General features: G+C 73.2%; 48 protein-coding genes (2 of these 48 running past the window's edge). 24 read left to right on the top strand and 24 right to left on the bottom strand.

What is annotated here, in order from left to right; genetic code table 11:
* Both AC1DQC_RS13870 and AC1DQC_RS13865 read left to right on the top strand, forming a co-directional pair.
* Positions 1-905, top strand: partial view of a SulP family inorganic anion transporter gene (locus tag AC1DQC_RS13870; RefSeq protein WP_477051829.1) — the 3' portion only. The gene continues 799 nt to the left of window position 1, outside the view; the window shows 905 of its 1,704 coding nt (coding positions 800-1,704); its start codon lies beyond the left edge, outside the window; it ends in the stop codon at positions 903-905.
* Positions 902-2,176, top strand: coding sequence for an ion channel protein (locus AC1DQC_RS13865; protein WP_477051828.1), 1,275 nt, complete (start codon positions 902-904; stop codon positions 2,174-2,176). The genes AC1DQC_RS13870 and AC1DQC_RS13865 overlap by 4 nt, the downstream gene beginning before the upstream one ends.
* A 5-nt stretch (positions 2,177-2,181) precedes the next feature.
* On the opposite strand, the gene AC1DQC_RS13860 is transcribed toward AC1DQC_RS13865, so the two are convergent.
* Entirely contained in the window at positions 2,182-3,054 is an 873-nt protein-coding gene (locus AC1DQC_RS13860) for a YhjD/YihY/BrkB family envelope integrity protein (protein WP_477051827.1), read from the bottom strand.
* Complete coding sequence (locus AC1DQC_RS13855) at positions 3,051-3,995, bottom strand: alpha/beta hydrolase (RefSeq protein ID WP_477051826.1); 945 nt, start codon at positions 3,993-3,995, stop codon at positions 3,051-3,053. The genes AC1DQC_RS13860 and AC1DQC_RS13855 overlap by 4 nt, the downstream gene beginning before the upstream one ends.
* A 123-nt stretch (positions 3,996-4,118) precedes the next feature.
* Here AC1DQC_RS13855 and clpB point away from each other — a divergent pair, with 123 nt between their 5' ends.
* Positions 4,119-6,713, top strand: a complete 2,595-nt coding sequence (gene clpB, locus AC1DQC_RS13850; RefSeq protein WP_477051825.1) for an ATP-dependent chaperone ClpB — start codon at positions 4,119-4,121, stop codon at positions 6,711-6,713.
* Positions 6,714-6,722: 9 nt separating this feature from the next.
* Here clpB and AC1DQC_RS13845 read toward each other — a convergent pair whose 3' ends face one another.
* Genes AC1DQC_RS13845 through AC1DQC_RS13835 form a run of 3 tightly spaced genes read right to left on the bottom strand, consistent with a single transcriptional unit; the run spans position 6,723 to position 11,239 of the window.
* Complete coding sequence (locus AC1DQC_RS13845; protein WP_477051824.1) at positions 6,723-8,168, bottom strand: outer membrane protein assembly factor BamB family protein; 1,446 nt, start codon at positions 8,166-8,168, stop codon at positions 6,723-6,725.
* A 39-nt stretch (positions 8,169-8,207) separates the two neighbouring features.
* Entirely contained in the window at positions 8,208-9,935 is a 1,728-nt protein-coding gene (locus tag AC1DQC_RS13840; RefSeq protein WP_477051823.1) for a glycoside hydrolase family 3 protein, read from the bottom strand.
* Positions 9,935-11,239 carry an MFS transporter gene (locus AC1DQC_RS13835; protein WP_477051822.1) on the bottom strand — a complete coding sequence of 435 codons (1,305 nt, stop codon included), beginning with the start codon at positions 11,237-11,239 and terminating at the stop codon, positions 9,935-9,937. Before AC1DQC_RS13835 ends, AC1DQC_RS13840 begins: the two co-directional genes overlap by 1 nt.
* A 147-nt stretch (positions 11,240-11,386) precedes the next feature.
* Here AC1DQC_RS13835 and AC1DQC_RS13830 point away from each other — a divergent pair, with 147 nt between their 5' ends.
* On the top strand, positions 11,387-12,010 hold the full coding sequence (locus AC1DQC_RS13830; RefSeq protein WP_477051821.1) for a TetR/AcrR family transcriptional regulator: 624 nt from the start codon (positions 11,387-11,389) through the stop codon (positions 12,008-12,010).
* A gap of 125 nt (positions 12,011-12,135) precedes the next feature.
* Here AC1DQC_RS13830 and AC1DQC_RS13825 read toward each other — a convergent pair whose 3' ends face one another.
* The 5 genes from AC1DQC_RS13825 to AC1DQC_RS13805 form a co-directional block, all read right to left on the bottom strand.
* Entirely contained in the window at positions 12,136-12,699 is a 564-nt protein-coding gene (locus AC1DQC_RS13825) for a hypothetical protein (protein ID WP_477051820.1), read from the bottom strand.
* Positions 12,700-12,821: 122 nt separating this feature from the next.
* Positions 12,822-15,062: an aryl-beta-d-glycosidase gene (locus AC1DQC_RS13820; RefSeq protein WP_477051819.1), complete on the bottom strand. Its 2,241-nt coding sequence runs from the start codon at positions 15,060-15,062 to the stop codon at positions 12,822-12,824.
* 154 nt (positions 15,063-15,216) lie between these two features.
* A complete protein-coding gene (locus AC1DQC_RS13815) occupies positions 15,217-15,798 on the bottom strand; it encodes a DUF4190 domain-containing protein (protein ID WP_477051818.1) in 582 nt (193 codons plus the stop codon).
* 86 nt (positions 15,799-15,884) lie between these two features.
* Positions 15,885-17,027 (bottom strand): DUF4190 domain-containing protein, encoded by a 1,143-nt coding sequence (locus AC1DQC_RS13810; protein ID WP_477051817.1) that lies wholly within the window; start codon positions 17,025-17,027, stop codon positions 15,885-15,887.
* A gap of 73 nt (positions 17,028-17,100) precedes the next feature.
* Positions 17,101-17,892, bottom strand: coding sequence for an exodeoxyribonuclease III (locus tag AC1DQC_RS13805; RefSeq protein WP_477051816.1), 792 nt, complete (start codon positions 17,890-17,892; stop codon positions 17,101-17,103).
* A 123-nt stretch (positions 17,893-18,015) separates the two neighbouring features.
* Here AC1DQC_RS13805 and AC1DQC_RS13800 point away from each other — a divergent pair, with 123 nt between their 5' ends.
* Positions 18,016-18,771 carry an SDR family NAD(P)-dependent oxidoreductase gene (locus tag AC1DQC_RS13800; RefSeq protein ID WP_477051815.1) on the top strand — a complete coding sequence of 252 codons (756 nt, stop codon included), beginning with the start codon at positions 18,016-18,018 and terminating at the stop codon, positions 18,769-18,771.
* Between the two features lie 18 nt (positions 18,772-18,789).
* Here the strand turns inward: AC1DQC_RS13800 and AC1DQC_RS13795 are convergent, their stop codons facing one another.
* Positions 18,790-19,377, bottom strand: a complete 588-nt coding sequence (locus AC1DQC_RS13795; protein ID WP_477051814.1) for a TetR/AcrR family transcriptional regulator — start codon at positions 19,375-19,377, stop codon at positions 18,790-18,792.
* 72 nt (positions 19,378-19,449) lie between these two features.
* Between AC1DQC_RS13795 and AC1DQC_RS13790 the strand changes: the two genes are divergently transcribed.
* Positions 19,450-21,750: an MMPL family transporter gene (locus tag AC1DQC_RS13790; protein WP_477051813.1), complete on the top strand. Its 2,301-nt coding sequence runs from the start codon at positions 19,450-19,452 to the stop codon at positions 21,748-21,750.
* Positions 21,751-21,807: 57 nt separating this feature from the next.
* Here the strand turns inward: AC1DQC_RS13790 and glpK are convergent, their stop codons facing one another.
* The 3 genes from glpK to AC1DQC_RS13775 form a co-directional block, all read right to left on the bottom strand.
* Positions 21,808-23,331, bottom strand: a complete 1,524-nt coding sequence (gene glpK / locus AC1DQC_RS13785) for a glycerol kinase GlpK (protein ID WP_477051812.1) — start codon at positions 23,329-23,331, stop codon at positions 21,808-21,810.
* Positions 23,332-23,434: 103 nt separating this feature from the next.
* Positions 23,435-24,124 (bottom strand): MIP/aquaporin family protein, encoded by a 690-nt coding sequence (locus tag AC1DQC_RS13780; protein ID WP_477051841.1) that lies wholly within the window; start codon positions 24,122-24,124, stop codon positions 23,435-23,437.
* A 113-nt stretch (positions 24,125-24,237) separates the two neighbouring features.
* Complete coding sequence (locus AC1DQC_RS13775; protein ID WP_477051811.1) at positions 24,238-26,046, bottom strand: glycerol-3-phosphate dehydrogenase/oxidase; 1,809 nt, start codon at positions 26,044-26,046, stop codon at positions 24,238-24,240.
* 144 nt (positions 26,047-26,190) lie between these two features.
* Between AC1DQC_RS13775 and AC1DQC_RS13770 the strand changes: the two genes are divergently transcribed.
* Positions 26,191-27,180 (top strand): sugar-binding transcriptional regulator, encoded by a 990-nt coding sequence (locus tag AC1DQC_RS13770; protein WP_477051810.1) that lies wholly within the window; start codon positions 26,191-26,193, stop codon positions 27,178-27,180.
* A 1-nt stretch (position 27,181) separates the two neighbouring features.
* Here AC1DQC_RS13770 and uca read toward each other — a convergent pair whose 3' ends face one another.
* From uca to AC1DQC_RS13755, 3 genes are read right to left on the bottom strand one after another with little or no spacing between them, the layout of a single operon-like run.
* Positions 27,182-30,766 (bottom strand): urea carboxylase, encoded by a 3,585-nt coding sequence (gene uca / locus AC1DQC_RS13765; protein ID WP_477051809.1) that lies wholly within the window; start codon positions 30,764-30,766, stop codon positions 27,182-27,184.
* Entirely contained in the window at positions 30,763-31,383 is a 621-nt protein-coding gene (locus AC1DQC_RS13760) for an urea amidolyase associated protein UAAP2 (protein ID WP_477051808.1), read from the bottom strand. The genes uca and AC1DQC_RS13760 overlap by 4 nt, the downstream gene beginning before the upstream one ends.
* Positions 31,380-32,225, bottom strand: coding sequence for an urea amidolyase associated protein UAAP1 (locus AC1DQC_RS13755; RefSeq protein WP_477051807.1), 846 nt, complete (start codon positions 32,223-32,225; stop codon positions 31,380-31,382). Before AC1DQC_RS13755 ends, AC1DQC_RS13760 begins: the two co-directional genes overlap by 4 nt.
* A 153-nt stretch (positions 32,226-32,378) precedes the next feature.
* Between AC1DQC_RS13755 and AC1DQC_RS13750 the strand changes: the two genes are divergently transcribed.
* From AC1DQC_RS13750 to AC1DQC_RS13735, 4 genes are all read left to right on the top strand, one after another.
* Positions 32,379-33,020 carry a TetR/AcrR family transcriptional regulator gene (locus tag AC1DQC_RS13750; RefSeq protein WP_477051806.1) on the top strand — a complete coding sequence of 214 codons (642 nt, stop codon included), beginning with the start codon at positions 32,379-32,381 and terminating at the stop codon, positions 33,018-33,020.
* 294 nt (positions 33,021-33,314) lie between these two features.
* Positions 33,315-34,832: a high affinity choline transporter 1 gene (locus tag AC1DQC_RS13745; RefSeq protein WP_477051805.1), complete on the top strand. Its 1,518-nt coding sequence runs from the start codon at positions 33,315-33,317 to the stop codon at positions 34,830-34,832.
* Positions 34,833-34,915: 83 nt separating this feature from the next.
* Positions 34,916-35,419 carry an amino-acid N-acetyltransferase gene (locus tag AC1DQC_RS13740; RefSeq protein WP_477051804.1) on the top strand — a complete coding sequence of 168 codons (504 nt, stop codon included), beginning with the start codon at positions 34,916-34,918 and terminating at the stop codon, positions 35,417-35,419.
* Between the two features lie 44 nt (positions 35,420-35,463).
* A complete protein-coding gene (locus tag AC1DQC_RS13735; protein WP_477051803.1) occupies positions 35,464-36,048 on the top strand; it encodes a GNAT family N-acetyltransferase in 585 nt (194 codons plus the stop codon).
* Between the two features lie 9 nt (positions 36,049-36,057).
* On the opposite strand, the gene AC1DQC_RS13730 is transcribed toward AC1DQC_RS13735, so the two are convergent.
* Positions 36,058-36,960 (bottom strand): HhH-GPD family protein, encoded by a 903-nt coding sequence (locus tag AC1DQC_RS13730; RefSeq protein ID WP_477051802.1) that lies wholly within the window; start codon positions 36,958-36,960, stop codon positions 36,058-36,060.
* A gap of 59 nt (positions 36,961-37,019) precedes the next feature.
* On the opposite strand from AC1DQC_RS13730, the gene AC1DQC_RS13725 reads away from it, so the two are divergent.
* The 3 genes from AC1DQC_RS13725 to AC1DQC_RS13715 all read left to right on the top strand — a co-directional run bounded on the left by AC1DQC_RS13725 (position 37,020) and on the right by AC1DQC_RS13715 (position 39,703).
* The gene (locus AC1DQC_RS13725; RefSeq protein WP_477051801.1) at positions 37,020-37,604 is read left to right on the top strand and encodes an N-acetyltransferase family protein; all 585 of its coding nucleotides are present in this window, start codon (positions 37,020-37,022) and stop codon (positions 37,602-37,604) included.
* A gap of 108 nt (positions 37,605-37,712) precedes the next feature.
* Positions 37,713-38,327, top strand: a complete 615-nt coding sequence (locus tag AC1DQC_RS13720) for a hypothetical protein (RefSeq protein WP_477051800.1) — start codon at positions 37,713-37,715, stop codon at positions 38,325-38,327.
* A gap of 65 nt (positions 38,328-38,392) precedes the next feature.
* On the top strand, positions 38,393-39,703 hold the full coding sequence (locus AC1DQC_RS13715) for an APC family permease (protein WP_477051799.1): 1,311 nt from the start codon (positions 38,393-38,395) through the stop codon (positions 39,701-39,703).
* On the opposite strand, the gene disA is transcribed toward AC1DQC_RS13715, so the two are convergent.
* On the bottom strand, positions 39,700-40,818 hold the full coding sequence (gene disA, locus AC1DQC_RS13710; protein ID WP_477051798.1) for a DNA integrity scanning diadenylate cyclase DisA: 1,119 nt from the start codon (positions 40,816-40,818) through the stop codon (positions 39,700-39,702). The genes AC1DQC_RS13715 and disA overlap by 4 nt on opposite strands.
* Positions 40,819-41,097: 279 nt before the next feature.
* Between disA and AC1DQC_RS13705 the strand changes: the two genes are divergently transcribed.
* From AC1DQC_RS13705 to AC1DQC_RS13680, 6 genes are all read left to right on the top strand, one after another.
* Positions 41,098-42,273 (top strand): ROK family transcriptional regulator, encoded by a 1,176-nt coding sequence (locus AC1DQC_RS13705; protein WP_477051797.1) that lies wholly within the window; start codon positions 41,098-41,100, stop codon positions 42,271-42,273.
* A 67-nt stretch (positions 42,274-42,340) separates the two neighbouring features.
* Positions 42,341-43,672: an ABC transporter substrate-binding protein gene (locus AC1DQC_RS13700; protein WP_477051796.1), complete on the top strand. Its 1,332-nt coding sequence runs from the start codon at positions 42,341-42,343 to the stop codon at positions 43,670-43,672.
* 5 nt (positions 43,673-43,677) lie between these two features.
* The gene (locus AC1DQC_RS13695) at positions 43,678-44,613 is read left to right on the top strand and encodes a carbohydrate ABC transporter permease (RefSeq protein WP_477051795.1); all 936 of its coding nucleotides are present in this window, start codon (positions 43,678-43,680) and stop codon (positions 44,611-44,613) included.
* The gene (locus tag AC1DQC_RS13690; protein WP_477051794.1) at positions 44,610-45,440 is read left to right on the top strand and encodes a carbohydrate ABC transporter permease; all 831 of its coding nucleotides are present in this window, start codon (positions 44,610-44,612) and stop codon (positions 45,438-45,440) included. Before AC1DQC_RS13695 ends, AC1DQC_RS13690 begins: the two co-directional genes overlap by 4 nt.
* On the top strand, positions 45,437-46,702 hold the full coding sequence (locus AC1DQC_RS13685) for a 6-phospho-beta-glucosidase (RefSeq protein WP_477051793.1): 1,266 nt from the start codon (positions 45,437-45,439) through the stop codon (positions 46,700-46,702). Before AC1DQC_RS13690 ends, AC1DQC_RS13685 begins: the two co-directional genes overlap by 4 nt.
* Before the next feature lie 52 nt (positions 46,703-46,754).
* On the top strand, positions 46,755-47,756 hold the full coding sequence (locus AC1DQC_RS13680) for an N-acetylglucosamine kinase (protein WP_477051792.1): 1,002 nt from the start codon (positions 46,755-46,757) through the stop codon (positions 47,754-47,756).
* Positions 47,757-47,938: 182 nt separating this feature from the next.
* Here AC1DQC_RS13680 and AC1DQC_RS13675 read toward each other — a convergent pair whose 3' ends face one another.
* The 3 genes from AC1DQC_RS13675 to radA all read right to left on the bottom strand — a co-directional run bounded on the left by AC1DQC_RS13675 (position 47,939) and on the right by radA (position 50,853).
* Positions 47,939-48,997: a LacI family DNA-binding transcriptional regulator gene (locus AC1DQC_RS13675; RefSeq protein WP_477051791.1), complete on the bottom strand. Its 1,059-nt coding sequence runs from the start codon at positions 48,995-48,997 to the stop codon at positions 47,939-47,941.
* 68 nt (positions 48,998-49,065) lie between these two features.
* Complete coding sequence (locus AC1DQC_RS13670) at positions 49,066-49,290, bottom strand: hypothetical protein (protein ID WP_477051790.1); 225 nt, start codon at positions 49,288-49,290, stop codon at positions 49,066-49,068.
* Positions 49,291-49,431: 141 nt separating this feature from the next.
* A complete protein-coding gene (radA, locus tag AC1DQC_RS13665; protein ID WP_477051789.1) occupies positions 49,432-50,853 on the bottom strand; it encodes a DNA repair protein RadA in 1,422 nt (473 codons plus the stop codon).
* Positions 50,854-50,947: 94 nt separating this feature from the next.
* On the opposite strand from radA, the gene AC1DQC_RS13660 reads away from it, so the two are divergent.
* The 4 genes from AC1DQC_RS13660 to AC1DQC_RS13645 all read left to right on the top strand — a co-directional run bounded on the left by AC1DQC_RS13660 (position 50,948) and on the right by AC1DQC_RS13645 (position 55,083).
* A complete protein-coding gene (locus tag AC1DQC_RS13660) occupies positions 50,948-51,592 on the top strand; it encodes a TetR/AcrR family transcriptional regulator (protein ID WP_477051788.1) in 645 nt (214 codons plus the stop codon).
* 2 nt (positions 51,593-51,594) lie between these two features.
* Complete coding sequence (locus tag AC1DQC_RS13655; protein WP_477051787.1) at positions 51,595-52,572, top strand: ABC transporter ATP-binding protein; 978 nt, start codon at positions 51,595-51,597, stop codon at positions 52,570-52,572.
* Positions 52,569-54,185 (top strand): ABC transporter permease, encoded by a 1,617-nt coding sequence (locus AC1DQC_RS13650; RefSeq protein WP_477051786.1) that lies wholly within the window; start codon positions 52,569-52,571, stop codon positions 54,183-54,185. Before AC1DQC_RS13655 ends, AC1DQC_RS13650 begins: the two co-directional genes overlap by 4 nt.
* A gap of 67 nt (positions 54,186-54,252) precedes the next feature.
* Positions 54,253-55,083 carry a hypothetical protein gene (locus AC1DQC_RS13645; RefSeq protein WP_477051785.1) on the top strand — a complete coding sequence of 277 codons (831 nt, stop codon included), beginning with the start codon at positions 54,253-54,255 and terminating at the stop codon, positions 55,081-55,083.
* 192 nt (positions 55,084-55,275) lie between these two features.
* On the opposite strand, the gene AC1DQC_RS13640 is transcribed toward AC1DQC_RS13645, so the two are convergent.
* Both AC1DQC_RS13640 and AC1DQC_RS13635 read right to left on the bottom strand, forming a co-directional pair.
* Positions 55,276-55,656 carry a VOC family protein gene (locus tag AC1DQC_RS13640; protein ID WP_477051784.1) on the bottom strand — a complete coding sequence of 127 codons (381 nt, stop codon included), beginning with the start codon at positions 55,654-55,656 and terminating at the stop codon, positions 55,276-55,278.
* Positions 55,657-55,893: 237 nt separating this feature from the next.
* Positions 55,894-57,147, bottom strand: partial view of a sensor histidine kinase gene (locus tag AC1DQC_RS13635; protein WP_477051783.1) — the 3' portion only. 297 nt of this gene lie beyond the right edge of the window; 1,254 of the gene's 1,551 nt are visible here — the last part of the coding sequence; its start codon lies beyond the right edge, outside the window; it ends in the stop codon at positions 55,894-55,896.

The raw sequence follows: 57,147 nt of genomic DNA, 5'->3' as shown, positions 1-57,147 counted from the left end.
ACGGGTCGCGCCCGAACGCCTCGCGGGACTTCGTCGCGCAGGGCATGGCGAACGTCGCGGGCGGGCTCTTCTCGGCGCTCCCGACGGGCGGCTCGCTGTCCCGCACCGGCGTCGGCACCAGCGCGGGCTCGCGGACGCGGTGGTCAGGCGTGTTCGCGGGGCTCTGGCTCGCGCTCGTCGTCCTCCTCGTCGGCCCGTACGCCGAGACGATCCCGATGGCGGTCATCGGCGGCCTGCTGATCGTCATCGGCGTCGAGCTGGTGCAGGGCCGCTGGGCCGACATCGTGCTCGTGGTCCGGACGTCGTGGTGGTCCACGGCCGCGATGGTGGCGACCTTCCTCGCGACCACCCAGCTGCCGCTCCAGCAGGCGATCTTCATCGGCGCCGGCCTGTCGCTGGTGCTGTACGCGGTCTCGGCCTCGCGGGCCGGGCGACTGCAGGCGCTCGAGCAGCGGGGCGACGGTCGGTGGGCGGTCGTCGAGCCGCCCGCCGAGCTCGCGTCGCACTCCGTCGTGGTGCTGCACTACGCGGGTGCCGGCTTCTTCGCGGAGGTGGCCCGGATCAACGAGACCTGGCCGGACACGTCGAGGACGCGCGGCTCGGCGCTCGTGCTGAGCCTGCGCACGCTGCCCGACGTCCCGTCGGCGACCTTCGTCAAGGCCATCGACGCGCTGGCCGAGCGGCTGCGGGCGCGCGACAACCTGCTGCTGCTCTGCGGCGTCTCGCCCGAGTTCCTCGTGGTGGCCCGGCGCAGCGGCCTGCTCGACGCGCTCGATCCCGATGCGGTCCTGCCCGCCGACGACGAGGTGTTCTCCTCCGTCGCCGACGCCATAGCCCGCGGCCAGGCGTGGGTCGACGCCCACCGCCAGCCCCTCCCGACCGCCGACGAAGGAGCACCGACATGACGGAGCCGATCGCTGCCGAGGCGCCGTTCCGCGTCCCGGTCGGCAACCTGCTCAAGCTCGCCGTCCCCGCCGTGGTCGTCGGCATCGGCTCCGCCCTCACGCTCTACGGGCTGAGCAAGCTGGCCAACCTGCTGGAGGGCTGGCTCTGGGACGACCTGAGCGCGGCCGTCGGTGTGCCGTCCGACTCCGCGGTGTGGATCATCGGCATGCTCACGGCGACGGGTCTCGCGATCGGGCTCGTCGTCAGGTACGCCCCCGGCCATGCCGGACCCGACCCCGCGACCCTCGAGCTGGTGGCCGAGCCGCTACCGCTCCGGGTGCTGCCCGGGCTGGCCCTCGCGCTGGTGCTCATGCTCGCCGGCGGAGTGAGCCTCGGCCCAGAGAACCCCATCATCGGCATCAACGTGGGGCTCGCGGTGGCGCTGGGGATGCGGTTCCTGCCCAAGGTCAACGCGCCGATCTGGCTTGCTATGGCGGTCGCGGGCACCATCGGCGCGATGTTCGGGACGCCCGTCGCGGCGGCGCTGCTGTTCTCCGAGCTGGACGCGGGCGACCGGCGGATCCCGCTGTGGGACCGGCTGTTCGCCCCGCTGGTGGCGGCGACCGCGGGAACCCTGACGATGCTGCAGCTGGAGTCCCTGGACCTGGCCGTCGCGGCGCCCGCCTACTCGTACGCCGGCCTCAAGGACCTGGGGCTCGCGGTGCTGATCGCCCTCGGAGCCGCGGCCGTCGGGCTGGTCGCCGTGTATCTCTTCGTGCCGCTGCACCGCGCGTTCCTGCGGATCGGGCACCCCGTGCTCATGCTCACGGTCGGCGGCCTGCTGCTCGGGCTCCTGGGCGCCCTCGGCGGCGAGGTGACCCTGTTCAAGGGCCTGACGCAGATGCAGGAGCTGCCCGGGCTCGCGGCGACGACCACCGGTGCGGGGTTCCTGGCCCTGGCCGGGATCAAGCTGCTCGCCATGCTGGTCGCCGCCACGTCGGGGTTCCGCGGCGGGCGCATCTTCCCCACCCTGTTCGTCGGGGTGGCCCTCGGCTTCGCGATCCACGCCGTGTGGGACGGCGTCCCCCTCGCGCTGGCGATCGCGGCGGCCGTCGTGGGGATCATCGTGGCCGCCACGCGCAACGGCTGGCTGAGCCTCTTCATGGCGATCGCCGTGGTGCCGCAGGTGTCGCTGCTCATCCCGATGCTGCTGGCCACGCTCGCGGCGTGGTTGCTGGTGACCAACCGCCCGCCGCTGCTGGACCCGGTCGCGGAGCGGCCGCCCGCCTGAGGCGGTCAGACGGTCTGCCAGGTCACCGAGTCGTCGCGTCCCCGGATCACCCGTCCGAGGACGCCCTCATCCTGTGCGCACGCCTGGCCGATGACGCAGGCCAGCACGAGCGCGAAGCTCAGCACGAACAACCACCCGATGTACGCGAACACGAGGCCCAGCACGCCGAACTGCCGGGTGCCCGAGACCAGGACGATGGGCAGGTAGAGCTGGCCGGCCAGGCTGAGCAGGCCGAGCAGGAGGGCGGTCACCCCGCCGGTGAACGCGAGGACGCGGACGGGGACCTGGGCGTGCAGCAGCGCCCAGGGGACGTACGTCCAGACGACGGCCCACACGACCACCCGGACGACGAAATCCCAGAGAGCGGGCAGCGGCACCCCCTCGGTCGCCTCCCGCGTGACCTCGATCAGGCCGATGGCGAGGACCACGGCGAGCACCGTGGTCAGCCACCGCCACGCCGACCGCAGCCCGGGCCGCCTGACCTGCCAGACCTTCGCGTACATGCGCTCGAGGGCTCGGGAGTACGACGTCGCGCTGATGAGGGCGACCAGGAGGCCCAGGATCCCGATGCTGCCCCCCAGGCTCGCGCTGGTGCTCACGCTGCCGGCGAGGGCCTCGCGCGTCTCCTCGGTGAGGCCGAGGGTGTCCGCCATGAACGAGCCGAAGCCGTCGTGGTTGGGGCGGAGGGCCGCCATCACGATCATCATGGGCACGATCGAGACGAAGGCCTGCGCGGCGAGCGTCATGGCGCGGTCGAACGGCTCGATGGCGACGAAGCCGGTGTACCCCCGCTCGACCAACCCGCCGAGCGGCGTCAGCCGGAGCCGTGCCGCGATCCGCAGGCCGCGCAGCCGCCAGCGCTCGACCCGGGACGTCACGGGAGCCGGGCGTCGAGGAACGCGAGCACCGCGGCGACGTAGGTCTCGCGTGCGGGCAGCGGCGACAGCGCGAGGTCGTGGGCTCCTCCCGGGACCTCGACGAAGGTCACGTCCGGACCGAGGTTCGGCGCCAGGCGCTTCATGTCCGCCACGTCGAGCACCGAGTCGGTGGTGATCAGCGCGTCGTGGACGACGTCGTCGGGTCCGGAGGCGTCCGACGCCAGCACCAGCACCGGGACGTCGATCGCGAGCCCCGCGGCCACCCGCTTGTGCCCACGGCGGACGGTCCGCGCGAAGCCTGCGCGGGCCGGGAAGCCCTCGTGCGGCTTCCATGCGAGGTCGTACGACCACTCCCCGCCGGTGGCCTCGTGCAGCGCGCGACCGTAGTGCGGCGCGACTTTGCCGACGACGAGGTCCGGGGCGACCCTGCCCACGCCGTCCAGCACCGTCGTGAAGACCGTGCGCTCGAACCAGGATCCGCGCAGGTCGAGCCACGGGCTGTTGAGCACGAGGGCGTCGATCAGCCCCTCGCCGCGTCGGGAGTCCGCCCACAACGAGGTGACCAGCCCGCCCATCGAGTGGCCGAGCAGGACGACCTCGTCGTGGTCCTGGCGGATGATGCGGATCGCGGCGTCGATCTCCTCGGCGAACGCGCCCAGGTCGGTGACGTGGTTGGCGGGGCGGCCCTCGCGGATGGAGCGGCCGTAGTCGCGCAGGTCGAKGGCGTAGACGTCGTAGCCGTGCGCGGCGAGGGCGTCGCCGAAGCCGGTGTGGAAGAAGTAGTCGACGAACCCGTGCACGTACAGGAGCGCGCGCCGGCTGGGCGACCCGGTGCGGTGGACCAGCGTGGCGACGGGGTCCGGGGTGCGGCCGTCGGGCCGCAGCGGGAGGTTCCGAGAGGTCCAGCCGGGGCCCAGCACGTCGGGGACGTCGTCGCTCATGGCGTGATCGTGCCACGGGCGCGGCGTCGGGGAGCGACGAACCGAGCCGAACAGAGTTGAGCGGAATAGACTCAACTCTGCCGGTCGTTGCGAACAGCAGACACGACACACACAGGAGGTCATGTGGACGCCAAGTTCACCACCCGGTCCCAGGAGGCCCTGGGCGACGCCATCCAGCAGGCGTCGGCCGCCGACAACCCGCAGCTCGAGCCCGCGCACCTGCTCAACGCCCTGCTGCAGCAGGAGGGCGGCGTCGCCAACGGGCTGCTCGACGCGGTCGGAGCCGACCGCAGCGCCCTGGGCCGCACCGTGCGCGGCATGCTCGTCAGCCTGCCCACCGCCAGCGGTGCCGCGGTGGCCCAGCCGAGCGCGTCGCGCGCCCTCTCGACCGCCCTCGAGGCGTCCTCGTCCGAGGCCCGCTCGCTCGGCGACGACTACGTCTCGACCGAGCACCTGCTGCTCGGCCTCGCCGCGGGCCAGTCCGGGGTGGCCGACGCCCTGCGCGCCCAGGGTGCGTCCCGCGACGCGCTCGCGGCCGCCCTGCCGGCCGTCCGCGGCTCCGCCCGGGTGACCAGCCCCAACCCCGAGGGCACCTACAAGGCGCTCGAGCAGTACGGGCTCGACCTGACGCAGCGGGCGCGCGAGGGCAAGCTCGACCCGGTCATCGGCCGCGACGCCGAGATCCGTCGCGTGGTCCAGGTGCTCTCCCGGCGCACCAAGAACAACCCCGTCCTGATCGGCGAGCCCGGCGTGGGCAAGACCGCCGTCGTCGAGGGCCTCGCGCAGCGCATCGTCGCCGGCGACGTGCCCGAGTCGCTGCGCGGCAAGAAGCTGGTCGCGCTCGACCTGGCCGCGATGGTGGCCGGCGCCAAGTACCGCGGCGAGTTCGAGGAGCGCCTCAAGGCCGTGCTGGCCGAGATCACCGGGTCCAACGGCGAGGTCGTCACGTTCATCGACGAGCTGCACACGGTCGTCGGCGCGGGTGCCGGCGGCGAGGGAGCCATGGACGCGGGCAACATGCTCAAGCCCATGCTCGCCCGCGGCGAGCTGCGCCTGGTGGGCGCCACCACGCTCGACGAGTACCGCGAGCGCATCGAGAAGGACCCCGCGCTCGAGCGCCGGTTCCAGCAGGTGTTCGTCGGCGAGCCGTCCGTGGAGGACACCGTCGCCATCCTGCGCGGGCTCAAGGAGCGGTACGAGGCCCACCACAAGGTGACCATCGCCGACTCCGCGCTGGTGGCCGCCGCGACCCTCTCCGACCGGTACATCAGCGGCCGGCAGCTGCCCGACAAGGCCATCGACCTGGTCGACGAGGCGGCGTCCCGCCTGCGCATGGAGCTCGACTCGTCGCCCATCGAGATCGACGAGCTGCAGCGCGCCGTCACGCGTCTCGAGATGGAGGAGGTCGTGCTCTCCGAGTCCGACGACCCCGCGTCGAAGGACCGCCTGGAGCGCCTGCGCAAGGACCTGGCCGACCGGCGGGAGGACCTCGCGTCGCTCACGGCCCGGTGGGAGAAGGAGAAGGCCGGGCACAACCTGGTCGGCGACCTCAAGGCCCGGCTCGACGAGCTGCGCAGCGACGCCGAGCGCCTGCAGCGCGAGGGCGACCTCGAGAAGGCCGCACGCATCCTGTACGGCGAGATCCCGACGCTGCAGGAGCAGATCTCGGCGGCGGAGGCCGACGAGGAGGCGGTGGACGCCGCCCCCGACGGCCCGCCGATGATCGCCGACAAGGTCGGTCCCGACGAGGTCGCCGAGGTGGTCGCGCAGTGGACCGGCATCCCCGCCGGCCGCCTGCTCGAGGGCGAGACCGCCAAGCTGCTGCGCATGGAGGAGGTGCTCGGCGAGCGGCTCATCGGTCAGCGCCCGGCCGTGGCCGCGGTCTCCGACGCCGTCCGGCGCGCCCGCGCGGGCGTGTCCGACCCCGACCGGCCCACCGGCAGCTTCCTGTTCCTCGGGCCCACCGGCGTCGGCAAGACCGAGCTGGCGAAGGCGCTCGCGGACTTCCTCTTCGACGACGAGCGCGCCATGGTGCGGATCGACATGTCCGAGTACGCCGAGAAGCACTCGGTGGCCCGGCTCGTCGGCGCTCCTCCGGGGTACGTCGGGTACGAGGAGGGCGGGCAGCTGACCGAGGCCGTCCGTCGTCGGCCCTACTCCGTGGTGCTGCTCGACGAGGTCGAGAAGGCGCACCCCGAGGTGTTCGACGTGCTGCTGCAGGTGCTCGACGACGGTCGGCTCACCGACGGTCAGGGCCGGACGGTCGACTTCCGCAACGTGATCCTCGTGCTGACCTCCAACCTGGGCTCGCAGTTCCTGGTGGACCCGCTGCTGTCCGACGACGAGAAGCGCGACGCCGTGATGTCCGCGGTGCGCACCTCGTTCAAGCCGGAGTTCCTCAACCGGCTCGACGACGTGGTGCTGTTCGACCCGCTGTCGCTCGACGAGATCGGGCACATCGTCGAGCTGCAGGTGGCGCTGCTCGCTCGGCGCCTGGCGGATCGTCGGCTGACGCTGGAGGTCTCGCCCGCGGCCCGCGAGTGGCTCGCGCTCGAGGGCTACGACCCCGCCTACGGTGCCCGGCCGTTGCGCCGGCTGGTGCAGCGGGAGATCGGCGACCGGCTGGCGCGGCTGCTGCTGGCCGGCGAGGTCCACGACGGGGACACCGTGGTGGTCGACCGCGGGCCCGACGGGCTGGTGGTCGACGCCCGCCGGTGACGGGGGCTCTCAGCCGACGCCGGTGATGCCGTGCTCGTCGCCGGCCACCAGCCTGCCGCCCAGGGCGCTGACCGACGCGATGCCGGCGGGGAACGGCACACGGCGCAGCGCCGTGCCGTCGTGCCGGTCGAGCACCAGCAGGTCGCCGGTGCCGCTGGGGTCCATCGGCTGGTCCACAAGGTAGAGGTGGGTGCCGTCGGTGAGCAGGTCGCCGGCGACGATCCCGCTCGGCCGCGGCGTGCTCCACACGACGGAGCCGTCGCGGCCGTCCAGCGCCACGACGTCCGTGGTCGTGGTCAGGTACACGCGGCCCTCGAGGATCATCGTCGAGATCCGCCAGCCCTTGGCCGCGGAGACGTGGGCCTGCCACAGCTGCTTGCCCGTCCGGGAGTCCCAGCCGTACGTCCGCAGGCCCGACGAGACCTCGAGGCCGGGCACGCTCCCGTCGTCCACGGAGCGGGTCAGCAGGTCACCGAAGACGTCGAGGGGTGCCTGACCCGGGCGCATGACCCGCACCCGTGGGTCCGGGCCGTCGGGGTTCCGGCGCGTCCAGGTGAGCCAGCCCGCGTCGGTCGAGCCCCAGCTGTCGGTGTCCCGCTCCGGCTCGACGACCTGGCCGGACGCGTCGAGCACCAGGGGCCCGCTGGGGCGGTTGAACAGCACGACCAGGTCGCCCGCCGACCAGATGCTGGCGGTGTACTGGTCGACGAGACCGCGCACGGGCTCGGGGTCGCGGAACCGCCAGAGCTCTGCACCCGTCATCGGGTCGGTGGCGACGACCACCAKGTGCCGCTGGTCGTCGACGACGGCGGTCGCCACKAGCCCGGGCCGGACCGCCAGCGAGCTCACCGGGGGCGACGGATGGTCGGCCAGGACGCTCCCGTCGGCGAGGTCCAGGACGACGACGTGCGCCTGCGTGGCGGGTATGCCCGCATCCGTGCCGTCGTCCGAGGACCGGCTGTACCCGTCCGTGACCAGGCAGACGGCACGGTCGTCCTCGGGCACGCACATGGTCGTCGTGCTGTTCAGCGGGTCGGTCAGCGCGGGGTCCGGCCCGCGCAGGGTCGTCGACCAGGGGTGCGTCCCCGTGGCGACGTCCAGCGCGGTGTAGCGCAGGGAGCCGTCCGGGCCCACGACGACGCCGTGGAGGGCACCGTCCACCGCGGAGGTCCCCCACGCGAGCGGCGCGTCCTCGGCGCCCGTCTGCCAGAGCACGTCGAGGCTCTTGCCGACCCGGGGGATGGCCCCGGGCAGCGCCGCGATGCGGGCGTCGGCCGCCCGCGACCGCGCGTCGATCAGCTGCTGGCCCGCGAACGCGAGGCCGACGACGACGACCGGCACGAGGAGCACCCACCAGCGGCCGCGGCGGCGACGGGCCGGCGCGATCGACTCCTGCCGGTCGAGCTCGTCGTCCTCGACGAGCTCGACCGGAGCGAGGGTGTCGCGGCGCGCCATGGACGGACACTACCCACTGAACCCCGCCGCACCGCACCGTCAGATCGGCAGGCCGTGCCCGAACCGGAACAGCGGGTCGGCGGTGTCGAACGGCACGTCCTCGCGCGACGCCTCGACCGCGGCCATCGACCGGGGGAGGTCGAACGGCAGCCTCCCGCGCGCGGCACCTGCGAGGGCCTCCAGCAGCGGGCCCACACCTGCGCCGAAGTTCACGACGACCGCCGCGGCCTGGTCCACCAGCGGCGTGAGGATCGCCGGCCGGTCGAGGTGCACGTCGAGGATCGTCGGGACGACCGCGCTGATCGCGTTGATGCGCGCGATCTCGTCGGCGGGGAAGTCCAACGAGCCGGCGTGGAAGAACGCCTCGAACCCGGGTCCGCGCGGCTCGAACGGTGCCTGCAGCCGCAGGATGGCGACGTCGGCGTCCGCGGGGTCGTCGACGGTGCCCTCGAACCCCTCGGCGTAGATCCGCAGGCCCGGGGCCAGCGGCAGGATGCCGTCGTTGGTCAGGACCGTCACCGCCGCGGCCTGGGCGGCGAGCCCGGCGGCGCGGAACCCGTCGTTGCCGACGAGGGCCGAGGCCGCCTCGACGTCGACGTAGCGGCGCTCGTCGAAGAGCCCCAGCAGGAACTTCTCGCGGAGCAGGCGTCGGACGGAGGCGTCGACCCGCTCCTCGGAGATGCGGCCCCGCTCGACGAGCGCGACGACCACCTCGGGGCACGACTCGCCGCCCAGCTGGTCGGCGCCGGCGTGGAGGATCAGCGCCACGCGGTCCTCGACCGACAGGTGCTCGACGCCCCAGGCGCGGGCCGGGAAGGGCTGCCCGAACACCTCGGCGTCGGACACCAGGCCCCAGTCGGTGCAGATGATCCCGTCGAAGCCCAGGTCGTCGCGAAGAAGGTCGAGGATCGGCTTGTTGAAGCCGAAGCCCACCTCCGGGACACCCTCCAAGCCGACCGGCATGCCGTAGTACGGCATCATCTGCCGCGTCCCGGCCGCCAGCAGCGCCTTGAACGGCTCCAGGTGCTCGGCGAACCGCCCGCCCGGGTAGACCTGCTCGCGACCGTAGGCGAAGTGCGGGTCCTCGCCGTCCTTCTGCGGGCCGCCGCCGGGGAAGTGCTTCGTCATCGTCGAGACGCTGTCCGTGCCGAAGTCGGGACCCTGGAACCCGCGCACGTACGCAGCGCCCATCCGGCCCGTCAACGTCGCGTCCTCGCCGAACGTCCCGTTGGCGCGGGCCCACCGGGGCTCGGTGGCGAGGTCGACCTGCGGGTGCAGGGCGGTGCGCAGACCGACGGCCAGGTACTCCTGGCGTGCGATGTCGGCGTGCCGCTCCATGAGCGCCTCGTCGCGCGTCGCCGCCAGCCCGAGGGTCTCGGGCCACTGGGAGAACGGACCGGACAGGAGCGCGGTCCCCGGGTTGTCGGTGAACGCGTGCCGGGGGTCCGTCGCGATCGTGGCGGGGATGCCGAGCCGCGTCTGCGCGCAGAGCGCCTGGAGCCGGTTGTGCCACTCGGCGAGCTCGCGGGCGCTGCCCGGGACACCGAGGAGGTTCCAGTGGGTCATGTGCTTGGTGTTCACGTACTCGTCGGCCGACGGCAGGCCGAAGACCGGGTCGCTCTCGGTCAGGGGCCCGGCCGTGATCATGTGCTGGAACAGCTGGCCGGCCTTCTCCTCGAGCGTCATGCGCGCGAGCAGGTCCTCGACCCGGTCCTCCACCGGCACGGCGGCGTCCTGGTAGACGTACGTCTCGTCGGTCGTGGTCATCAGCGCACACCCTTGATCCGGTAGACGAGCACGGCACCGGCCAGCGCGACCACCGCGCCGAACAGGTACCAGGTGGGGTACTCGCCCATGGGCAGGGTCGCGCCGACCGCCAGGATGGCGGGGGCCATCGCGGGGGCGAGCGACTGCGGCAGGGCGTTGGCGATGTTGAGGACGCCGAGGTCCTTGGCGGTGTCCTCCTTGGTGGGCAGCACCTGCGTGGCCAGCGCGATGTCGACGGAGAAGAACGCGCCGGCGCCGAGGCCGATGATCGCCTGGCCGAGCACGACCAGCGCGATGCTCGGGGCGAACGCGAGGATCACGAGTCCGACGGCCATGATCGCGCCGGCGGCGGCGACGAAGGGCCGGCGCTTGCTGAACCGGTCGGACAGGATGCCGCCGACCGGGCTGGAGATGACCATGCCGACCACCGAGGCGAACGTCGCGGTGAGGATGACGCCGGTGGCCTCCTGCTCCGACAGGTCGAACTTGCCGACGAGGTAGTACGGCAGGAACGTCGCGATGCCGGCGTACCCGAACATCACCATGAACTTGGTGAGCCAGGTCCAGCCGAAGTCGGGGTGCTTGCGCGGGTTGAAGACGAACGAGCCGAAGAACTGCCCGACGGTGAACCTCTGCGCGGGCGCCTGCTCGAGTCGGCGGTCGCGCAGCACGGCGGCGAACAGCAGCGAGAAGATCAGGCCCAGGGCGGCGGGGACGATGAACCTCGCGGCGTCGGCGGAGATCTGGTTGACGATGACGCTGCCGAGCAGGATGGCGAGCGGTGTCGCCATCCCGACCAGGCCGGACACCTTGCCGCGGCGCTCGACCGGCACCTGGTCGGGGATGGTCGCGTTGGCGGCGGCGAGCACGGCGTTGAACGCGGCCTGCGCCACGCACCACCCCACCAGCACCAGGGCGACGGACTGCGCGGTGCCGACGACGGTCAGGGCCGCGGCGCCGACGATCGCGCCGCCGAGGATCCACGGGCGGCGCATGCCGAGCCGGCTCGTCGTCCGGTCGGACAGGCGGCCGGCCAGCGGGTTGCAGACGAGGGCGAACAGCGCGCCGACGCCCATGACCGTGCCGAGCGCGGCCGGGGCGGCGTCCGCGCCCACCAGGTGGTCGATCTTGAACGCCATCGACACCATGACGGGCGTCAGCAGCGCCATGTAGACGCCGAGGTTGGCCACCCCGAGGAACGGGAGGTAGCTGCGCGGTTCGCGGCCGGCGGGCGGCGGGGTGGTGGCGGTGGGGACCGCCTGGGCTGCGCCGGTCAGCGGCGCCGTGGGCTGCGAGAGGGCCATGCGTCGACTCCTGTGTCGGACGGCGGGTCGGTGCGTCCTTGAATCCCGACCACGTGGTAAGTAGGGAAGTTACCATCTGGTCGGAATTGAGGGAAGAGGCTACTTACCATCTGGTCGGAATTGACGTCGGCGTGCGATCCTGAGGGCATGACGACCGAGGTCACGACCGCATCCCCGCGCTCGGGCGGCTACGCCAAGGGCCGCGCGACCCGCGAGGACATCCTCGACGCGGCCATGCAGCTGTTCGGCGAGGTGGGCTATCACACCGCGTCGCTGCGGGAGGTCGCCTCGCGCGTCGGCATCTCGCACCCCGGCCTGCTGCACCACTTCTCCAGCAAGGCCGTGCTGCTCGCTGCGGTCCTCGAGCGTCGCGACGAGGTCGACTCCCTGGCCTTCGAGGCCGACCTCGCCGCGGGGCACGACTACTTCGAGAGCCTCGCGCGGCTCATCGAGCGCAACGTGGGCCGCCCGGGCATCGTCGAGCTCTTCGCGACGCTCTCCGCCGAGGCGACCTCGCCCGACCACCCCGCGCACGCGTTCTTCCAGGACCGCTACCGCCGGGTGATCGCCCTGTCGGAGACCGAGTTCGCGCGCTGGCGGGACGAGGGACGCCTCCGCCCCGGCATCGACCCGCTCACCGCCGCACGCCTGATCATCGCCGTCATGGACGGCATGCAGATCCAGTGGCTGCTCGCCGCCGACACCCCCGACGCCCGCCCGGACATGGCGTCCGTGCTCCGCGCGCAGTTCGCCGCCCTGCTGACGGACTGACCGGCCGTCGAACGGCGCCGAGCTCGTGACTGCGGGTCGAGGTCGCCGGTCTGAGCTCACGAGCTCGGCTGGGACTCACGAGCTCGGCTGGGAGCCGCGAGCTCGGCTGGGCGCCGCGGGCCCGGTCAGATCGCGCCGGGGTCGATGCCCTCGGCCAGGTCCGACCAGAACGGGGTCCGGAGCGACGCGTCCGGCATCGCGACCGGCGCCGACCGGTGCAGGAACTCACGGGTCAGGTAGTCGGCCAGGTCGGCGCCGTAGTAGATGACGTCCGTCTGGTAGATCGAGAAGACCGGCGTGCCCGAGGGCGCCGGGCCGCTCGGCAGGTAGCGGTGCGCGTGCACCGGGACCATGGTCGGCGCGGCCGCGAGGTGCCGACGAGCTGCGGCCTCGCGGTCGTCGGGCGGCCGCGGACCCCACGAAGCCGGCCAGAAGTCGTCGTGCAGGACGTCGTGCACGACCCCGTCGACGGGCCACGCCAGCCGCGCGCGCAGCGGTGCCACGTCGTCGTCCAGCCAGTCCGGCCAGCCGTCGCCGACCGGGACGGCGAGGGTGAGCATGGCGCGGTGGTCGGCGCAGAACGTGAACCCGAATCGCCGCTCGACATCGGCGATCTCCTCGTCGGTCAGCCCGGGATCGAGCCAGACCCCCGCGGAGTCGAGCGCGGCGAGCACCGGGTCCAGGTCCATGGGCCGAGTGTCCCAGCCGGGCCGGGCCGCCGTGCGCCTCCCGTCGCCGCTGAGAACGGCAGATCGCCGCGAGAACGGCAGCTCGTTGTGCCGTTCTCGCGGCGTCGTGCCGTTCTCGAGGGTCAGCCGGCGGCGACCTTGGCCACCATGGTGTCCAGCGCCTGGCGGTCGAACCCGGCCAGCCCGAAGTCGGCGATCACCTTGGCGGGCATCTGCAGGATCATCGCCTGCATCGTCTCGTCGAGCGGGCCCATGTCGGCCGGCGGGACCAGGGCGGCCTGCAGCAGCGGTCCGCCGACCGGGTGCGCGAACCACTCCTCGATGGTCGACATCGGCGTGAGCTCGCCCCACAGCGGCTCGCCCTCGACGTCCAGCGAGACGGACCCGCGGATGTCCCGCGACGACGCCCCGACCTCGACGACGAACTCGCCGCCCTCGACCACCCAGCGGTGCAGGCCGGGGTGCCAGTACGAGAGGTCGCGGCGGGTCAGCGAGAACGTGACCTCGCGGGACTCGCCCGGCTCGAGGGCGACCTTGGCGAACGCCTTGAGCTCGCGCGTCGGCCGCACCACGGCCGCCTGCGGGTCGCGGACGTAGACCTGGACCACCTCGGCGCCGGCGACCGCGCCGGTGTTCGTGATGGTGGCGGAGACGGTCACGTCGGTGCCGTCGGCGGTCGCGGTGACGTCGCGGTAGCCGAACGTCGTGTACGAGAGCCCGTGCCCGAACGGGTAGGCCACGTCCATGACGCGGGTGTCGTACCAGCGATAGCCCACGAGCACGCCCTCGCCGTAGCGGACGACGCCGGCCTCGCCCGGGAAGTTGCCGAACGCCGGGGTGTCCTCGAGGCGGTGGGGGATCGTCTCCGTGAGCTTGCCGGACGGCGTGCGGACGCCGAGGAGCAGGTCGGCGACGGCCGAGCCGCCCGCCTGGCCGCCGAGCCACGTCTCGAGGATCGCCGGCGCGAGGTCGCGCCAGGCCGTCACGCTCACGGCGGAGCCGTTGGCGAGGACGACGACCACGCGCGGGTTGACGTCCGCGACCGCGCGCAGGACCCCGACCTGGTTGTCGGGCAGGCCGAGACGAGGGCGGTCGTAGCCCTCCGACTCGTCGGGGCCGGGCAGGCCGAGGAACAGGACGACGGTCGCGGCGTCGCGGGCCACCGACACGGCCTCGGCGAGGAGCGCCTCGTCGTCACCGTCCGGGCCGCCCGCGATGGTGAAGCCGGCCGCGAACGGGTACTCGCCGCCGGTCGCCCGCAGCGCGTCGAGCGGGACGTCGAGCCGGGTCGGGTTCACCTGCGACGAACCCGCGCCCTGGTAGCGCGGCGTGCGGGCGAACTCGCCGATCACGGCGACGCCGTCGGCGGTGCTCAGCGGCAGCAGGCCCCCGTCGTTCTTCAGCAGGACGGACCCGGCGGCCGCGGCCTCGCGGGCGAGCTCGTGGTGGGCGTCGACGTCGAAGGAGTCGTCCGCCTCGATGCCGGGCAGCGACTTCGCGACCAGGTCGAGGACCCGGCGCGCGGCCACGTCCAGGACAGCCTCGTCCAGCGAGCCGTCGCGGACGGCGGCCACGACCTCCTCGTCGGGACGCGGGCCGGCGGCGGGCATCTGCAGGTCCAGGCCCGCGGCGAGCGCCGGGACGCGGTCGTGCACGGCGCCCCAGTCGGAGACGACCAGACCCTCGAACGCCCACTCGTCGCGCAGGATCTCCGTGAGCAGCCAGTGGTTCTCGGACGCGTACGTGCCGTTGACCTTGTTGTACGCGCACATCACGGTCCACGGCTGCGCGTTCGTCACCACGCGCTCGAACGCGGGCAGGTAGATCTCCCGCAGCGTCCGCTCGTCGACCTCGGCCGAGACGCGCATGCGGTCGGACTCCTGGTTGTTCGCCGCGAAGTGCTTGAGCGACGTGCCGACGCCCTGGCTCTGGATGCCGCGGACGATCGCCGTCGCCACCTCGCCCGCGACCACGGGGTCCTCCGAGACGTACTCGAAGTTGCGGCCGCCGAGCGGGGTGCGCTTGATGTTGACGCCCGGGCCCAGCAGCACGGCGACGTCGTTGGCGCGGGTCTCGCGGCCGAGCGCCTCGCCGACGCGCGTGACCAGCTCGACGTCCCACGACGAGCCGAGCGCGGCGGCGGTGGGGAAGCAGGTGGCCGGCACCGAGTTGCCGAGCCCGAGGTGGTCGGCGTCCTCCGCCTGCTTGCGCAGACCGTGCGGCCCGTCGGTCACCATGACGGCGGGCACCCCAGCGCGCTCGACGCCCTGCGTGTGCCAGAAGTCGGAGCCGGACGTCAGCGACGCCTTCTCCTCCAGGGTCAGCTGAGCCAGCACGCGTTCGACATCGAAGACCTGCGACATTGCGGGGCACCTTCCTCGGTGGGTTCGTCGTCCCGCCACCCTAACTCAATTCCTACCACCTGGTAAGTGTCTGGCGAGACGCGGTTGCTGCGATGACGTCCGGGCACGGCTCGGCTCGACAGGACCAGGCCGCGTCCCGACGGGCGCGCGTCGCTCAGGGGAGGTTCGCGGTCCCGTCCAGGAACGAGCCGGTGACCCCGCCGCCGTCGACGACCGCCAGGCACAGGCCGACGCGGTCGCCGTCGGCCCACGAGTCCTCGGTCGGCGACCAGGTCACGGTCCGGACCCCTTCGGCGACCTCCGCATCGTCGAGCACGCACGCCCGGGCGACGCGGGCGTCGGCCGCCTGCTGACCGGGCCACACGGCGTCGGCGGCGAAGGGGTACTCGGTGACCACCTGGGCCTCGTGCGGACCGGCGCACGGGACGACGCGGACCGAGTCCACCGGCCCGTCGTCGGGCACGGTCGCGAGGCAGTTGCCGGTGACCAGCTGCTGCGCGTGGGCGTCCCGGGCTGCGGGGACGTCGGCGGGCAGCGGCCGGGTGGCCAGCGCGGTGAGCACCAGGACCGTTCCGACGACGACCAGGGCCACCGTCTCGACGATCCCGAGCACGGCGCCCGCGATCGCCAGACCGCGTCCGCGCGTGTGCCGCCGGCCGATCCGGCGCAGGGCCACGACGCCGAGGACCAGCGCGACCGGCCCGAGCCCGAGCAGGCCGGTGACCAGCGACCACACGGACGTCGGCTCGAGCGGCGGGCGCGGTGCTGCCCACCCGGGCGCGTAGTGCGGTTCGGGGTAGGCGTAGGGCTGGTGGGGACCGGTCAGGATGCGGTCCCGGCGCCGGCCAGCTGGAGCGTCCCGGTGGTCGCCGAGCCCGTCATGCCGGGCTCGTTGCCGTAGTAGACGCAGTACGCGTTCGTGGTCCCGGCCGCGAAGTCGTCCGGGTGCGGGTAGTACAGGCTGATGTCGCCGTCCGCGAAGTAGTCGGGCAGCAGGGACTCGGTGAGCTGGTCGCACGCGTCCCAGGCGTCCCAGTACGCCGGGTCGTTCTCGTCCTCGGCATCGAGCGTGACCGGCCCGGACATCGGGACCAGGCCGACGACCTCGGCGTCGTGCGGCACCTCGCACGCGACGGGTTCGGTGTCGCTCATGTCGTAGCTCTCCGCGAACGTGGTCAGGCAGGTGCCCGTCGTCAGGTCCGTGCGGAGTGTGAAGTCGGGGAGCGTGGTGTCGCCGTCCGCCCCGGACGAGCCCTCGTCGGTTCCCTGCTGGACCTCGTCCCAGAAGCCCGACGAGGTGGCGGCGCTGCCGAGGATCACGGCGATGACGACGAAGTAGGCGACGATCGCGAGGAGCCAGAGGATCCCGACGGCGCCGATCGCGATGCCCGCGATGGCCCACCCGCGACCCGCCTTGCCGGACACCTTGATGCGGCGCAGCGCCGCGATGCCCAGCCCGAGGCCGACCGGGCCCGGCAGGCCGCCGAGGAACAGCAGCCCCGCCGTGCTGGTGACGAACGAGGCGATGGCCATGCCCTCGACGGGCGGCGAGACGTATGGCTGCCCGTACCCGTACGGCTGCGCGCCGTAGCCGGGTGCACCGTACTGCGGCGTGCCGTACGCGGGCGGTGCACCGTACTGCGGCTGAGCTCCGTACTGCGGGGCTCCGTACTGGGGTGCGCCGTACTGCGGCGCGGCGCCGTACTCGGGAGCGCCGTACTGAGGGGCGGCGCCGTACGGGGGAGCGGGCTGAGGGGCGCCGTACGGCGCGACCGGCGGCGGCGTGGGCCCGTACGCGCTGGGCGGCACCGGCTCGTACGCGCCGGGCGGCGCGGGCTCATACGCGCCGGGCGGCATCGGCTCGTAGGCGCCTGGCGGCGCGGCGGGCACGGGCGCGGTCGCCGCCGGGTCGGGGGCGGCGTAGGGGTCGGGAACCGGAGCCGGCCCCCCAGGCTCGTTGCTCATGCGCGCAACCTAGCCCACCGCGCCCCCGCGCCGACCGGTCTTTCCACCGACGTCACCCGGCCGCCCCCCGGCGTCAGTCGGCGATCTCGAGGACGACGGGCACGTGGTCCGACGGCGCCTTCCCCTTGCGCTCGTTGCGCTCGATGCTCACGCCGGTCACCCGGGCGGCCAGCGCGGGCGTCGCGTAGGTCAGGTCGATGCGCATGCCCTCGTTCCGGGGGAACCGGAGCTGCTGGTAGTCCCAGTACGTGTAGGTGTGCTCGGCCGGGAGGTGCACGCGCGAGACCTCGGTGTAACCGGCGCCGCCGATCGCGGTGAACGCCTCGCGCTCGGCCGGCGTCACGTGCGTGCGACCGGCGAAGAAGCCGATGTCCCACACGTCGGTGTCCAGGGGCGCGATGTTCCAGTCGCCGACGAGGGCGACCTGCGCCTCGGCGTCGGCGGCCAGCCAGCCCGCGGCGGCGTCGCGCAGGCGGCCGAGCCAGTCGAGCTTGTAGGCGTAGTGCGGGTCCCCGACCTCCCGACCGTTCGGCACGTACAGGCTCCACACCCGCACGCCGCCGCACGTCGCGCCGAGCGCCCGGGCCTCGGCCGCCGCGGGGTCCCCCCACGTCGGCATGCCGGGGAAGCCGACCTCGACGTCCTCGAGGCCGACCTTGCTCACGATGGCGACGCCGTTCCACTGGGAGAACCCGCTGGTGGCCACCTCGTAGCCGAGCGCCTCGAACGCCTCCCGCGGGAACTGCTCGTCCTTGACCTTGGTCTCCTGCAGGGCCAGCACGTCGACCCCCGTCCGCTCGAGGAAGGCGACCGCGCGGTCGGTGCGGGCACGGATCGAGTTGATGTTCCAGGTGGCCAGACGCATGGGGTAGGACGCTACCGGCCGGCGCCCACAGACACGCATCCGGATGATTCGGACATCGACGTGTTGAGCGGGACGAACCGCTCCCGTACCGTGCGCTCAACGTCAGCCAAGGAGGTCGAACAGGTGGAGCAGGCGCTCACCGGCCGTCGCGCGCTCGTCACGGGCGGAGCCTCGGGGATCGGGCGGGCGACGGCGCTCGCCCTGGCCAGGGCGGGAGCGGACGTGGCGATCACGCACCTGTCGCACGACGCCACCGCGGTCGTCGCCGAGATCAAGGACGAGGGGCGCACGGCGGCGTCGTTCCAGGTCGACGCGCGGCGCAGCTGGGACGTCGACAAGGCGGTCAGTGACGCGGCGGCCGTGCTCGGCGGCGGCATCGACATCCTGGTCAACACCGTGGGCGGTCCGGTCGAGCGCCGCAACGTCGCGGCCATGGACGACGCCCACTGGCACGGCGTGCTCGACCTCAACCTGTCGTCGGCGTTCTACGTCACCCGGGCCGCGCTCGCGGTCATGCCGGACGGTGGCCGGATCATCACGGTCGGCGCGCAGGCGGCCCGCAGCGGCGGCGGGACCGGGATGGTCGCCTACTCCACCGCCAAGGCCGCCCTCGAGGGCTTCAGCCGGGCGCTGGCCCGMGAGCTCGGCCCGCGGCGGATCACCGTGAACGTCGTCGCGCCGGGCTTCGTCGCCGGCACCCCGCTGCACGCGGCGCACACCCCCGAACCGGCCCAGCGTGCCGCCGTGGCCGCGTCGGCGCTGAACCGGGCCGGCGCCGCGGACGACGTCGCCGAGGCCGTGGTCTACCTCGCCTCCGACGGCGCGGCGTTCGTCACCGGCACCGTCCTCGACGTCAACGGCGGCGCGTACTTCAGCTGAGACCGGAGGAACGGGCGGTCAGCCCGCGGGCCAGCCGCTCACCGCCGACCACGCCCAGGAGGCCGCATCGTGCGCGGGGGGCAGCGGCTCGCGCTCGAGCCACGCGACKAGCACACCGATGACGGATCCCGCCAGCGCCGCGGCAGCGATCGGCTTCGGCAGGGCGGCGAGGGCGGGCGGGGAGCCATGCAGCTCCAGCCCCTCGAGGGCGAGCGCCGCGATGCGCCGGCGCAGGCGGGTGACCGCGACGGGGGAGCCGTGCTCGCCGAGCGCGCTGCGGTACAGGCCGACGTTCTCGGCGACGTGGGTGGCGTAGCGGACCAGCACCTCGGGAGCGTCGTCGGCGGTCGCGCCCGGCCGGATCTGGGTGAGGTCGGCGCCGACCAGCGCGGCCTGCGCGTCGAGCGCGTCCGCCAGCAGCGTGTCGGTGTCGGGGTAGTGCTGGTAGAACGTGCTGCGGTTCACGGTCGCGCGGTCGGCGACGTCGGCGACCGTGATCTCGTCGAGACTGCGTTCCCTCGCGAGGGCCAGCAGGGCATCCTGGAGCAGCCGGCGCGTGCGGAGCACCCGGGGGTCGACGCGGGCGCCTTCGTCCTGGATGGTCACGCGTCACATCTTGCCACCGCCGAATAACCAACACTTGTCGGGTAGCCTGCACCGGTCGACCAAGGAGTGAACATGGCACGCGTGCTGGACCGTCTGGGCCGGGGAAGCTACCGCCACCGCTGGATCGTGCTCGTGAGCTGGGTGCTGATCCTCGCTGCGGCCGGCTTCGGGGCGGTCTCGTCGGGGCTGAACCTCTCGAACTCGTTCTCGATCCCGGGCACGGAGTCGGACAAGGCTCAGGCGCTCGTCGCCGAGCGGCTCGGTGACCAGGCCGCGGGCGTCGGGTCCAGCAGCACGTCGCAGGCGCAGGACGTCGACGCGCCCTCCAGCGCGCGCGTCGTCGTGGGCGCGCCCGAGGGTGAGTCGTTCCTCCAGGGCACCGGCATCCAGGACGTCATGACGGCGCTGGCGCCGGTGGCCGACGCGCCGGACGTCGCCGGCATGTCCGACCCGGTGGCCAGCCAGGCCGTCGCGCCGGACGGCAGCGTGCTGTACGTCGACGTGCAGTTCACGGTGGGCCTCGACGACGTGCCGACGGCGACCACGGACGCGCTGGAGGCCGCCGCCGACCAGCTCGAGGCCGACGGCTACGAGGTCGCGCTGTCCGGCGGGYCGTTCACCGAGCCGCTCGAGCTGGCCGGCCCCACCGAGGCGCTCGGGCTCGTCGTCGCGCTCGTCGTCCTCGTGGTCACCTTCGGGTCGCTGCTCGCCGCCGGCATGCCGATCCTCACCGCGCTGCTCGGGGTCGGCATCGGCATCGCCGGGGTGCTGTCCCTGTCGGCCGTCACGGAGATCTCGTCGTCCACGCTGACCCTCGCGCTCATGCTCGGCCTCGCGGTCGGCATCGACTACGCGCTCTTCCTGCTCTCCCGCCACCGCCAGCAGCTGGCCGACGGGATGGACCCGCTCGAGTCCGCCGGCCACGCCGTCGGCACCGCGGGCAGCGCGGTCGTGTTCGCCGGGACCACCGTGGTCATCGCGCTCGCCGCCCTCACCGTCACGGGTATCCCGTTCCTCGCCGCCATGGGCCTCGCGGCCGCGGGCACCGTCGTCATCGCCGTGCTCGTGGCCATCACGCTGCTGCCCGCGCTGATGGGCTTCGCCGGCGAGCGGCTGCGGCCCCGCGGCCGTGCGCTGAGGCAGGCGGAGCACTCGCGGGAGGCGCGCAACCGGTGGGGCACGTTCGTCACCACCCACCCGATCCTCACCCTGGTCGCCTCCGCGATCGTGCTGCTCACCATCGCGATCCCGGCGCTGAGCCTGCGGCTGGGCCTGCCCGACGCCGGCCGCGAGCCCGAGGGCTCCGGCGACCGCCGCGCCTTCGAGATGCTCGCCGAGGGCTTCGGCCCGGGCTTCAACGGACCGCTCGTCGTGCTCGTCGACGCGCAGGACGACCCCTCCGCGCTGCCCGCGGCCGTCCAGGCCGTGACGACGACGGTCTCCGCGCTGCCCGACGTCGCCTACGCGGCACCCATCGCGGCGCCCGGCGCGGCCGAGGGTGCGGAGGCCGCGCTGGTCGTCGTCATCCCCACCGGCGCCCCGGACTCCGAGGAGACCGCCGACCTGGTGCACGCGATCCGCGACGCCCGTCCGGCCCTCGAGGAGAGCACCGGGACGCAGCTCTGGGTCACCGGCGCGTCGGCCGCGAACATCGACATCACCGAGAAGCTGGCCGACGCCTTCCCGGTGTTCCTGGTCATCGTCGTCGGGCTCGCGATCGTGCTGCTGCTCGTGGCGTTCCGGTCGCTGCTGGTGCCGGTCACCGCGGTGCTCGGCTTCCTGCTCACCATCGCCGCGGCGTTCGGCGCCACGACGGCCGTGTTCCAGTGGGGCTGGCTGTCCGGGGTGTTCAACGTCGACTCGACGGGCCCGCTGCTGAGCTTCCTGCCGATCCTGCTGGTCGGCGTGCTGTTCGGGCTGGCCATGGACTACCAGGTGTTCCTGGTGTCCCGCATGCGCGAGGAGCACGTGCACGGCGCCGAGCCGACGACGGCCGTGCGCCTCGGGTTCGCCCACGGCGCCCGGGTGGTGCTCGCGGCCGCGCTGATCATGATCTCGGTGTTCTCGAGCTTCGTGTTCAGTGGCTCCGCGCAGATCAGCCCCATCGCGTTCGCGCTGGCCATCGGCATCCTCTTCGACGCCCTCGTGGTCCGCATGACGATGATCCCCGCGGCCATGACCCTGCTGGGCACGTCGGCCTGGTGGCTGCCGCGCTGGCTGGACCGGATCATCCCGAACGTCGACATCGAGGGCGCGGCGCTCGACAAGGCCGGCGCCCACACCGCCCCGGCGCCGGTCGACGCGGTGCCGGACGCCGCCCACCACGGCGCCCACGCGGCGCACGGCGTGCACGCGGCCCCCTCCGACGACTGACGCGACGAGGGCCGGGGCGCCTCGTCGCACCCCGGCCCTCGCCCGTCGACCAGGCGATCAGCTCACGTCGTCGTCGACCCAGTCGAAGGTCTTGGTGACGGCCTTCTTCCAGTTCCGGTACTGCCGGTCGCGCTCGTCGTCGGCCATCGCCGGCTCCCAGCGCTTGTCCTCGGCCCAGTTGTCGATGACGTCCTGCTCGCCGCTCCAGAAGCCGACGGCGATGCCGGCCGCGTAGGCCGCCCCCAGGGCGGTGGTCTCCGCCACCTTCGGCCGGACCACGGGCACGCCGAGGATGTCCGCCTGGAACTGCATGAGCAGCTCGTCCTGGACCATCCCGCCGTCCACCTTGAGCTCGGTCAGGTCGACGCCCGAGTCGGCGTTCATGGCGTCCAGCACCTCGCGGGTCTGGAACGCCGTCGCCTCGAGCGCGGCCCGGGCGATGTGCCCCTTGTTGACGTACCGCGTGAGGCCGACGAGCGCGCCGCGGGCGTCGGACCGCCAGTACGGCGCGAACAGGCCCGAGAAGGCGGGCACGAAGTACGCGCCGCCGTTGTCGTCGACGGTCTTGGCCAGCTCCTCGATCTCCGGTGCCGACGAGATGATGCCGAGGTTGTCGCGCAGCCACTGCACGAGCGAGCCGCTCACGGCGATCGAGCCCTCGAGCGCGTACACCGTGGGCTGGTCGCCGATCTTGTAGCAGACCGTCGTCAGCAGACCGTTCTTCGACGGGACCGGCGACGTGCCCGTGTTGATGAGCATGAAGTTGCCGGTGCCGTAGGTGTTCTTGGCCATGCCGACCTCGAAGCACGCCTGCCCGAAGGTGGCAGCCTGCTGGTCGCCGAGGATACCGGCGATCGGCACTCCCGGGACCATGCCGCCCTCGCGGCCCGTGCCGTACACCTCGGACGACGACCTGATCTCGGGGAGCATCGACAGCGGGATGCCCATGTCGTTCGCGATGTCCTCGTTCCACGACAGCGTCTCGAGGTCCATGAGCATGGTGCGCGAGGCGTTGGTCGGGTCGGTGACGTGCACGCCGCCGTCGACCCCGCCGGTCATGTTCCACAGCACCCACGAGTCGGTGTTGCCGAACGCCAGGTCACCGGCCTCCGCCTTGGCCCGGGCGCCCTCGACGTTGTCGAGGATCCACTTGACCTTCGGACCCGAGAAGTAGGTGGCCAGCGGCAGGCCGACCTTCGCCTTGTAGCGGTCGGCGCCGCCCCCGAGCGCCCCCAGCTCCTCGGCGATCTTCTGCGTGCGCGTGTCCTGCCAGACGATCGCGTTGTAGACCGGCTTGCCGGTGGTCCGGTCCCAGACGACCGCCGTCTCGCGCTGGTTGGTGATGCCGACCGCGGCGAGGTCCCGGTACGTGAGGTTGGCACGGGTCAGCGCGAGGCCGACCACCTCACGGACGTTCTTCCAGATCTCCTCCGCGTTGTGCTCGACCCAGCCGGCGCGCGGGAAGATCTGCTCGTGCTCGATCTGCCCGGTCTCGACGATCTGGCCGGAGTGGTCGAAGACGATCGCGCGGGAGCTCGTGGTGCCCTGGTCGATGGCAAGGACGTACTTGGTGTCGGGCATGGTGAAGATTCCTCCGGGTGGTTCTGGGGGTCCGGACGGCGCTCACCGGGGGGTGGGTGGCGCCGCCCGGACAGGGACGACGGTGATGCGGGTGGCCGGTGTGTCAGCCGATGTAGGCGTGCGCCGCGAGGCCGGCGATGACGCCACCGACGAGGGGGCCGAGGACCGGCACCCAGGCGTATGCCCAGTCGCTCGAGCCCTTGCCCCGGATGGGCAGGAGGGCGTGGGCGATGCGGGGGCCGAGGTCACGAGCAGGGTTGATGGCGTAGCCGGTGGGGCCACCGAGGCTGGCGCCGATGCCGACCACGAGGAGCGCCACGGCGAGCGGGCCGAGCTGGGACGGTGTCTTGCCGAACGCCAGGATGACGAAGACCAGCACGAACGTGGCGATGACCTCCGTGATGAAGTTCCACGCGTACGAGCGGATCGCCGGGCCGGTCGAGAAGACCGCGAGCTTCGTGGCGCCGTCGGCGTCCTCGTCGAAGTGCTTCTTGTAGGCGAGGTAGCAGAAGAGCGCTCCTAGCGCAGCGCCGAGCATCTCTGCCGTGACGTACAGCACGCCGTTGCCGACGGTGACCGGGAGGCCGTCCGGGGCGAACGTCTCGGCACCGCTGGCCCAGATTCCGATCGTCACTGCTGGGTTGAGGTGTGCCCCGGACTTGAAGGCGGTGTAGACGCCTGCGAAGACCGCGAGGCCCCATCCGAAGTTGATGAGCAGCCAGCCGCCGTCGAACCCCTTGTTCCTCGGCAGGATGACGTTCGCGACGACGCCGGTACCGAGCAGCACCAGCATGCCCGTTCCGAGAACCTCGGAGAGGAACACCTCTCCCTGTGTGTAGTCCACTGTCGACCCTTTCTGACGGACGTCGTTGTCACGTGCGCCCCGCGGAGGACCGCGGGGAGTCTTCAGGTGCCGGCGGGACCCGACGATCCCCGGCCGGGCGGCGATCCCGGCTTGGTGCCCGCCGCGACCGGCTCGTCGGCGAGCATCGCCGGCACGTCCGCGGCACGCAGCCGGACCTTCACGGCCTCGGCGTCGTCGAGCTCCTGGGCCGCCGCGTCCTCGGCCTCCGCGCGAGCCCGGTACGCCTCGATCTCCTGGCTGCGCTTGTGCGCGTCCCAGCCGAGCACCGGGGCGACGAGGTCGGCGATCTCCTCCAGCGCGCCGACGCCCTTGTCCGCCTGCTCGTAGTTGAGCCGGGTGCGGTGCATGAGCACGTCGTCGAGGTGCAGCGCGCCCTCGTGGCTGGCCGCGTAGACGATCTCCGCGCCGATGTACGCGTCCGCGTTCTCCAGCGGCTCGGCCAGCGCCGGATTCTCGTCGACGAGGTCGATGAGCTCGCCCAGCAGGGACCCGTACCGGTGCAGCAGGTGGTCCATGCGCGGCCGGCTCCACCCGTACTTCTGCCCGATGGCCCGGGCCTGCCGCTGGAACACCTGCAGCCCCTCGGCGCCGACCAGCGGGAGGTCGTTCGTGATGGACGGCAGGCTGGTGGCGCGGCTGCCGATGGCGAAGTCGACCGCGTCCTTGGCCATGACCCGGTAGGTGGTGAGCTTGCCGCCGGCGATGACCGTGAAGCCGGGAGCCGGGGAGGCGACGGTGTGCTCGCGGGACACCTTCGCGCTGCTCGTGCCGGCCTTGACCTGCGGCTGCAGCAGCGGACGCAGCCCCGCCCAGGTGCCGATGATGTCCTCGCGGGTGATCGGCCGGGACAGCACCGCGTTGGCGTGCTCGATGACGTAGTCGATGTCCGCGCTCGTGGCCACGGGGTGCACGAGCTCCTGCTCCCACGGGGTGTCGGTGGTGCCGATCACCCAGTACCGCGACCACGGGATGATGAACAGCACCGACTTCTCGGTCTGCAGGATCAGTCCGACGTCGCCGGCGATGCGGCTGCGCGGCACGACGATGTGGATGCCCTTGCTGGCCAGCACCCGCAGGCCGCCCTCGGCTCCCGCGAGCGACTCGGTCTGCTCGGTCCACACGCCGGTCGCGTTGATGACGGACCGGGCTCGGACGTCGATCCGCTCACCGGTCTCCAGGTCCACCACCTCGGCGCCGGTCACGGCGCCCCCCGTGGTCGTCTGCAGGTCGAGGACCTGCGTGCGGGACGCGGCGTGGGCGCCGTAGCTGACGGCGGTGCGGACCAGGGTCTCGACGAGGCGGGCGTCGTCGACGCTCGCGTCCCAGTACCGGACCGCACCGATGGCGGCGTCGTGCCGCAGGTCGGGGAACAGTCGCTCCATGCCCTTGCGGGTCAGGTGGCGGTGGATCGGGAGCGCACGCCTCGAGCCGGTGACCGACGCGAGGGTGTCGTACAGCGCGACGCCGGCGCCGACGTAGGCCCGCTCCCAGACCCGGTTCTCCAGCGGGTACAGGAAGCTGACCGGCTTGACCAGGTGCGGGGCGAGGCGGTTGATGAGCAGGTCACGCTCGGTGAGCGCCTCGCGCACCAGGTGGAAGTCGAGCATCTGCAGGTAGCGCAGGCCACCGTGCACGAGCTTGCTGGACCGGCTCGAGGTGCCGCTCGCCCAGTCCTGAGCCTCGACGATCGCGGTGGAGAGTCCGCGCGAGACCGCGTCGAGCGCGATCCCGGCGCCGGTGACGCCCCCTCCGATCACCAGGACGTCGAGCTCGTTCCCGCGTTCCGCGCTCCCACGCATCGCGTCGAGTGCGTCCTGTCGTGCCTGGGCCGTCAGCGGCGCCGTCCTCATCCGTGGTACCCCCGGTGGTTCTGTTGTCGCACTTGTCCCCACTCGCCCGGTGCGGGCTTGCTCGCTATCGTCGTCACCAGGCGAACGAACGCGCAACCGCAGTGCACAAACGTGCAGCACGGACCGCGTGCGGGAGGGGGTCCGATGTACATCGAGCGGGAGCAGGACGTGCTGCGTGCGGCGTCCATGTACTACCTCCAGGACATCAAGATGGAGGTCATCGCGCGCCACCTCGGCACCTCGCGTTCCACCGTGTCCCGGCTCATCAAGCGCGCCCGGCAGTCCGGGCTGGTCGAGATCACGCTGCGTCCCGCGAGCACGCGTGCACCCGGCCTGGGCCGCACGATCGCGGCGGCGTTCGGCATCGACACCTACGTCGTGCCGGTGCCCGACTCCGCCAGCCACATCGAGCGCCTCGACCAGGTATCCATCACCGCGGCCCGGCTGCTGTCCTCGTGGTTCGACTCCGACATGGTGCTCGGCGTCGCCTGGGGGACCACGCTCGCGTCGGTCTCGCGGTACCTCGCCCCCAAGCCCACGCGCGGCTCCGCGGTGGTCCAGCTCAACGGTGCCGCGAACATGCGCACCAGCGGGATCGAGTACGCCAGCGACCTGATCTCGACGTTCGGCACCGCCTTCGCCGCGGCCGTGCACCACTTCTCGGTGCCCGCGTTCTTCGACTACCCCGACACCAAGGCGGCCATGTGGCGCGAGCGGTCCGTGCGCCGCGTGCTCGACATGCAGCGGCGTGCGGACATCGCGGTGTTCTCGGTGGGCGCGGTCGCGGGGGCGGTGCCGTCGCACGTCTACTCGGCCGGGTACCTCGACGACGCGGACGTGAAGAACCTGCACGACGAGGGCGTCGTCGGCGACGTCTGCACCGTGTTCCTGCGCGCCGACGGGTCGTGGCAGGACGTGCACCTCAACGAGCGGGCTACCGGTCCGACGCCGGTCGAGCTGCAGCGCATCCCGCGCCGCGTCTGCGTCGTGGCCGGGGACAACAAGGTCGCGCCGCTGCTCGCCGGCCTGCGGGCGGGCGTGGTGACTGATCTCGTGGTCGACGAGATCACGGCCACCGGCCTGCTCGACGCCGCCGAGCCGCCCCACCCGCGTCGCGTGCGGGCGCGGGTCTGACCTACGCGGCGGTGGTCACCGCCGCGGGCTCGACGACGACCAGCACCTGACCCGGACCGACCTGGTCGCCGGGGGACACGACGATGTCGACCACCGTGCCGCCGACCGTCGCAGTCACCGGTGCCTCCATCTTCATGGCCTCGAGCGCCAGCAGCTGCTGGCCCCGCTCGACCACGTCACCGGGGCGGACGTCGACGCGGAACACGGTCGCGACGAACGGCGCCTCGACGCCCTCGCAGCCCTCGGGCACCTCGGTGTCGGCCACCGGGGCGGGCGCGTCGGGCTCCGCCACGCGGTCGAACTCGCCGGCGGCCGCCCACGCCTCGCGCTCGGCGCCGAACGCCCGCGCCTGCTGGGCCCGGAACGACGCGATCTCGTCGGCGTTCGTCGCCAGGAAGCGCTGGTGCTCCGCGATCGAGAACGTGCCGGGGTCGATGGCGACGTCGAGGCGGCCCGCGGCCATGTCGGCGCGCATGTCGAGCAGCTCGTCGGCGCCCACGGGGTACCAGCGGATGGTGTCGAAGAACCGGAGCAGCCACGGCGTGCCCGGCTCGAACGGCCGGTGCCGGGCGTGCGTGTCCCACACCTGGATGGTGCGGCCGACGAACTGGTACCCGCCGGGGCCCTCCATGCCGTAGATGCACAGGTAGGCGCCGCCGATCCCGACCGCGTTCTGCGGGGTCCAGGTCCGCGCCGGGTTGTACTTCGTGGTGACCAGGCGGTGCCGGGGGTCCAGCGGGGTCGCGACGGGGGCGCCGAGGTAGACGTCGCCCAAGCCCATCACCAGGTAGGACGCGTCGAACACCGTCCGATACACGTCGTCGACGGACGCCAGGCCGTTGATCCGGCGGATGAACTCGATGTTCCACGGGCACCACGGCGCGTCGTCGCGGACGCCGGCCATGTACCGCTCGATGGCCTCGCGCGTGGCCGGGTCGTCCCAGCTCAGCGGCAGGTGGACGGTGCGGCTGGGCACGACGAGGTCGGTGGTCGCCGGGAGGCTGTCCTCGATCTCGCGGACCAGGTCGAGCGCCGTGCGCAGCGGCAGGCGCTCGGGGTCCACGTGCAGCTGGAGCGACCGGATGCCGGGCGTGAGGTCGACGATGCCGCGCAGCCCGTCGTGGTCGACGCGCTCCTGCACCTGCTGGGCGAGGGCGTGCACGCGCATGCGGGAGGCGAGGTCGAGCGTCATCGCGCCGTACTCGACCAGCAGGTTGTCGTCGCCGCTGCGGCGGTACGTCACCTCGGTGTCGCTGTCCTTGCGGGCGAGGATGCCGCCGTCGTCGTGCGCCGTCCTCGTCGCGCGCGGGACGGCCTGCGGTCGGCGGCGCAGCGCGTCCGCCTCGGCCTCGTCGACGGGCACGAACCGCACGGTGTTCCCCGGACGCAGCTGGCCCAGCTTCCACAGCTGCCCGAGCGCGACCGTGGCCGGGCACGTGAAGCCGCCGAGCGACGGGCCGTCGGGGCCGAGCAGGATCGGCAGGTCGCCCGTGTAGTCGACGGCGCCGACCGCGTACGGGGTGTCGTGGATGTTCGACGGGTGCAGCCCGGCCTCGCCGCCGTCGGGTCGCGCCCAGGTCGGCTTCGGGCCGACCAGGCGGACGCCGGTGCGCGCCGAGTTGAAGTGCACCGCCCACGTGGTGGCGTAGAACTCGGCGACGTCGCCCGGCGTGAAGAACTCGGGAGCGGCGTGGGGGCCCTCCAGCGCGCCGATCCGCCACGCGTCCCCGATGGCCGGGCGGTCGACCACGGGAACCGCCCGCGCCGAGGGGCCGGTGGACGCGGCGATCGCCAGCTGGTCGCCCGGTCGCAGCGGGACGCCGGTGGTCCCCCCGATGCGGCCCAGGTCGAACGTCGCCGACGAGCCGAGCACCTGCGGGACGTCGAGACCGCCCTTGACCAGCAGGTACGTCCGCATGCCGGTGGTCGGCGCACCGAGGACGAGCACGCCGCCCGCCGGGATCTCGACCGGCTCCCACTGGGGGACGGGGACCTCGTCGAGCGTCACCGCGGCGGGTGCGCCGGTCACCATCACCGTCGCGCCGGTGACGAACCGCAGCTCCGGCCCCGCCATCGTGCACTCCAGGCCGGGCGCGCCCTCCGCGTTGCCGAGCGCGGTGTTGCCCAGCCGGAACGACAGGTCGTCCATGGGGCCCGACGGCGGGATGCCGACGTGCCAGAGGCCGGTGCGACCCGGCCAGTCCTGGACCGTCGTCAGCATGCCCGGGCGCAGGACCTCGATGCGGGCGGTCTCGTCCCTCAGGTGCGCGAGCGTGCCGGTGTGGTGCAGGGCCGCGGCGACCTCCGGCGCGTGCACGATCGTCCGCAGCAGGCCCAGGTTGGTCGCGACGCCGGTCAGCCGTGTGGCGGCGAGCGCATCGCCCAGCGCCGCCCAGGCGCTCTCGCGGTCGTCGCCGGCCGTGATGACCTTGGCCAGGAGCGGGTCGTAGTGGGTCGACACCTCGAGCCCGGGCTCGACCCACGTGTCGACGCGGACGCCGGCGGGGAGCTCGAAGGCCGTGACCGTGCCGGCACTCGGCAGGTGGTCGCGGTCGGGGTTCTCGGCGTAGACGCGTGCCTCGACGGCGGCGCCTCGGGGCGACAGAGGGGTGTCGACGACCGACGTGTCGCCCTGGGCGAGGCGGATCATCCAGGCCACCAGGTCGACGCCGAACACCGCCTCGGTGACCGGGTGCTCCACCTGCAGGCGCGTGTTGACCTCCAGGAAGGCGGCCTCCTGGCGCTCGGCGTCGTAGACGAACTCGACCGTGCCGGCCGACCGGTAGTCGACGGACTCGGCGAGCGTGCGGGCCGACGACGCGACCAGCGCGCGGACCTCGTCGGGAAGCCCCGGCGCGGGAGCCTCCTCGACGACCTTCTGGTGGCGGCGCTGCAGCGAGCAGTCCCGGTCGCCCAGCGTGACCACGCGGCCCAGCCCGTCGCCGAACACCTGCACCTCGACGTGCCGCGCGGCCCGGATGAGCCGCTCCAGGTAGACGCCCGCCGACCCGAAGGCCGCGCCCGCGGTCCGGCGCACCGCGTCCCACGCCGCGACGAGCTCGTCGCGGCTCGCGCACGCCCGCATGCCGATCCCGCCGCCTCCCGCCGTGGCCTTGAGCATGACGGGGTACCCGATGGAGTCCGCGGCGGCGACCGCCTCGTCGAGGGTGTCCAGCAGCCCGGTGCCCGCGAGCATCGGCATGGCGACCGCGCGGGCGGCGTCGCGCGCCGTGTGCTTCGACCCGAACAGCTCGAGCTGCGCCGGCGTCGGCCCCACGAACGCGACCCCCGCCTCCTCGGCCGCGCGGGCGAACGCCGCGTTCTCGGACAGGAAGCCGTAGCCGGGGTGGATCGCGCCCGCGCCCTGGGCGAGCGCCGCGTCGAGGATCAGGTCCGGGCGCAGGTACGACTGGGCGGCGGGCGCGGGGCCGAGGCGGACCGCCGCGTCCGCCAGGTGCACGTGCGGCGCGCCCGCGTCGGCGTCGGAGTAGACCGCGACCGTGCGCAGGCCCAGCTCCTTGGCGGTGCGCAGGATCCGGACCGCGATCTCGCCGCGGTTGGCGACGAGGAGGGTGTCGAAGGTCATCGTGCCTCCTGGTCGGTGCGGGAGACCACCATTCGGACCGGAGTCGGGTCGAAGCCGTTGCACGGGTTGTTGATCTGCGGGCAGTTGCTCACGACCACCAGGACGTCGCGCTCGGCGCGCAGGGAGAGCGAGAGGCCCGGTGCGGAGATGCCGTCGACGATGCCGAGGGCGCCGTCCGGGTCGACCGGCACGTTCATGTACCAGTTGATGTTGGAGACGAGGTCGCGCTTGCCCAGCCCGTGCCGGCCGCCCTCCGCCAGGAAGTTCTCGGCGCACGCGTGCTGCGCCCAGGTGTGGTGGCCGTAGCGCAGCGTGTTCGACTCCTTGGAGCAGGCGCCGCCGAGGGTGTCGTGCCGACCGACCTCGTCGGCCACCACCGTCATGAGCGGCCCGTACTCGCAGTCGCGCAGGACCGAGCCCGTGGTCAGGAACACCGTGTCCTGCCCCTGGATGGTGTCCGGGGCGCTGTACCGCAGCGAGGTGTCGGCGGCGTCGAACACGAGGAAGTCGACGGCCTGGTTGCCCTCGAGGTCGACGATGGTCAGCACGTCGCCCCGGCGCACCACGGCGGACCAGGGCGCGCGGGCGGGGACGACGGTGTCGAGCAGCGTGGTCATGCGATCCCCCGTGCGGTGAGGTCGTCCCGGGTGTTGACGAAGGCGCGGCGGCCCTCCGGCGTGGCGTCCCAGAGCGGATCGGTCTCGGCGGTCGGTTCTCCGCGCCACGCCAGGACCTCCAGGGGCGTGCTGGTGAACTCGCGGGGGTCGAGCGGGTGCGCGGTGTTGGCGACGAGGAGCAGCAGCGGAACCTCGGCGCGCAGGGTGACCGCGGCGCCCGCTCCCGCGGACCCCTCGAACGCCGGCCGGCCGGCGTCGTCGATCCGGACGCCCTGGAAGAACGAGATGCTCGGCGGCAGGTCCCGGCGCGCGAGGTCGTGCTTGGCCGCCGCGAGCGCGAACAGCTCGCGGCCGGCCGGCGTCGGGCCCTGCGCGCTGCCGTCGCCGTAGCGCTCGTCGTTGCGGGCCCGCGTGGTGGTCCCGTAGAGCGCGTCCTGGCGCCCTGACGTGTCCCCGACGATGCTCGCGAGCACCCGGCCCTGGTCACTCAGCAGCAGGTGGCCCGCGGTCAGGTAGACCTGCCACTGGACCTTGACGGTGTCCGCGACGTTGAGCCGCTCCCACGGCCGGTCCAGCCGGTACGCCAGCACGTGCGCGCAGGCGTCGCCCGCCAGGTCGGTCAGCCGGACGTGGGTGCCGCGCGCGACGGCGAGGTGCGTGTACCCGCCGCCCGCCACGACCTCCGCGTGCACGAGCGTCCCGGGGTCCACCCCCGCCGGTGGCGTCGGCCAGGAGGTCGCGGGGCGGACCGGCATGCTGGCGACCGTGCCGACGGCGGCTCCCTCCTGCGCCCGGGCGTGCTCGCGGGCGCCGGCTGTGGTCCCGGTGGTGGTGGCGGTCATCGTGGCCTCTGTTTCTGTCGACTGACAGAAACAGGCTCACGCCGGGACGTTCCGCCGCGGTCACCGCCAGGTAAACCTCCTGTTACGTCCGTGGCCCGGCGGTCGTCGCGCGCCGACGGGGCGTGTCGGGGCCGGTGGTAGCGTCGGCTCGCCATGGCACGCAGACCCGGTCGACCGCGCGCGAGCGGCGACCCCGACGGTGAGCGCGACACCCGTCGGGACGTGCTCGACGCCGCCGCGGCCCTCTTCTGCTCCGTCGGCTTCACGTCGACCAGCACCCGCGCCATCGCCGACGCCGCCGGGGTGCGCCAGGCCTCGATCTACCACCACTTCGCCGGCAAGGACGCGATCCTGCTCGAGCTGCTGCTGGGTACGGTCCGACCGTCGCTCGAGCTGGCCGACGCCCTCGCGGTGGGCGCCGAGCCCGCCGCCGCACGCCTGTGGGCGCTCGTCCACGCCGACGTCGGGCTCCTGTGCGCTGGGCCCGTGAACCTCGGCGTCCTCTACGTCCTGCCCGAGGTGGCCGCCGAGCAGTTTGCCGAGTTCCACGCGCTGCGCTCGCGGCTGAGGGCCCGGTACAGCGAGCTGGCGACGGCGGCCGGCGACGGTGCCGACGACCGCGGCGAGCTGGTCCTCGGGCTCGTCGAGTCGGTGATCCTGCGCCGCCGGGGCACCCCGGACCTCGACGTCCCCGCGGTGCAGGACGCGGTGGCGGACGGCGTCCTGCGCCTGGTCGGCTGCACGCCCGCCGAGATCGCGCTCGCCCGCGCGGTCCCGGTCACGCTGGCGGTGTGACGGAGCCCCAGCCGGCGCGCCTGCGGCACCGCCCGAACCCGACATGGCTGCCGTGAGGGACGGTCGGGACGACAGCCACGTCGGGTTCGCGCCCCCTCGCGCGCGCGTCACGCGAGTGCTGCGGACGCCGATTTAACACAAGCGTTTCGTGCGTGCAGCGGATCTGACACAGGCCGGGTGGTCAATGAACCTGTCGGCCGACAGAAACTCCGGCCGGCCCGTTCGTCGAAGACCCCCGACCTGCTGGCCCCCGCCTGCGGACCCGTGTCCGCAGCCCCTGCCCCCGGAGCCCCCATGATCATCGCCGGAGTCGGTCTCTCCGTCCTCGCTGTCGTCCTCGTCGGGATCTTCGTCGCCCGCAAGGTCGACGGCGACAGCGCCAACTACCTGGTCGCCGGCCGCCGCCTCGGCGTCCCGCTCGTCGCCGCCTCGCTCATGGCCGCCGCCGTCGACTCGAACGCCACCGTCGGGAACACCGACCTCTCCGCGTCGTTCGGGTTCTGGGCCGGCGCCTCCCTCGCGCTCGGCCTGGCCATCTGCCTGCTGCTCACGGGTCTCTTCCTGGCCAAGCCGATGAACCGCATGAAGCTGTTCACGCTCGCCGACTTCTACCGGCTCCGGTACGGGCGCGGGGTCGAGGTGGCGTCGTCGGTGTTCATGATCTTCGCGTTCGCCATCCTCATGGCCGGCAACCTCGTCGCCTGCGGGTTCCTGCTCGAACGGTTCCTCGGCATCGACTACACCGTCGGTGTCCTGATCGCCGTGGGGCTCGTGCTCGTCTACACGATCGGCGGCGGCATGTTCTCCGACGCCTACACGGCCGCGATCCAGATCGTCATCACCATCGTGGCCACGGCGTCGCTCGTCATCTGGTTCGGCGCGACCTACGGCTTCCACATCGCCGAGGGGATGGGGCCGTTCGACCTGGAGCAGCTGACCCAGACCAGCGCGGGCGCCCCGATCAACTGGGCGACGCTCGTCGCGCTCGGCATCGGCGACATCGTGGCCATCGACTTCATGCAGCGCATCTTCGCCGCCCGCAGCCCGGAGACGGCGCAGAAGTCGTGCTTCACGGGCGCCGTCGGGACCGCCGTCATCGGCATCGCGTTCTCGCTCGTCGCCCTCTCGGCGGCGTCGGTGCTCGGACTGTCCACCGACTCCGGCCCGATCCTCTTCCAGCTCCTCGACGACTACGCGCCGTCCGGGCTGACGATCCTCGTCCTGTCCGGCATCGTCGCCGCGTCCTTCTCCACCGCGTCGGGCGCGATCCTCGCCACCTCGGCCGTGGCCGTCCGCAACATCTTCGGGGTCCGCCGCGTGGTGTCGAAGAAGGAGGAGGGCGTCCGCGACCCGCTGCTGCTCTGGACCCGCGTGGCCATGATCCCGATCGTGGTGCTCGGCATCTCCATCGCCCTCAAGGTCGCCCAGACCGGCATCCTGCTGACCCTCGCGTTCGACCTGATGCTCGCCGGGCTGCTCGTGCCGTTCCTCCTCGGGCTGTTCTGGAAGCGCGGCGGCACCCGGGCGGCGGTCGCGGCGCTCGTGGTCGGCGTCGGCGTGCGGCTCGTGCTCTTCGTCCTCACGCCGACCGTCTACGGGGTGCCCAACGACGTCTGGTACATCCCGAACGACCTCATCGACGCGTCGTTCGACGGCTGGCCCACCTTCTACGGGTTCGCGGCGTCGCTGCTCGCCTACCTGGTCGCCGCGGCGATCTGGCCGCGGACGGTGAGCGAGGAGGCGTGGTCGATCGCGGACGGCATGCCCGACGAGACGGTGCCCGTCCCGCGCGAGCCCGAGCCCGTCGCCTGAGCCGTCCGGACGGCCCGGTCCCCGTCGTCTCGGGAGCCGGGCCGTTCCGCTGTCCCGGTCGTCGCCGCCAGTACCTTGGCCCGATGTCCTTCCGTGTCCGCCCCGCCCTGCCGGCCGACGTCCGCGCCATCCGCGCGCTCGTCGAGCCCTACGCCGCCGAGCGCATCCTGCTGGCGAAGGAATGGGTCGGGTACTACGAGGCCGTCCAGGAGTTCCTGGTGGCCGAGGCCGAGGACGGGACCGTCATCGGCTGCGGTGCGCTGCACGTCATGTGGCAGGACCTCGCCGAGATCCGCACGCTGGCCGCCGACCGGACCCGGCGCGGCACCGGCGTCGGCCACGCCCTGCTCGACGCCCTGCTCGACCGTGCCCGGCAGATCGGCCTGCGGCGGGTGTTCTGCCTGACGTTCGAGGTCGCGTTCTTCGAGTCGCACGGGTTCCACGTCATCGAGGGCACCCCCGTGACGCCCGACGTCTACCTCGAGCTGCTGCGCTCGCACGACGACGGCGTCGCGGAGTTCCTCGACCTCGCGCGCGTGAAGCCCAACACGCTCGGCAACACGCGGATGCTCATCGAGCTCGACTGAGGCCTCGAGTAAAGCGCTGGGCTGCCCGACCCCGCTCGGGCACGATGGCGCCCGTGCACACCTATCTGGAGACCGAGCGCCTGACGCTGCGTCCCTTCGCCGCCGACGAGGCCGACCTGCTGATCGAGCTGGACAGCGACCCGGCGGTGATGCGCTACCTGTCCGGCGGCGAGCCCACCTCGCCTGAGTTCGTCCGCGACCTCGTCCTGCCGAGCCTCCTCGCGGCCTACGAGCGGTGGGGCGGGCGGTTCGGGCTGTTCGCGGCGTTCGAGCGCGACGGCGGCGCGTTCGTGGGGTGGTTCTGCCTGCGCCCCGAGCGAGAGGGTCCCCTCGACGAGGTCGAGCTCGGCTACCGGCTGCGCCAGGACGCCTGGGGCAAGGGCTATGCCACCGAGGTCTCGCGGGCGTTGCTGGTCAGGGCGTTCACGGAGCTCGACGTGCGCGTGGTCTGGGGCGAGACGATGGCGCTGAACCTCCCCTCGCAGAAGGTGATGGACAAGGTCGGCATGACGGTCACCCAGACCGTGGACACCCCCGAGGACATGATGATGGTCGAGGGCGCGGAGCGCGGGGGCTTCCGGTACGAGATCACCAAGGAGCAGTGGGACGCGGAGCTCCGCGTCCCGTAGGGCGCTCCCTCAGGACGGCAGCTGGTAGGTCGGCGGGTCGTCGTCGCTCGCGCCGGGGACGCGCGTCAGCAGGCCGTCGGCGAGGAGCCCGTCCACGCACCGGGCCAGCTGCCGGGCATCGGGCCAGACGGCGTCGACCGCGGCCGCCGGGACGGGACCGAGGGCGTCCCGCAGCAGGGCCATGACCCGCCCGCGCACCTGCCGGTCCGTGCCCGCGAACGACTGGGTCCGACGACGCCCCGCGTGCTCGTCGTCCGGGCGGCCGGCGGCGAACCAGGCGCACACGTCCTGCACCGGGCACGCGTCGCAGCGCGGCGAGCGGGCCGTGCAGACGAGGGCGCCCAGCTCCATCGACGCGGCGGCCCACCGCGCGGCGGTCGCGTCGTCGTCGGGCACGTAGCGGGTGGCGCGGCGGACCTCGTCCACGGTCTGGCTCGGCGCGGGGAGCGCGACACCGTCGACCGTGCGCGCCAGGACCCGTCGGACGTTGGTGTCCAGCACCACCGACCGCCGACCGAACGCGAAGGCCAGGACGGCGGCGGCCGTGTACGACCCGATGCCGGGCAGGGCGAGCAGCTCGGGTTCCGACGAGGGGACCGCACCGCCGTGCCGCTCGACGATCGCGCGCGCGCACTCCTGCAGGCGTAGCGCACGCCGCGGGTAGCCCAGCCGGTCCCACGCGCGGAGCACGTCCGCCGTCGAGGCAGCCGCGAGGTCGGCCGGCGTCGGCCACCGGGTCATCCACGACCGCCACGCCGGCTCCACCCGGACCACCGGCGTCTGCTGGAGCATCACCTCGCTGACCAGCACGCCATAGGGGGTCCGGTCCGCCGCGCGCCACGGGAGGTCGCGGGCGTGCACGTCGAACCAGGCGAGCACCGGCTCGCGCAGCTGGGCGGGGGACGGCGGCACCGCAGCATCCTGCCTCAGGTGACGGGAGGGTGTCGGCGCGGCTGGCTACCGTGGCGACCATGGCGGGCGCAGAGGTGCGGGCAGCGGTGTGCAGGAGTGCCGACGAGGCGATCGCGGTGCTCGACGGCCCGGGCGACCCCGGCACCTGCTTCTGCCAGTTCGACCGGCTGCCCCACGCGCAGTTCCGCACTCTGTCGGCCGACGAGCTGCGGGACCGGCTGGCCCTGCGCCTCACCGAGCCCGGCGCCGGCGCCGGGGTGGTCGCCATGCTCGACGACGAGCCGGTCGGCTGGGCGTCGGTGGCGGCGCGCGCCGAGTTCCCCCGCATCCGGGCCAGCCCGTCGATGACCACGCCCGAGCTGAAGGCCGACCTCGACGACCCGGGGATCTGGGCCGTGACCTGCTTCGTCGTCCGCGGCGGGCACCGTCGCCAGGGTGTGGCCGGGGCACTCCTCGACGCCGCGGTCGAGCATGCCCGGGCGTCCGGCGCCCACACGCTGGAGGGCTACCCCCTAGACCCAGGGGTGCGCCGCCTCTCGTCGGCCGACCTCTACCGCGGGACCCTGAGCCTCTTCGCGGCGGCCGGCTTCGACGTCGTCGCGCGGCCGAAGCCGGGGCGAGCGATCGTGCGTCTCGCACTCTGACCGGTCCCGCGCGTCGGCCGCGCGCGCCGGCGAACCTCCCTCTACGGTGGTCGCGCCGCGGAAGGGTGCGGCACGGACAGGACGTGGACGAGATCGGTCGGAGGACGCATGAGCGAGTCGCGACGCCTCCCCGCCCGCGTCTACTGGGTGCGTCGGGCCGTCGTGCTCGGCATCCCGCTGCTGGTCGTCCTGCTCGTCGTGTGGCTCGTGGCGGGTCGGGGCAACGGTGACGACCCCACGCCCGCGGCGCAGACCACGTCGTCGTCGCCGCCCGCCGAGCAGCCCGCGGACCCCGCACCGAGCACGACGCCGAGCACCGACACGGCGGGCGTCGCGGACTGCGCCCCCACGGGGCTCGTGCTCGCGATGACGGCCGACGCCGAGACGTTCGGCGCCGGGGTGAGCCCCACGTTCTCCGTCTCGATCACCAACACCGGTACTGAGCCGTGCCTGGTCGACGCGGGGGAGGCGCAGCGCGAGATCGTCGTCACCTCCGGCACCGACCGGGTGTGGTCCAACCGCGACTGCATCGTCCCCGGCACCGAGTCCCGCACCCTCCTGCTCCCCGGCGGCGGCAACGACACGACGCCGTTCGCCTGGAACCGGGTCCGCTCCGCGGAGGGCTGCCCCGCCGGGCTGCCCGCGCCGGGCGCCGGGACCTACTCGGCGCAGCTGAACCTCGCGGGGGCCAGCGCACCGCCGGTCGTGTTCGGCCTGGGCTGAGCCCGACCGCCGCTAGGGTCGGGCGTGCCGGCCGCGGCGTGGGCGGCAGCACCGAGGAGGACTCCATGGCCGAGCCGGCTCCGGCCGCGAGCGCGCGGCTGAGCGTGCGCGGCGCCGTGGTGCTCGGGGTGGGCGCCATGGTGGGCGCGGGGATCTTCGCGCTCCTCGGGCAGGCCGGCGCGGTCGCCGGGTCGGCGGTGTGGCTCTCGTTCCTCCTGGCCGGGGCGATGTCCGCCACGCTCGGGTACACGCTGGTGAGGTTCGCGATGCGCTGGCCGTCCTCCGGCGGGCTGATCGTCTACCTGCAGCACGGCTACCGCAGCGAACGGCTGGTCGGCGTCGCCGCCTGGCTCGGGTACCTGACCGCGATCGTGGTGGTCGGCGCGATGGTCGCCGCGTCGTTCGGGGACTACGCCGCGGTGGTGCTCGCCGACGGGCCACCGGGCGGCTGGCTGTCCAAGCTGTGCGCCGCGGCGCTCGTGGTGTTCGGCGCGTGGCTCACCGTCGCCGGGCCGCGCCTCGTCGACCGGGTGCAGTCGGCGATCGTCGGGCTGCTCCTGGTGGTGTTCACCGTGTTCGTCGTCGGGACGCTCCCGCAGGTCGACTTCGCGTTCCTCGCCCCGAGCACGTACCCGGGCGTGAACGAGATCGTGGCCAGCATCGCCCTCACGTTCTTCGCCTTCCTCGGGTTCGCGGTCATCTCGTTCGTCGGGGACGACATGGCCGAGCCACGACGCCAGCTGCCCGTCGCCATGTACGCCGCGCTGGCCGTCACCACGGTGCTGTACGTCGCGGTGGCGGTCTGCGTGTTCGGGACGCTGCCGGTGGCCGAGGTGGTCGCCGCCGGGCCGCGGGCGCTGGCCGTCGCGGCCGAGCCCACGCTGGGGCAGGCGGGCTACGTGATGATGACCTGCGCGGCGCTGCTGGCGACCGCCTCGACCGTCACCGCGATGCTCTACAGCTCGGTCGGCCTGACCCGGGCGCTGGCCGGCTCGGGGACGTTCCCGCCGGCCTTCGGCCCCGGCACCCGGCTGGGGCGGCACGGCGGCCTGCTGATCACCGCGGCGCTGATGGTCCTGCTCGTGACCGGGCTGAGCGTGGGTGCCCTCGCGTCGGTGGGCAGCGCGGTGTCGCTGGCGGTGTTCGTGCTGGTGGCGGTGGCGGCGTTCCGCCTGCGCGCCGAGCTCGGCGCCTCGCCCGCGCTGACCGCCACGGCGGTCGGGGTGTCGGGCGTGGTGCTGGTCTGGTTCGTCGTCGACCTGTACGTGTCCCAGCGCCGCTCGTTCTGGATCATGATCGTGCTGATCGCGCTCGCGGTCGTGGTCGACGCGGCATGGCGGCGACGACGGACCGCCGGGGCCGTGGCTCCGAGCTAGACGTACCGCTCGAGGATGCTCGACTCGGCCAGCCGGGAGAGCCCCTCGCGCACGGCGCGGGCCCGCTGCTCGCCCACGCCGTCGACGGCCATGAGGTCGTCGATCCCGGCCGCGAGCAGCTTCTGCAGGCCCCCGAAGTGCGCGACCAGGCGGTCGACGATGGCGCCGGGCAGGCGCGGGACCTTGGACAGCAGGCGGTAGCCGCGCGGACCGGCGGCCGCGTCCAGCGCGTCGCCGCCACCCGGGAGGCCGAGCACGCTCGCAATGCGCGCGTTGTCCAGCAGCTCGGTCGAGTCCAGCTCGGCCAGGGCGTCGAGCACCGAGTCGACGTCGCGCCGGCTGGTGTCCACGTAGTCGCGGATGATCAGCGCGCGGTCGGAGCCGATGCCGCCGACCAGCTCGTCGAGCTGCAGCGTGAGCAGGCGGCCGTCGGTGCCGAGCTCGACGACGTAGCCCTCGATCTCCTCGGAGATGCGGCGGACCATCTCGAGGCGCTGGACCACCGCGGAGACGTCGCGGACGGTGACGAGGTCCTCGATCTCGAGGGCCGACAGGGTGCCGCTGACCTCGTCGAGACGCGACTTGTAGCGCTCGAGCGTGGCCAGGGCCTGGTTGGCGCGGGACAGGATGGTGGTCGAGTCCTCGATGACGTGCCGCTGCCCGCCGACGTACAGGGCGATGATCCGCATGGACGCGGACACGGACACGACCGGCAGGCCCGTCTGCTTGGCCACGCGCTCGGCGGTGCGGTGCCGGGTGCCCGACTCCGACGTCTCGATCGTCACGTCCGGCAGCAGCTGGACCGCGGCGCGCACGATGCGGGAGATGCCCGCGTCGACGACGACGGCGCCGTCCATCTTGGCCAGCTCGCGCAGGCGGGTGGCCGAGAACTCGACGTCGAGCACGAAGCCGCCCGAGCAGATGCTCTCGACCGTCTTGTCGAAGCCGAGCACGATCAGCGCTCCGGTGCGTCCGCGCAGGATCCGCTCGAGGCCGTCGCGAAGCTCGCCGCCCGGGGCGACGGCAGCGAGGGTCGACCTGAGCAGGTCGTCGGGAGCGTGCGGCACGGTTGCATGGTAACGACGCGCGGCCGCGACAGCCCTTGCGACCCGCATGCCGGACCCGATCGTCGGCCGCTGTTCGCCCGTTCGCCGCCGAGCGGCGTCCGAGCCTGCCGCACGTGGTGCTGGTGGGACGTGTGGGGCGACTTCCCGTCCCGGGAGCGCCGCTCCGTCACCAGCGCGGCAGGATTCGCCGCCGGCAGAAGTAACCGAGCCGTTACCCGACCGAGACGCAGCCGACGCGCGCAGAGGGTTGTCTGTTAGGAAAGTTGCCTGTTAGTTTGACGAGGTCGCCGATGACGGCCTCGATCAACGACGATCGGACGAGTGGACATGAACGGCACGCCCAGCCAGCCGGGTACTCCCGGGCTGCTGCGCGCCATGAACGACAAGGCCGCTCTGGCGCTGCTGCTGGAGCGCGGACCCCTCACCCGGGCGCAGATCGGCGAGCTCACCGGGCTGTCCAAGCCCACGGCGAGCCAGGTGATCACGCGGCTGGAGCAGCTCGACCTCGTCGACGAGGTCGGCTCGGTCGCCGCCGCGCGCGGGCCGAGCGCCGTGACCTACGCCGTCCGCACCGATCGCGCCCACGCGGTCGCCGTCGACGTCCGGCCGTACCGGGTGCTCTCCACGCTGGTCGACGCCGCCGGCACCGAGTACCCGATCGCGGAGCTGCCCCTGTCCCGCACGGCGAGCGAGCGGTCGGCGGTGGGCGACATCCGGGCGGCGATCGAGGGCGCGTGCGCGGCGGCGGGGACCTCGCCCAAGACCGTCGTCGCCGTGATCGTCGGCCTGCAGGGCGCGGTGGACCCGCGCACCGACGACCTCGCGTTCGTCGGCCTCATCCCCGGCTGGCCCCGCAAGGCGGTCCGCGCGCAGCTCGAGGACGGCCTGGGGGTGAGCGTGCGCATCGACAACGACGTGAACCTCGCCGCGGTCGCCGAGCGGGTCGAGGGTGCCGGCCGCGACGTGGACGGCTTCGCCCTGCTGTGGATGGGCGACGGGCTCGGGGTCGCCGTCGACCTCGCCGGCAGCCTGCACCGCGGCGCGTCCGGCGGCGCGGGCGAGATCGGCTACCTGCCCGTCCCGCGCGCGGCCGCCGAGCTGGTGCCGTCGGCCAAGGACCTGCAGGACCTCATCGGCGGCATCGCCCTCAAGAACCTGGCCCGGGCGCACGGCGTCCGCGGCCGCTCGTTCGACGCCGTGCTCACCGAGCTGGCCACGCACCCCGCGCGGCCGGCCGTCCTGAGCGAGCTCGCGACCCGCGTCGCGGTCGGCGTCGTCCCCGTGCTCGCCGTGCTCGACCCGCCCGTGGTCGTGCTCGGCGGACCGACCGGCGTCGCCGGCGGTCGAACCCTCGCCGAGTACGTGCGAGGGCACATCCGCAGGACCACCCGGTGGTCCCCGCACATCTCCGTGAGCACCGTGGCTGATCACCCGGTGCTGCGCGGTGCGCGATCCGTCGTCGGCGCCGACCTGCGCTCTCGGCTGCTCGACCTCGTCCCCTGACCCATACCGACGCACGGCGACCCCGGCCGACCGGGTGATTCGTCGCGCCCACGAACAGGAGCACACGGTGAGAACACGCACCTTCTTGGTCGTCCCCGCGATCGCCGCGGTCCTCGGCCTGGCCGCCTGCAGCGGCGGATCGTCCGGCGGCCCCACCGCCGAGGCCAGCGCGCCGTCCGAGGTGACCGGCGACATCCAGTTCTGGCACTTCTTCACCGACCGCGAGGCCGACGTCATCCAGTCGGTGGTCGACGACTTCGAGAAGGCCAACCCCGGCGTGAAGGTCACGGTCAAGTCCGGCCAGGACGACGAGAAGATGCGCAAGGCGATCTCCGCCGGGCAGCCCATCGACGTCGGCCTGTCCTACTCCACCGACCAGGTGGGCCCGCTGTGCTCGTCGGGAGACTTCGCCGACCTCACCAGCTTCATCGAGCGCGACGAGGTCGACCTCTCGCAGATCCCCGACACCGTCCTCGGGTACACGTCGTTCGACGACAAGCGCTGCACGATGCCCGCGCTGGCCGACGTCTACGGCCTGTACTACAACACCGACCTGCTGGCCGCGGCCGGCTACACCGAGCCCCCGAAGACGCTCGCCGAGCTGTCCGACATGGCCGTCAAGCTCACCACGTTCAACGACGACGGCTCGATCAAGCAGCTCGGCTTCATGCCGCTGCTCGGCTACTACGAGAACGCCGAGGCGCACTGGGCCCCCGCGGCCGACGCGGAGTGGCTCAACGAGGACGGCACGTCGGCGATCGGGTCGTCGCCCGGCTGGACCGCCATCCTCGAGTGGCAGAAGGACCTCATCGACCGGCTCGGCGGCTACCAGAAGCTGGCCGACTTCCAGGCCGCGCTCGGCCAGGAGTTCTCGGCCGAGAACGACTTCCAGACCGGCCGCGTCGCCATGAACATCGACGGCGAGTACCGGACGGCGTTCATCGACGACCAGGCGCCGGACCTGAAGTACGGCACCGCGCCGATCCCGTCGGCCGAGGGCTACGAGGACAGCTACGGCGCCGGCTACATCACCGGCAACATCGTCGGCATCGGCAAGGGCGCGAAGAACCCCGAGGCCGCCTGGGCGTTCATCAAGTACCTGACGACGGACACGGCCGCGCAGGTCAAGCTGTCGAACGGCCTGAAGAACGCGCCCACCACGCACGACGCCATCACGTCCCCGGACCTCGAGGTCACGCCGCAGTTCCAGACGTTCCTCGACATCTTCGAGAACGCCACGTCCTCGACGACCCCGCCCAGCGCGATCGGCGCCGAGTACCAGACGATCTTCGGCACCCACACGGCCAAGTGGCAGCAGGGTGACGTCACCGACCTGCCGGGCATGCTCGCGCAGGTCGACGACGAGATCGACGCCGCCGTCAAGCTCCAGGCGGGCTGACGCCCGTGGCCTCGACGATCCAACGCCGACGGAACCGGGCGGCGCTCGCCTTCCTGACCCCGTCGCTGCTCGGCATGCTGATCTTCTTCGTGTTCCCGCTGGTCATGACGGTCTACTACTCCTTCACGGCGTTCGACCTGTCGAACCCGCCGCGCTGGAACAACTTCGCGAACTGGAAGTTCCTGTTCACGAGCGACCCCCTGATCGGCACCGCAGTGCTCAACACGCTGTGGTTCGTCGCGATCCTCGTGCCGGTCCGGATCGTCGGGGCCATGGTCGTCGCCTGGGTGCTGACCCGGGCGCGGCGCAGCTCCGGCGTGCTGCGCACCCTGTACTACCTGCCGGCGCTGATCCCGCCGGTGGCCGCCACGATCGCGTTCGTGTTCGTGTTCAACCCGGCCACCGGCCCGGTCAACGAGCTGCTCGGCAAGGTCGGCATCGACGGTCCGGGCTGGTTCACCGACCCGGCCTGGGCCAAGCCCTCCCTCGTCCTGCTCGGGCTCTGGGTGCTGGGCGACATCATGGTGATCTTCCTGGCCAGCTTGCTCGACGTCCCCGCCGAGCAGTACGAGGCGGCGGAGCTCGACGGCGCCAACGGCTGGCAGCAGTTCTGGTACGTCACCGTGCCCAACATGACGCCCGTGCTCCTGTTCGCACTGATCACCGGCATCATCGCGGCGCTCCAGTACTTCACCGAGCCCGCCGTCGCGGCGACCACCGCGCAGGGCAAGGCGTCGGTGGGCGCGGGGGCGGCCGGCGCGCTCGGCTGGCCCGACCAGTCGACGCTGACGTACGGCCAGCTCCTGTACTCCAAGGCCTTCGGCGCCAACCTGCTCGGGTACGCGTCGGCGATGGCCGTCGTCCTGTTCGTCGTCGCGGCCGTCGTGATGGCGTTCCTGCTGCGCCGGTTCAAGGCGTTCACCCCGGAGGTGGCCTCGTGACCCGGCATCGGTCGCCGCTGGTATGGGTGGCGGACCACGCGATCTTCGTCGCCCTGTGCGTGCTGTTCCTGGCGCCGTTCGTGTTCATCCTGCTGACGTCCGTCATGTCGCCGGAGCAGGCCGGGACGGCCTTCGGGTGGCCGACGTCGTGGCACTGGGACAACTTCGCGCTCGTGTTCGAGAAGCTGCCGATGCTCAAGTACACCGGCAACTCGTTCCTCTACGCGGGCCTGGCGACGGCGTTCATGCTCGTCTCCTCGGTCCCCGCCGGGTATGCGCTCGCGCGCATCCAGTTCCGCGGCTCGAACCTCTACCTGGTGCTCATCATCGCGATGATGCTGCTCCCGCCGCAGGTCACGAGCGTGCCGCTGTACGTGATGTGGTCTCGTCTGGGGCTGACGGGGTCGCTCTGGCCGCTGATCCTGCCCAACCTGCTCGGGGACGCGTTCTCGATCTTCCTGCTGCGGCAGTTCTTCCTGACGATCCCCAAGGAGTACACCGAGGCCGCCCGCCTGGACGGCTGCGGCGAGCTGCGGACGCTGCTGCGGGTCATCGTCCCGATGGCCAAGCCCGGCATCGCGGCGACGGCGATCTTCCTGTTCTTCACGTCCTGGAACGACTACTACGGCCCGCTGCTCTACACGTCGGAGAACGAGTCGGCCTGGCCGGTCTCGTACGCGCTCGCGCAGTTCCGCGGCACCCGCGCCGTGGACTGGAACCTCACGATGGCCGCGACCCTGATCGCGATGGTCCCCGTCGTCCTCATCTTCTTCCTCGCACAACGGACCTTCGTGCGCGGCGTGACACTGACAGGGGTCAAGGGATGAAGCTCACCGTCATCGGCGGCGGGTCGACGTACACGCCCGAGCTCGTCGACGGGTTCGCGCGGCTCCGGTCGCTGCTGCCGCTCACCGAGCTGTGCCTGGTGGACCCGTCGGCCGACCGGGTCGCCCTGGTGGCCGGCGTCTCGCGCCGGATGTTCGCGCGGTACGGGTACGACGTGCGGGTCACCGCCACGTCCGACGTCGTCGCCGGGGTCTCCGACGCCTCCGTCGTCCTCTTCCAGCTGCGCGTCGGCGGGCAGGCGGCCCGGCACACCGACGAGACGTTCCCGCACGCGTGCGGGTGCCTCGGGCAGGAGACGACCGGGCCGGGCGGGCTCGCGAAGGCGCTGCGGACGGTGCCGGTGGTGCTGTCGCTCGCGGACGTGGTGCGCCGTTTCGCGAGGCCGGACGCCTGGATCGTCGACTTCACCAACCCCGTCGGCATCGTCACGCGCGCGCTGCTGCAGGACGGTCACCGGGCAGTCGGGCTGTGCAACGTGGCCATCGGGTTCCAGCGGCGCTTCGCCTCCCTGCTCTCCGTGGACCCGTCGGCCGTCGCGCTCGACCACGTCGGGCTCAACCACCTGACCTGGGTGCGCGGCGTCTCCGTCGACGGGACCGACCGGCTGCCCGGCCTGCTGTCCTCCCACCTGACCGAGCTTGCCGACGAGGTCGAGCTCCCCCCGTCGCTCCTGTCGCTGCTCGGCTGCGTGCCGTCGTACTACCTGCGCTACTACTACGCGCACGACGAGGTGCTGGCTTCGCAGGTGGCGCCGGGCGCCGTCTCGCGGGCGCAGGCCGTGACCGACGTCGAGAACGAGCTGCTCGCCCTCTACGCCGACCCGTCGGTCGACACCAAGCCCGAGGCGCTGACCCGCCGCGGCGGCGCGTTCTACTCCGAGGCCGCCGTCGACCTGCTCGCTTCGCTCACCGCCGACCGCGGCGACGTGCAGGTGGTCAACGTCCGCAACGACGGCACCCTGCCCTTCCTGCCCGACGACCACGTCATCGAGGTGCCGGCGACCATCGGCGCGGCCGGGATCACGCCGCTGCCGGTCGCGCCGCTCGCCGACGACCTCGCCGGGCTGGTCGGGCACGTCGCCGGCTACGAGCGGCTGGCGCTCGACGCGGCCGTGCACGGCGGTCGGGACCGGGTCGCCCGCGCCCTCCTCGCGCACCCCCTGGTCGGGCAGTACGACAAGGCGTCCGCGCTGACCGACGCCCTGCTCGCCGCGAACCGCGACCACCTTGCGTGGGCCCGGTGAGGGCGCGAGGGGCCGGGTCGGCGGTCGACCGCGTCGCTGCGCCGAGGTCGAGATGACCGGCGTCCTGCTCGCCATCGACGGCGGCGGCAGCAAGACCGACGTCGTCGTGCTGGGGCTCGACGGCACTGTCCTCGCGCACACCCGCGGCGGCGGCTCGTGCCCGCAGGTGATCGGCGTCGAGCCCGCACTCGCGGTCATCGACCACCTGGTCCGCGAGGCGCTGGCGTCGGTCGACCGGCCGCGCGTGCTCCGCGTCGGTGTCTACCTGTCCGGGCTGGACCTGCCGGTGGAGATCGAGACGTTCAGTGCGGCCCTGCAGGCCCTGCCGTGGTTCGTGCAGGCGGCGGCCGTCGTCGTCGAGAACGACACGTTCGCCCTGCTCCGGGCCGGCACGGCCGAACGCCAGGCCGTCGCCGTCGTCTGCGGCACAGGGATCAACTGCGTCGGGCGGCGGGCCGACGGCGCCACCGCCCGCTTCCCGGCCCTCGGTCGGATCTCGGGCGACTGGGGCGGCGGCTTCGAGCTGGGCGAGCAGGCCGTCTGGCACGCCGCGCGAGCCATCGACGGCCGGGGGGAGCCGACGATCCTCGCGCAGCTGGTGCCCGCCGCCCTCGGTCGGCCGACCATGGCCGCGGTCATCGAGGACCTGCACTTCGGGCACCTCGACCACGACGACCTCGTCGGCCTGTCGCCCGTCCTGCTCGCCGCCGCCTCCCGCGGGGACGCGGCCGCGGTGTCCGTGGTCGAGCGCCAGGCCGACGAGATCGCCGCCCTGGCGCTCGCGGCCCTGCGTCGGCTCGACCTGGTCGACCTGGCGGTGCCCGTGGTGCTCGGCGGGGGAGTGCTCGCCGCCCGGGACCCGGCCCTCACGGAGGGCATCCGCGCGCGCATCGCCGCCGGCGCTCCGGGCGCCCACCTCGTGTTCGTCGCGGACCGGCCCGTCCTCGGCGCCGCGTTCCTGGTGCTGGAGGCGCACGGTGCGTCGGCGTCCGCGCTCGACCGCGCCCGCGAGACCCTGGCGACCGGTTCCGTCAGCGAGGCGGTCGCGAGCTGACCGCGGCAGGTCCGCAGTGCGCGAGGCGGTCGCGTCCGGACCCCGGCAGATCCCTGTCAGCGAGGCGGTCGCGTGCTGACCGGGGGCGCCCTATCTCGATCGCTTGCGTGAAGACGTTGTCGCACCCAGCGGAACGAAGTCTTCCCACGGCGCCCGGCAGCCTTCGTCGAGCCGCCTGACGCCTAGTCCGGCGGCGGTGCCGTGCTGTCGCGGACCACCAGGTCGACCAGGATCCGGTGCTGCTCGGGGTCCGGGGCGTCGCCGGCGCGGAACCGGGCGATGGACGACGTCAGCGCCGCGGCGGCGGCCTTGCCCTTGGCGGCGAAGTCCTGGTGCACGGTGGTCAGCGCGGGGCGCAGGCGGCGGGCGAGCGGCGAGTCGTCGAACCCGACGACCGAGACGTCCTGCGGCACGCGCAGCCCGAGCTCCTCGGCGGCGTGCACGACGGCCGCCGCCATCAGGTCCGAGAAGCACAGCACCGCCGTCGGACGGTCGGGTGCGCTGAGCAGCGCGCGGGCGCCCTCGGAGACGAAGGGCTCCATGTTGTCGTGGACCTCCATGACCACCGGCGTCACGCCGGCGGCGTCGAGCGGCCGCATCCAGCCGATCTGGCGCTCGCGCGCGACGAACCCGGACCCGGCCGCGGACGGGTCGGGTGCGAACCCGGGCGGCACCTCGACGTTCATGGTGAGGATCCCGATCCGGCGGTGACCGAGATCGAGCAGGTGCTGCGCGCCGAGGCTGGCACCGTGCTGCTCGTCCAGGAGCACGCTCGCGGCGCCCGCGGTCGGTTCCCCGTCGACGAACACCAGGGGCAGCTTGCGCTTCACGAGCCAGTCCACCGCGGGGTAGTCGGCGGCGCACCCGTAGACGAGGGCGCCGTCCATCGGGATGTCGCGGGCGGGGATCGTCCCCTCCGAGCCCCGCGACGGGAGCAGGACCACGGCCAGCCCCGTGGGCGCGAGCTCCTCGGCGACCGCCCCGAAGAACGCCGCGGCGATCGGGTCCCGGAACGCCGCACCGACGGACTCCGTGAGCAGCACGCCGACGGCGCCCGTGGTGCCGCGGGCCAGCGCTCGCGCGGAGGGGTCGGGCCCGACGTACCCGAGGTCCGCGGCGGCCGCGAGGATCGTGCGGCGCATGTCCGCCGAGAGCTGGTCCGGGCGCGAGAACGCGTTGGACACGGTCATGCGGCTGACGCCGACCTTGTCGGCGATGGTCTGCAGCGTCACCCGGGACATGACGCCACCCTGTTCCGCTCCATGCGGGACAGGGTAGGTCGCCGGGACGGGTCCCGGGGGCGAGACCGTCATCGGGCCGGGTGACCCGCCTCGGTGGTGCAGGCGGGCGCGACCGCGTCGGCGAGGTGGTGCAGGGCGCCCGCCAGCGTGCGGCGGGTGCGCGCAGCGCGGGTGCGCCGTGCTCGGCGAGGCCGGACAAGCTCCGGAACCTCGGGCGCCCAGGGGCGGGCGCTGTCGGCCTCGTGCTGCGCGACGTTCACACCGAGCAGCAGACCGAGCTGAGAGCTGTCCATCGACATCAGGTTTCTCCTGTCGGGTCGTCGTTCTCTATACCGATAAAGTAACTCCTGGTTCTGTACCGGTCAAGACGAATTCGAGGATTCTTTTGGGCCCGTGCGGAGGGCATCGCAGCCGTCGCGACGAAGCCAGCGACGTCAGCGCGAGCCGCTCGCTGCGACGTCCGGGACCAGTCCCGCGGCGGTGACGGCCTCGATGAGGTCGGCGGCCATGAGCGCGGTGAGCCCTGCGGGCGGCGTCGCGCCGTCCAGCGCTCCCGCCGGCACGATCGCGCGCGTGAACCCGAGCCGAGCGGCCTCGCCCAGTCGGCGTCCGACACCCGACACGGTCCGGATCTCACCGGCCAGCCCGATCTCACCGATGGCAACGAGACCCCGGGGCAGCGGCACGTTCTCGCGCGAGCTGAGCGCGGCCAGCGCGAGGGCGAGGTCGGCGCCGGGCTCGGCGACGCGAGCCCCGCCGATGGTCGAGACGTAGACGTCCTGGTCCGCCAGCCGCGCGCCGAGCCGGCGCTGCAGCACCGCGAGCACCATCGCGAGGCGGCTGCTGTCGACGCCGCTGGTGGTCCGGCGGGGGTTGGGGACCGCGCTGGGCGCCACGAGCGACTGCACCTCGGTGACCAGGGGTCGGCGACCCTCGAGCGTCACCGTCAGGCACGTGCCCGGCACCGCGTGCAGCGCCTGCGACACGAACAGGCCGCTGGGGTCCGGCAGCCCGACGATCCCTGACTCGGAGAGGTCGAAGCAGCCGACCTCGTCGGTCGGGCCGTAGCGGTTCTTGGTCGCGCGGAGCATGCGCAGGCGCGAGTGCCGCTCGCCCTCGAACTGGCAGACCACGTCCACCAGGTGCTCGAGCGTCCGCGGCCCGGCGACCGACCCGTCCTTGGTCACGTGGCCGATGAGCACCACGGGCATGTCGCGGGCCTTGGCCGCCTGGATCACCGCGGTGGCCACCTCCCGCACCTGCGACACCCCGCCGGCCGTGCCCTCGACCTGCGCCGAGGCGATGGTCTGGATCGAGTCGAGCACCAGCAGGTCGGGCTCGACGTGCTCGATGTGCCCGAGGACCGTGCCCAGGTCGGTCTCCGCCGCCAGCAGCAGGCGCGGGTCCAGCGCGTGGATCCGGCCTGCGCGCAGGCGCACCTGAGCCGCCGACTCCTCGCCGGTCACGTACAGCACCTTGCGGCCTGTGCGGGCGGCGCGCGCCGCGACGTCGAGCAGCAGGGTCGACTTGCCGACGCCCGGCTCGCCGGCCAGCAGCACCACGGCCCCCGGCACGATGCCGCCACCGAGCACGCGGTCCAGCTCGTCGACACCCGTCGGCCGCGAGCGCGCCGTCTCGACGTCGATCTGGTCGATCGGCTGCGCCGGCGAGCGTGTGGGGGAGGTGGCGACCGTGCGCGGTGCGCCACCTCCCGGGCCGGTGTCCTCGACCACCGAGCCCCACGCCTGGCACTCGCCGCAGCGACCGACCCACTTGCTCGCGGTCCAGCCGCACTCGGTGCAGCGGAGCGCCGGACGGGCGCTGCGGTCGGGGCGCTTGGCGGAGGTCGAGGTCACGCGTCGCACGCTAGCCGCAGGCTCCGACACGGCCGGCCGGCCGCGCCGCCCACGGGCCTTGCACTCGACTGAACGCGTGTTTAGTGTGGTGAACATGCGTTCAGAGGACCTCACCGCCCGGGCCCGCATCCGCGACGCGGCCGTCGCGCGGTTCGGGCGCGACGGGTTCCGTGCCTCCGTGCGCGCCATCGCGGAGGACGCCGGCGTCAGCGCGGGCCTCGTCATCCATCACTTCGGATCGAAGGACGCGCTGCGCGCCGAGTGCGACGAGCACGTGCTCCGCGTGATCCGCCAGGAGAAGTCGTCGGCGATCGCGGAGAAGTCCCCCGCCGAGACGATCGGGATGCTGGCCGGTGTGCAGGAGTACGCACCGCTCTTCGCCTACATCGTCCGCAGCCTGATGGACGGCGGGGCGCTCGCGGCGCACTTCGTCGACGGGCTCATGGACGACGCCGCGGCGTACCTGGAGGCGGGCGAGGCGGCCGGCACGGTGCGCCCGACGGCAGATCCGCCCGGGCGCGCGCGGCAGGTCGTCGCCGCCCAGGTCGGTCTGATCGTGATGGCGCAGCTCGACGCTGCCGCCGGCCGCGGCGTCGCGCCCACCGAGGACCCCGGCAAGGCCATCGAGCAGCTGACGACCGTGAGCATGCTCGCCGGCCTGGAGCTCTACACGCACGGGCTGTTCACCGACAGCGCCTACCTCGACGCCTACCTGCAGTACCGACAGAAGGACCGGTAGTCATGACCGAGAATGCGATCGCCGTCAGCGGGCTCGTCAAGTCGTTCGGCGCCAAGCGCGCGCTCGACGGCTTCGACCTCACCGTCCGCACGGGGGAGGTGCACGGCTTCCTGGGGCCCAACGGCGCGGGGAAGTCGACCACCATCCGCGTGCTCCTGGGTCTGCTCAAGGCCGACGCCGGCGAGGTCCGGCTGCTCGGTGGGGACCCGTGGCGCGACGCGGTCGCGCTGCACCGCCGGCTCGCCTACGTGCCGGGCGAGGTCAACCTCTGGCCCAACCTCACGGGCGGTGAGTCGATCGACGTGCTCGGGCGCCTGCGCGGCGGCCTGGACCCGAAGCGTCGCGACGCCCTGGTCGACCGGTTCGAGCTGGACCCCCGGATCAAGGGCCGCGCGTACTCGAAGGGCAACCGGCAGAAGGTCGCGCTGGTCGCGGCGCTGGCGGCGGACGTCGAGCTGCTGCTCATGGACGAGCCGACCAGCGGCCTGGACCCCCTGATGGAGGCGGTGTTCCAGCAGGTGGTGCACGAGGCCGCCGCCGACGGGCGCACCGTGCTGCTGTCCAGCCACATCCTGGCCGAGGTCGAGGCCCTGTGCCGGCGCGTGACGATCATCCGGCAGGGTCGCGCGGTCCAGAGCGGCTCGCTCGAGGAGCTGCGCAGCCTGACGCGCACGACGGTCACCGTCGGGCTCCGCGACGCCGACGAGGCCGAGCGCGCGCTCGCGGAGGTCGGCTCCGTGCAGCACGTCCAGCGGGCCGACGGGCACCTGACCGTGGACGTCGACACGGCCTCGCTCAACGACGTGCTCGTGCGACTGACCACCTTCGGCGTCCAGTCGCTGACCGCGCACCCGCCGACGCTGGAGGACCTGTTCCTGCGCGAGTACAGCGACGAGCTGGCCACGCTGGGCGTCGGAGACGCAGCAGGGACGAGCGTCGGAGACGCAGCAGGCACGAGCGTGCCGGAGGCGTCCCGATGACCACGGCGGTGGACGTCGGCGGCAGCGAGCTCACCGGGACCCGCCACCTGGTCCGTGTCGCCCTGCGGCTCGACCGCTGGCGCACCCTGATCTGGGCCGTCGCCGTGGCCGGGCTGACGCAGGTGTCGGTCAGCTCGCTCTCGCAGGTCTACACGACGCCCGAGGCGCTCGCCGGCCGCGCCCAGCTCATCTCGTCGCCCGCGGCGACCGCCCTGGCGGGCCCCGGGTACGGGCTGGACAACTACACGGTCGGCGCGATGACGGCCAACGAGCTGGGCCTCTGGATCATGATCCCGGTCGCGATCATGGCCCTGCTGACGGTCACGCGGCACCTGCGCGCCGAGGAGGAGGACGGCCGTCTGGAGCTGGTGCGGTCGGGCCCCGTCGGCCGCGACGCGCCGGTGGTCGCCGGTCTCGTCGCCGCAGTCGTCGCCACCGTCGCGGTCGGCGGCCTGACGTTCCTGGCCCTCCTGTCGACCGAGCTCGACCCGGTCGGGTCGCTGGCGCTCACGGGTGGCATCGTCATGGTCGGGCTCGTCTTCGCGGGTGTCTCGGCCGTCGCCTCGCAGCTCACGGCGCACGCCCGCGCGGCCACGTCGCTGGGCATGGCCGTGCTCGGCGTCGCGTTCCTGCTGCGAGCCGTGGGCGACGTGCGCGGCCCCGAGAGCACGAGCGTCCTCACGTGGCTCTCGCCCTTCGGCTGGGCGCAGGCGACGCGCGCGTACGTCGACGAGCGGTTCTGGCCGCTGGCCATCGGACTCGTCGTCGCCGCGGCCCTCGTCGTCGTCGCGTTCGCGCTGGTCGGGCGTCGCGACCTCGGCACCGGGCTGCTGGCCGAGCGGCTCGGGCGCCCGCGGGCGTCGGCACGCCTGACTGGGATGGTTGCCCTGACGCTGCGTCGCCAGACCGGCTCGATCCTGTCCTGGGGCCTGGGCATCGTCATCATGGGCGGGTTCATCGGCCTGCTGGCGGGCTCGCTGGTGGACTTCATCGCCGACGAACCGCAGCTGGCGCAGATCTTCCCCGGCGGCGCCAACGGTGCGGCCGCGTCGGCCTTCTCGCTCTACACCGTGTTCCTCGCGGTCACGGCGGGGGCGTACGCCGCGACCGCGGTCGGCGCGGCGCGCTCGGAGGAGGTCGCGACCCGCGGTGCGATGGTGCTGGCCGGTCCCGTCTCGCGGGTGCGCTGGCTGGGATCCCAGGTAGGTGTCGCCGGGGTCGCGGCGGCGCTGATGATGCTCGTGACCGGCGTGCTCATGGGCGCCCTGGCGGCGGTGTCCCTCGGCGAGGGGTCGTGGGTCGGCAGGCTCCTCGGCGCGGCGGCCGTCACCCTGCCCGCGATCGGCATCCTGCTCGGCCTGGCGGTCGTCGTCATGGGCGTGGCTCCCCGCGCGTTCGGGCTCGTGTGGGCCTACGTCGCGTACGTGGCCGTCGTCGGGCTGTTCGGGCAGCTCCTCCCCGACGGCACCGACGCCCTCTCGCCGTTCACGTACACGCCGCAGCTCCCGGCCGAGGCGATGGACTGGCCGCCGGTGCTCGTGCTCTGCGTGGTCGCGGTCGGGTTGATCTGGGGAGGGCTCGCCGCATTCCGGCGCCGTGACGTCGTGGGGTGAGGTCGCGTCGGTAGGCTGCGGGTCGTCCGACGAGGGTTCGGGCGATGCGATGCAAGGGGGAGCCCCGATGAGCGACACCGGCCGTCCCGGCCCCGAGCGGCCGACGCCACCGCCGATCACCAGCTGGCAGGCGCAGCCGCCGACCACTCCGGTGCCGCCGACCCCGTCGCCCTCCCCGGGTCCCGCACCCGCCACGCCCGCGTTCGCACCCGTTCCCGGCGCGTCGGCGCCGCAGGCGTCCACGGCGCCGACCATCGAGCAGGAGCCGCCCGCGGCGGCGTCGTCCGGGCGGCCCCGCTGGCTGATCCCGGTCATCATCGGCGTCGTTGTCCTCGTCGCCGCCGCGATCATCATCGCGATCGTCACCAGCTCGAAGGGCGACTCGACGGAGACCCCGCCGCCGGCCGCCGCGTCCACCGTGCTGCTGCCGTCCCCGACGCCGACCGTCGCCCCCGTGGCCCGCACGGCGACGACAGCCTTCGCCTCGGCGTTGCCCACGAGCGTCCTGCAGTACGCGCTCGCCACGTCGGCCGCCGACACCGAGTGGCAGGGCGCCGGTGCGATCGAGGCGTACACCGAGACCTACACCGACGGGGGCAGCGGGACCGTCACCGTGCGGTCGGGCCAGTGGGAGACGCCCGAGGAGGCGACGGCCTTCGCGGCGACGCTCGTCGCGGCCCTCCCGGCCGCGGCGCCCTCCCCGTCGGCGTCGGCCGACGGTCCGACCCTGCCGGCGAGCGGGGATGTCACCGCGGGCGGCGCGAAGGCCGGCACGTACTCGATCGCCGACGCCGGCGACGGCAACGGCATCGCCGTCTGGACCAACGGCTCGACGGTCTTCCAGGCCACGGTCCCGGTCGCGGACGTCGTCGACTTCTACAACGCGTTCCCGCTGTAGGCCGCGCCGAACCCGACATGAGTGACGCCTGAGCGCGTCCGGACGTCACTCATGTCGGGCTCGTCCGGCGACGCGCCCGACCGACGCCCGGCGCAGCGTGCCCGCGGCATGTCGCGAGGGCGACCAGGCCATGAGCGTCGCCATCCGGCGCGATGGCGACGCTCATGGCCTGCTCGGTCTCTGGAGCGGTGGTCAGCTGGCCGCGATGATCGACAGGACGTTGCCCGCGGGGTCCGTGAACCACGCGATCAGCGGGCCGCCCTTGCGGAAGACGAAGTCGTCGTCTGTCTCACCCGGCGTCCCCTCGTACTTCTCGAACCGGACCCCGCGCTCGCGCAGCTCCGCCACCGTGCCGGGCACGTCCTCGACGGGGAAGTTGAGCACGGTGTACGTCGCCGGCGTGTGCGCGGACCCCTTGGGATAGACGAGCACGTCGTGGCCGCCCTCGAAGTGCAGGAAGAGCATCCCGTTCTCCTCCGTGACGTCGAGCCCGAGCACGTCGGCGTAGAACGCCCGCGCCGCCGGGACGTCGTCGGTCGAGAACCCGCTGAACGCCTTGCTGAGATCAGCCATCACCACTCCTCGGAGAATCCGTCGGCCATCGGGACCAGGCTCCCGTGCCCCGACGATCCCGGCCACCGGGAACCGGGACGTCCGCGCTTGGTGGTGCGGGACGTCCGCGCTTAGTGGGGTCCTGACCCGTAGATGTGCGGACATTGGCGGTGGGGGTGGGGGACGTCCGCGCTTAGTGGGGTCCTGACCCGTAGATGTGCGGACGTTGGCGTGTTCGCCGTGTGGGCCGCGTGTGCGTCAGAGGCGTGCGGGGGTGCGGGCGGCTGGGGTCGGGGCTGTCGTCAGGGCGGCCGGGAGCGTGACGGTGAACGTGGTGCCGCGGCCGACGCTGGTGACGCTGTCGACCGTGATGCTGCCGCCGTGGGCCGTGACCACGGCGTGGACGATGGCGAGGCCCAGGCCGGTGGAGCCGGTGGCGCTGTTGCGGGAGGCGTCGCCGCGGGTGAAGCGCTGGAACAGGCTCTCGCGCAGGGCGGCCGGGATGCCGGGTCCGTCGTCGGCGACCTGGACCACGACCGCAGCGCCGGTCCGGCGGACGCGGACCGTCACGGCGGTGCCGGCGGGCGTGTGCAGCCGCGCGTTGGAGAGCAGGTTCGCGAGCACCTGGCGCAGGCGGTGGTCGTCGCCGGCCACGAGGAGGAGGTCGTCGTCGTCGGAGGGATCGGGCAGGTCGAGCCGCCAGTCGTGGTCGGGGCCGGCGGCGTGGGCGTCGGTGACGGCGTCGATGGCGAGCACGGTCAGGTCCACGGGTTCCGACGYCAGCGGGCGGCCGGCGTCGAGGCGCGCGAGCAGCAGCATGTCCTCGAGCAGGGCGGTCATGCGCAGGGACTCGGACTCGACGCGCGACATGGCCTGCAGGGCGCCGACGGGCAAGTCCTCGGGCGAGCGCCGGACCAGCTCGGCGTACCCGCGGATCGAGGCGAGCGGGGTGCGCAGCTCGTGGCTGGCGTCGGCGACGAACTGGCGCACCTGCGACTCGGACTCGTGCCGGGAGGCGAGGGCCCGCTCGACGTGCCCGAGCAGCTCGTTGAGCGCGGCGCCGACCTGGCCGACCTCGGTGGCGGGGTCGGTGTCCTGGGCGGGCACGCGGTCGGCGAGGACGACCTCGCCGCGGTCGAGGGGGAGCTTGGCGACGCGGTTGGCGGTGCCGACCACGCGGTCCAGGGGCCGCAGCTCGCGGCGGACGAGCACGAGCCCGGCGGCGGCGGCGCAGAGCAGGGCGAGGGCGGCGACGACGACCTCGACGACGACGAACGTGGTGACGGTGCTGGTCACGGCGGCGGAGGGCAGCGCGGTGACGCTCGTCGTGCCGGTGTCCGAGAGGGTGGCGACGGCCCGGTACGCGCCGAGCCCGGTGAGGCTGATCGAGACGGGCTGCCCGTCGGTGGGGACGGCGAGCATCTGCTCGACCTGGGTCGGGGTGAGCGCGGTGGGCGTGCCGTCGTCGGCGACGTAGCCGGCCTGGAACACCGTGAGGTCGGCGGGGTCGAC

Source organism: Cellulomonas sp. P4_H12 (assembly GCF_056400905.1).
Note: the sequence above shows the minus strand (reverse complement) of the source record. Positions and strands in the feature narration are given on the sequence as shown.

Coding starts and splice junctions, on each gene's coding strand:
- AC1DQC_RS13825 (WP_477051820.1), bottom strand. CDS start 12,699: ATGGACCTGGACCCGGTGCTCGCCGCGCTCGACTCCGCGGGGGTCTGG.
- disA (WP_477051798.1), bottom strand. CDS start 40,818: ATGCGGGTCGCAAGGGCTGTCGCGGCCGCGCGTCGTTACCATGCAACC.
- AC1DQC_RS13760 (WP_477051808.1), bottom strand. CDS start 31,383: ATGACCACGCTGCTCGACACCGTCGTCCCCGCCCGCGCGCCCTGGTCC.
- uca (WP_477051809.1), bottom strand. CDS start 30,766: ATGACCTTCGACACCCTCCTCGTCGCCAACCGCGGCGAGATCGCGGTC.
- AC1DQC_RS13835 (WP_477051822.1), bottom strand. CDS start 11,239: ATGGCCCTCTCGCAGCCCACGGCGCCGCTGACCGGCGCAGCCCAGGCG.
- AC1DQC_RS13715 (WP_477051799.1), top strand. CDS start 38,393: ATGGCCGAGCCGGCTCCGGCCGCGAGCGCGCGGCTGAGCGTGCGCGGC.
- AC1DQC_RS13725 (WP_477051801.1), top strand. CDS start 37,020: ATGGCGGGCGCAGAGGTGCGGGCAGCGGTGTGCAGGAGTGCCGACGAG.
- AC1DQC_RS13755 (WP_477051807.1), bottom strand. CDS start 32,225: ATGACCGCCACCACCACCGGGACCACAGCCGGCGCCCGCGAGCACGCC.
- AC1DQC_RS13705 (WP_477051797.1), top strand. CDS start 41,098: ATGAACGGCACGCCCAGCCAGCCGGGTACTCCCGGGCTGCTGCGCGCC.
- AC1DQC_RS13775 (WP_477051811.1), bottom strand. CDS start 26,046: ATGAGGACGGCGCCGCTGACGGCCCAGGCACGACAGGACGCACTCGAC.
- AC1DQC_RS13735 (WP_477051803.1), top strand. CDS start 35,464: ATGGCGCCCGTGCACACCTATCTGGAGACCGAGCGCCTGACGCTGCGT.
- glpK (WP_477051812.1), bottom strand. CDS start 23,331: ATGCCCGACACCAAGTACGTCCTTGCCATCGACCAGGGCACCACGAGC.
- AC1DQC_RS13650 (WP_477051786.1), top strand. CDS start 52,569: ATGACCACGGCGGTGGACGTCGGCGGCAGCGAGCTCACCGGGACCCGC.
- AC1DQC_RS13745 (WP_477051805.1), top strand. CDS start 33,315: ATGATCATCGCCGGAGTCGGTCTCTCCGTCCTCGCTGTCGTCCTCGTC.
- AC1DQC_RS13685 (WP_477051793.1), top strand. CDS start 45,437: ATGAAGCTCACCGTCATCGGCGGCGGGTCGACGTACACGCCCGAGCTC.
- AC1DQC_RS13840 (WP_477051823.1), bottom strand. CDS start 9,935: ATGACCACGACCGACGAGACGTACGTCTACCAGGACGCCGCCGTGCCG.
- AC1DQC_RS13810 (WP_477051817.1), bottom strand. CDS start 17,027: ATGAGCAACGAGCCTGGGGGGCCGGCTCCGGTTCCCGACCCCTACGCC.
- AC1DQC_RS13660 (WP_477051788.1), top strand. CDS start 50,948: ATGCGTTCAGAGGACCTCACCGCCCGGGCCCGCATCCGCGACGCGGCC.
- AC1DQC_RS13675 (WP_477051791.1), bottom strand. CDS start 48,997: ATGTCCCGGGTGACGCTGCAGACCATCGCCGACAAGGTCGGCGTCAGC.
- AC1DQC_RS13670 (WP_477051790.1), bottom strand. CDS start 49,290: ATGGACAGCTCTCAGCTCGGTCTGCTGCTCGGTGTGAACGTCGCGCAG.
- AC1DQC_RS13680 (WP_477051792.1), top strand. CDS start 46,755: ATGACCGGCGTCCTGCTCGCCATCGACGGCGGCGGCAGCAAGACCGAC.
- AC1DQC_RS13655 (WP_477051787.1), top strand. CDS start 51,595: ATGACCGAGAATGCGATCGCCGTCAGCGGGCTCGTCAAGTCGTTCGGC.
- AC1DQC_RS13740 (WP_477051804.1), top strand. CDS start 34,916: ATGTCCTTCCGTGTCCGCCCCGCCCTGCCGGCCGACGTCCGCGCCATC.
- AC1DQC_RS13780 (WP_477051841.1), bottom strand. CDS start 24,124: ATGCTGGTGCTGCTCGGTACCGGCGTCGTCGCGAACGTCATCCTGCCG.
- AC1DQC_RS13770 (WP_477051810.1), top strand. CDS start 26,191: ATGTACATCGAGCGGGAGCAGGACGTGCTGCGTGCGGCGTCCATGTAC.
- AC1DQC_RS13640 (WP_477051784.1), bottom strand. CDS start 55,656: ATGGCTGATCTCAGCAAGGCGTTCAGCGGGTTCTCGACCGACGACGTC.
- AC1DQC_RS13645 (WP_477051785.1), top strand. CDS start 54,253: ATGAGCGACACCGGCCGTCCCGGCCCCGAGCGGCCGACGCCACCGCCG.
- AC1DQC_RS13830 (WP_477051821.1), top strand. CDS start 11,387: ATGACGACCGAGGTCACGACCGCATCCCCGCGCTCGGGCGGCTACGCC.
- AC1DQC_RS13865 (WP_477051828.1), top strand. CDS start 902: ATGACGGAGCCGATCGCTGCCGAGGCGCCGTTCCGCGTCCCGGTCGGC.
- AC1DQC_RS13820 (WP_477051819.1), bottom strand. CDS start 15,062: ATGTCGCAGGTCTTCGATGTCGAACGCGTGCTGGCTCAGCTGACCCTG.
- AC1DQC_RS13750 (WP_477051806.1), top strand. CDS start 32,379: ATGGCACGCAGACCCGGTCGACCGCGCGCGAGCGGCGACCCCGACGGT.
- AC1DQC_RS13720 (WP_477051800.1), top strand. CDS start 37,713: ATGAGCGAGTCGCGACGCCTCCCCGCCCGCGTCTACTGGGTGCGTCGG.
- AC1DQC_RS13805 (WP_477051816.1), bottom strand. CDS start 17,892: ATGCGTCTGGCCACCTGGAACATCAACTCGATCCGTGCCCGCACCGAC.